Source organism: Puniceibacterium antarcticum, assembly GCF_002760615.1.
Lineage (GTDB): Bacteria > Pseudomonadota > Alphaproteobacteria > Rhodobacterales > Rhodobacteraceae > Puniceibacterium > Puniceibacterium antarcticum.
Map to the genome: position 1 here is coordinate 1 of NZ_AWWI01000048.1, position 53,358 is coordinate 53,358.

At 58.8% G+C, this 53,358-nt stretch carries 49 protein-coding genes and 10 pseudogenes; 31 read left to right on the forward strand and 28 right to left on the reverse strand.

What is annotated here, in order from left to right; genetic code table 11:
• Positions 1 to 60: 60 nt before the first annotated feature.
• Positions 61 to 345: pseudogene (locus P775_RS06090) on the reverse strand (IS6 family transposase); the annotation flags it as partial.
• A 249-nt stretch (positions 346 to 594) separates the two neighbouring features.
• Here P775_RS06090 and pseB point away from each other — a divergent pair.
• The 8 genes and pseudogenes from pseB (at position 595) to P775_RS06130 (ending at position 7,955) form a co-directional block, all read left to right on the forward strand.
• Positions 595 to 1,587 (forward strand): UDP-N-acetylglucosamine 4,6-dehydratase (inverting), encoded by a 993-nt coding sequence (gene pseB / locus P775_RS06095; RefSeq protein WP_099910158.1) that lies wholly within the window; start codon positions 595 to 597, stop codon positions 1,585 to 1,587.
• Between the two features lie 27 nt (positions 1,588 to 1,614).
• Positions 1,615 to 2,763, forward strand: a complete 1,149-nt coding sequence (gene pseC / locus P775_RS06100) for a UDP-4-amino-4,6-dideoxy-N-acetyl-beta-L-altrosamine transaminase (protein ID WP_099910159.1) — start codon at positions 1,615 to 1,617, stop codon at positions 2,761 to 2,763.
• Positions 2,760 to 3,452: a pseudaminic acid cytidylyltransferase gene (gene pseF, locus P775_RS06105; protein WP_099910160.1), complete on the forward strand. Its 693-nt coding sequence runs from the start codon at positions 2,760 to 2,762 to the stop codon at positions 3,450 to 3,452. Before pseC ends, pseF begins: the two co-directional genes overlap by 4 nt.
• Positions 3,449 to 4,555 carry a UDP-2,4-diacetamido-2,4,6-trideoxy-beta-L-altropyranose hydrolase gene (gene pseG / locus P775_RS06110; protein ID WP_099910161.1) on the forward strand — a complete coding sequence of 369 codons (1,107 nt, stop codon included), beginning with the start codon at positions 3,449 to 3,451 and terminating at the stop codon, positions 4,553 to 4,555. Before pseF ends, pseG begins: the two co-directional genes overlap by 4 nt.
• Positions 4,552 to 5,214, forward strand: coding sequence for a formyltransferase family protein (locus P775_RS06115; RefSeq protein ID WP_099910162.1), 663 nt, complete (start codon positions 4,552 to 4,554; stop codon positions 5,212 to 5,214). Before pseG ends, P775_RS06115 begins: the two co-directional genes overlap by 4 nt.
• The gene (gene pseI, locus P775_RS06120; RefSeq protein ID WP_099910163.1) at positions 5,195 to 6,241 is read left to right on the forward strand and encodes a pseudaminic acid synthase; all 1,047 of its coding nucleotides are present in this window, start codon (positions 5,195 to 5,197) and stop codon (positions 6,239 to 6,241) included. The genes P775_RS06115 and pseI overlap by 20 nt, the downstream gene beginning before the upstream one ends.
• Before the next feature lie 38 nt (positions 6,242 to 6,279).
• Positions 6,280 to 6,465 (forward strand): annotated as a pseudogene (locus P775_RS06125) (transposase); the annotation flags it as partial.
• Positions 6,466 to 6,956: 491 nt separating this feature from the next.
• On the forward strand, positions 6,957 to 7,955 hold the full coding sequence (locus P775_RS06130; protein ID WP_143520829.1) for a hypothetical protein: 999 nt from the start codon (positions 6,957 to 6,959) through the stop codon (positions 7,953 to 7,955).
• Between the two features lie 547 nt (positions 7,956 to 8,502).
• Here the strand turns inward: P775_RS06130 and P775_RS06135 are convergent.
• Entirely contained in the window at positions 8,503 to 9,162 is a 660-nt protein-coding gene (locus tag P775_RS06135) for an AAC(3) family N-acetyltransferase (protein WP_099910165.1), read from the reverse strand.
• A 506-nt stretch (positions 9,163 to 9,668) separates the two neighbouring features.
• Positions 9,669 to 10,079, reverse strand: a complete 411-nt coding sequence (locus P775_RS06140) for a winged helix-turn-helix transcriptional regulator (RefSeq protein ID WP_245875591.1) — start codon at positions 10,077 to 10,079, stop codon at positions 9,669 to 9,671.
• A gap of 75 nt (positions 10,080 to 10,154) precedes the next feature.
• Between P775_RS06140 and P775_RS06145 the strand changes: the two genes are divergently transcribed.
• Positions 10,155 to 11,261: an NADH:flavin oxidoreductase gene (locus P775_RS06145; RefSeq protein WP_099910166.1), complete on the forward strand. Its 1,107-nt coding sequence runs from the start codon at positions 10,155 to 10,157 to the stop codon at positions 11,259 to 11,261.
• A gap of 149 nt (positions 11,262 to 11,410) precedes the next feature.
• Here P775_RS06145 and P775_RS28820 read toward each other — a convergent pair.
• The 8 genes and pseudogenes from P775_RS28820 to P775_RS06180 all read right to left on the reverse strand — a co-directional run.
• Positions 11,411 to 11,626 (reverse strand): annotated as a pseudogene (locus P775_RS28820) (IS6 family transposase); the annotation flags it as partial.
• 6 nt (positions 11,627 to 11,632) lie between these two features.
• Complete coding sequence (locus P775_RS06150; protein WP_099910167.1) at positions 11,633 to 12,940, reverse strand: ABC transporter permease family protein; 1,308 nt, start codon at positions 12,938 to 12,940, stop codon at positions 11,633 to 11,635.
• A complete protein-coding gene (locus P775_RS06155) occupies positions 12,940 to 13,617 on the reverse strand; it encodes an ABC transporter ATP-binding protein (protein WP_099910168.1) in 678 nt (225 codons plus the stop codon). The genes P775_RS06150 and P775_RS06155 overlap by 1 nt, the downstream gene beginning before the upstream one ends.
• Positions 13,604 to 14,038, reverse strand: a complete 435-nt coding sequence (locus tag P775_RS06160; RefSeq protein WP_099910169.1) for a hypothetical protein — start codon at positions 14,036 to 14,038, stop codon at positions 13,604 to 13,606. Before P775_RS06160 ends, P775_RS06155 begins: the two co-directional genes overlap by 14 nt.
• Before the next feature lie 100 nt (positions 14,039 to 14,138).
• On the reverse strand, positions 14,139 to 15,632 hold the full coding sequence (locus P775_RS06165) for an alkaline phosphatase (RefSeq protein ID WP_245875592.1): 1,494 nt from the start codon (positions 15,630 to 15,632) through the stop codon (positions 14,139 to 14,141).
• Positions 15,633 to 15,867: 235 nt separating this feature from the next.
• Positions 15,868 to 16,134: pseudogene (locus P775_RS06170) on the reverse strand (IS6 family transposase); the annotation flags it as partial.
• Between the two features lie 58 nt (positions 16,135 to 16,192).
• Positions 16,193 to 16,890, reverse strand: a protein-coding gene (locus P775_RS06175) for an IS6 family transposase (RefSeq protein ID WP_245875593.1) whose coding sequence is annotated in 2 segments (ribosomal slippage) — positions 16,193 to 16,809 and positions 16,809 to 16,890 — 699 coding nt in all. Because the reading frame shifts where the segments join, the coding sequence is not laid out codon by codon here.
• Between the two features lie 396 nt (positions 16,891 to 17,286).
• Positions 17,287 to 18,168: an aldo/keto reductase family oxidoreductase gene (locus P775_RS06180; protein WP_099910171.1), complete on the reverse strand. Its 882-nt coding sequence runs from the start codon at positions 18,166 to 18,168 to the stop codon at positions 17,287 to 17,289.
• Positions 18,169 to 18,261: 93 nt separating this feature from the next.
• Here P775_RS06180 and P775_RS06185 point away from each other — a divergent pair, with 93 nt between their 5' ends.
• Positions 18,262 to 19,173, forward strand: coding sequence for a LysR family transcriptional regulator (locus P775_RS06185; protein WP_099910172.1), 912 nt, complete (start codon positions 18,262 to 18,264; stop codon positions 19,171 to 19,173).
• Between the two features lie 27 nt (positions 19,174 to 19,200).
• Here the strand turns inward: P775_RS06185 and P775_RS06190 are convergent, their stop codons facing one another.
• Entirely contained in the window at positions 19,201 to 19,560 is a 360-nt protein-coding gene (locus P775_RS06190; protein WP_099910173.1) for a winged helix-turn-helix transcriptional regulator, read from the reverse strand.
• Positions 19,561 to 19,640: 80 nt separating this feature from the next.
• On the opposite strand from P775_RS06190, the gene P775_RS06195 reads away from it, so the two are divergent.
• Positions 19,641 to 20,084, forward strand: a complete 444-nt coding sequence (locus P775_RS06195; protein WP_099910174.1) for an alcohol dehydrogenase catalytic domain-containing protein — start codon at positions 19,641 to 19,643, stop codon at positions 20,082 to 20,084.
• A gap of 21 nt (positions 20,085 to 20,105) precedes the next feature.
• On the forward strand, positions 20,106 to 20,300 hold the full coding sequence (locus tag P775_RS06200) for a hypothetical protein (protein WP_099910175.1): 195 nt from the start codon (positions 20,106 to 20,108) through the stop codon (positions 20,298 to 20,300).
• Positions 20,301 to 20,348: 48 nt separating this feature from the next.
• Here the strand turns inward: P775_RS06200 and P775_RS06205 are convergent.
• The 3 genes and pseudogenes from P775_RS06205 to P775_RS06215 all read right to left on the reverse strand — a co-directional run.
• Positions 20,349 to 20,624 (reverse strand): annotated as a pseudogene (locus P775_RS06205) (transposase); the annotation flags it as partial.
• Between the two features lie 151 nt (positions 20,625 to 20,775).
• Complete coding sequence (locus P775_RS06210; protein ID WP_099910176.1) at positions 20,776 to 21,030, reverse strand: hypothetical protein; 255 nt, start codon at positions 21,028 to 21,030, stop codon at positions 20,776 to 20,778.
• 891 nt (positions 21,031 to 21,921) lie between these two features.
• Positions 21,922 to 23,538 carry a BCCT family transporter gene (locus P775_RS06215; RefSeq protein WP_099910177.1) on the reverse strand — a complete coding sequence of 539 codons (1,617 nt, stop codon included), beginning with the start codon at positions 23,536 to 23,538 and terminating at the stop codon, positions 21,922 to 21,924.
• A 517-nt stretch (positions 23,539 to 24,055) separates the two neighbouring features.
• On the opposite strand from P775_RS06215, the pseudogene P775_RS06220 reads away from it, so the two are divergent.
• Positions 24,056 to 25,019 (forward strand): annotated as a pseudogene (locus P775_RS06220) (tyrosine-type recombinase/integrase).
• A 539-nt stretch (positions 25,020 to 25,558) separates the two neighbouring features.
• Here P775_RS06220 and tnpA read toward each other — a convergent pair.
• The 4 genes and pseudogenes from tnpA to repA all read right to left on the reverse strand — a co-directional run bounded on the left by tnpA (position 25,559) and on the right by repA (position 29,742).
• Positions 25,559 to 25,981, reverse strand: a pseudogene (gene tnpA / locus P775_RS06225) (IS200/IS605 family transposase).
• Positions 25,982 to 26,350: 369 nt separating this feature from the next.
• A complete protein-coding gene (gene repC / locus P775_RS06230) occupies positions 26,351 to 27,427 on the reverse strand; it encodes a plasmid replication protein RepC (RefSeq protein WP_099910178.1) in 1,077 nt (358 codons plus the stop codon).
• Positions 27,428 to 27,599: 172 nt separating this feature from the next.
• A complete protein-coding gene (gene repB / locus P775_RS06235) occupies positions 27,600 to 28,559 on the reverse strand; it encodes a plasmid partitioning protein RepB (protein WP_099910179.1) in 960 nt (319 codons plus the stop codon).
• 1 nt (position 28,560) lies between these two features.
• Positions 28,561 to 29,742, reverse strand: a complete 1,182-nt coding sequence (gene repA / locus P775_RS06240) for a plasmid partitioning protein RepA (RefSeq protein WP_099910180.1) — start codon at positions 29,740 to 29,742, stop codon at positions 28,561 to 28,563.
• 583 nt (positions 29,743 to 30,325) lie between these two features.
• Between repA and P775_RS06245 the strand changes: the two genes are divergently transcribed.
• Both P775_RS06245 and P775_RS06250 read left to right on the forward strand, forming a co-directional pair.
• The gene (locus P775_RS06245) at positions 30,326 to 30,667 is read left to right on the forward strand and encodes a type II toxin-antitoxin system RelE/ParE family toxin (protein WP_099910181.1); all 342 of its coding nucleotides are present in this window, start codon (positions 30,326 to 30,328) and stop codon (positions 30,665 to 30,667) included.
• Positions 30,664 to 30,957, forward strand: a complete 294-nt coding sequence (locus P775_RS06250) for a helix-turn-helix domain-containing protein (protein WP_099910182.1) — start codon at positions 30,664 to 30,666, stop codon at positions 30,955 to 30,957. Before P775_RS06245 ends, P775_RS06250 begins: the two co-directional genes overlap by 4 nt.
• A 333-nt stretch (positions 30,958 to 31,290) precedes the next feature.
• On the opposite strand, the gene P775_RS06255 is transcribed toward P775_RS06250, so the two are convergent.
• Complete coding sequence (locus P775_RS06255) at positions 31,291 to 32,265, reverse strand: Gfo/Idh/MocA family protein (RefSeq protein ID WP_099910183.1); 975 nt, start codon at positions 32,263 to 32,265, stop codon at positions 31,291 to 31,293.
• 289 nt (positions 32,266 to 32,554) lie between these two features.
• On the opposite strand from P775_RS06255, the gene P775_RS29750 reads away from it, so the two are divergent.
• A complete protein-coding gene (locus tag P775_RS29750) occupies positions 32,555 to 32,716 on the forward strand; it encodes a hypothetical protein (RefSeq protein WP_425439888.1) in 162 nt (53 codons plus the stop codon).
• Positions 32,717 to 33,322: 606 nt separating this feature from the next.
• Here P775_RS29750 and P775_RS06265 read toward each other — a convergent pair.
• The 6 genes from P775_RS06265 to P775_RS06290 are packed head-to-tail and all read right to left on the reverse strand — an operon-like array spanning position 33,323 to position 38,576.
• Positions 33,323 to 34,249 carry an isoaspartyl peptidase/L-asparaginase family protein gene (locus tag P775_RS06265; RefSeq protein ID WP_099910185.1) on the reverse strand — a complete coding sequence of 309 codons (927 nt, stop codon included), beginning with the start codon at positions 34,247 to 34,249 and terminating at the stop codon, positions 33,323 to 33,325.
• Positions 34,246 to 35,145 (reverse strand): polysaccharide deacetylase family protein, encoded by a 900-nt coding sequence (locus P775_RS06270; RefSeq protein WP_099910186.1) that lies wholly within the window; start codon positions 35,143 to 35,145, stop codon positions 34,246 to 34,248. Before P775_RS06270 ends, P775_RS06265 begins: the two co-directional genes overlap by 4 nt.
• Complete coding sequence (locus P775_RS06275) at positions 35,142 to 35,885, reverse strand: SDR family NAD(P)-dependent oxidoreductase (RefSeq protein WP_099910187.1); 744 nt, start codon at positions 35,883 to 35,885, stop codon at positions 35,142 to 35,144. Before P775_RS06275 ends, P775_RS06270 begins: the two co-directional genes overlap by 4 nt.
• Positions 35,882 to 36,892 carry a ketopantoate reductase family protein gene (locus P775_RS06280; RefSeq protein WP_218967637.1) on the reverse strand — a complete coding sequence of 337 codons (1,011 nt, stop codon included), beginning with the start codon at positions 36,890 to 36,892 and terminating at the stop codon, positions 35,882 to 35,884. Before P775_RS06280 ends, P775_RS06275 begins: the two co-directional genes overlap by 4 nt.
• The gene (locus tag P775_RS06285) at positions 36,889 to 37,590 is read right to left on the reverse strand and encodes a creatininase family protein (RefSeq protein WP_099910188.1); all 702 of its coding nucleotides are present in this window, start codon (positions 37,588 to 37,590) and stop codon (positions 36,889 to 36,891) included. Before P775_RS06285 ends, P775_RS06280 begins: the two co-directional genes overlap by 4 nt.
• Positions 37,587 to 38,576 (reverse strand): GntR family transcriptional regulator, encoded by a 990-nt coding sequence (locus tag P775_RS06290; protein WP_245875594.1) that lies wholly within the window; start codon positions 38,574 to 38,576, stop codon positions 37,587 to 37,589. The genes P775_RS06285 and P775_RS06290 overlap by 4 nt, the downstream gene beginning before the upstream one ends.
• A gap of 166 nt (positions 38,577 to 38,742) precedes the next feature.
• Here P775_RS06290 and P775_RS06295 point away from each other — a divergent pair, with 166 nt between their 5' ends.
• The 10 genes and pseudogenes from P775_RS06295 (at position 38,743) to P775_RS06340 (ending at position 48,040) form a co-directional block, all read left to right on the forward strand.
• Positions 38,743 to 40,308 carry an ABC transporter substrate-binding protein gene (locus P775_RS06295; RefSeq protein ID WP_099910190.1) on the forward strand — a complete coding sequence of 522 codons (1,566 nt, stop codon included), beginning with the start codon at positions 38,743 to 38,745 and terminating at the stop codon, positions 40,306 to 40,308.
• 84 nt (positions 40,309 to 40,392) lie between these two features.
• Positions 40,393 to 41,367: an ABC transporter permease gene (locus P775_RS06300; RefSeq protein ID WP_099910201.1), complete on the forward strand. Its 975-nt coding sequence runs from the start codon at positions 40,393 to 40,395 to the stop codon at positions 41,365 to 41,367.
• Positions 41,367 to 42,299 carry an ABC transporter permease gene (locus P775_RS06305; RefSeq protein ID WP_099910191.1) on the forward strand — a complete coding sequence of 311 codons (933 nt, stop codon included), beginning with the start codon at positions 41,367 to 41,369 and terminating at the stop codon, positions 42,297 to 42,299. The genes P775_RS06300 and P775_RS06305 overlap by 1 nt, the downstream gene beginning before the upstream one ends.
• The gene (locus P775_RS06310) at positions 42,296 to 43,264 is read left to right on the forward strand and encodes an ABC transporter ATP-binding protein (RefSeq protein WP_099910192.1); all 969 of its coding nucleotides are present in this window, start codon (positions 42,296 to 42,298) and stop codon (positions 43,262 to 43,264) included. The genes P775_RS06305 and P775_RS06310 overlap by 4 nt, the downstream gene beginning before the upstream one ends.
• Positions 43,261 to 44,277 carry an ABC transporter ATP-binding protein gene (locus tag P775_RS06315; protein WP_099910193.1) on the forward strand — a complete coding sequence of 339 codons (1,017 nt, stop codon included), beginning with the start codon at positions 43,261 to 43,263 and terminating at the stop codon, positions 44,275 to 44,277. Before P775_RS06310 ends, P775_RS06315 begins: the two co-directional genes overlap by 4 nt.
• The gene (locus P775_RS06320) at positions 44,274 to 45,761 is read left to right on the forward strand and encodes a gluzincin family metallopeptidase (RefSeq protein WP_099910194.1); all 1,488 of its coding nucleotides are present in this window, start codon (positions 44,274 to 44,276) and stop codon (positions 45,759 to 45,761) included. Before P775_RS06315 ends, P775_RS06320 begins: the two co-directional genes overlap by 4 nt.
• Positions 45,698 to 45,911: pseudogene (locus tag P775_RS06325) on the forward strand (hypothetical protein); the annotation flags it as partial. The gene P775_RS06320 and the pseudogene P775_RS06325, both read left to right, overlap by 64 nt.
• A 28-nt stretch (positions 45,912 to 45,939) precedes the next feature.
• The gene (locus tag P775_RS29755; RefSeq protein ID WP_425439887.1) at positions 45,940 to 46,389 is read left to right on the forward strand and encodes an ATP-binding cassette domain-containing protein; all 450 of its coding nucleotides are present in this window, start codon (positions 45,940 to 45,942) and stop codon (positions 46,387 to 46,389) included.
• 32 nt (positions 46,390 to 46,421) lie between these two features.
• Positions 46,422 to 47,651: a formamidase gene (gene fmdA, locus P775_RS06335; RefSeq protein ID WP_099910195.1), complete on the forward strand. Its 1,230-nt coding sequence runs from the start codon at positions 46,422 to 46,424 to the stop codon at positions 47,649 to 47,651.
• Between the two features lie 56 nt (positions 47,652 to 47,707).
• Positions 47,708 to 48,040, forward strand: a complete 333-nt coding sequence (locus P775_RS06340) for an FmdB family zinc ribbon protein (protein ID WP_099910196.1) — start codon at positions 47,708 to 47,710, stop codon at positions 48,038 to 48,040.
• A 97-nt stretch (positions 48,041 to 48,137) separates the two neighbouring features.
• Here P775_RS06340 and P775_RS06345 read toward each other — a convergent pair.
• Positions 48,138 to 49,147 (reverse strand): annotated as a pseudogene (locus P775_RS06345) (IS5 family transposase); the annotation flags it as partial.
• 377 nt (positions 49,148 to 49,524) lie between these two features.
• Positions 49,525 to 50,029 (reverse strand): annotated as a pseudogene (locus tag P775_RS06350) (IS5 family transposase); the annotation flags it as partial.
• Positions 50,030 to 50,372: 343 nt separating this feature from the next.
• Between P775_RS06350 and P775_RS27950 the strand changes: the two are divergent.
• The 5 genes from P775_RS27950 to P775_RS27510 all read left to right on the forward strand — a co-directional run bounded on the left by P775_RS27950 (position 50,373) and on the right by P775_RS27510 (position 53,332).
• Positions 50,373 to 50,915 (forward strand): hypothetical protein, encoded by a 543-nt coding sequence (locus tag P775_RS27950; RefSeq protein WP_180287350.1) that lies wholly within the window; start codon positions 50,373 to 50,375, stop codon positions 50,913 to 50,915.
• On the forward strand, positions 50,912 to 51,724 hold the full coding sequence (locus tag P775_RS06355) for an EndoS/ChiA family endoglycosidase (protein ID WP_180287351.1): 813 nt from the start codon (positions 50,912 to 50,914) through the stop codon (positions 51,722 to 51,724). Before P775_RS27950 ends, P775_RS06355 begins: the two co-directional genes overlap by 4 nt.
• A gap of 13 nt (positions 51,725 to 51,737) precedes the next feature.
• Positions 51,738 to 52,721 carry a lipase family protein gene (locus tag P775_RS06360; protein ID WP_180287352.1) on the forward strand — a complete coding sequence of 328 codons (984 nt, stop codon included), beginning with the start codon at positions 51,738 to 51,740 and terminating at the stop codon, positions 52,719 to 52,721.
• 294 nt (positions 52,722 to 53,015) lie between these two features.
• On the forward strand, positions 53,016 to 53,168 hold the full coding sequence (locus P775_RS29760) for a transposase (protein WP_425439889.1): 153 nt from the start codon (positions 53,016 to 53,018) through the stop codon (positions 53,166 to 53,168).
• Positions 53,135 to 53,332: a hypothetical protein gene (locus P775_RS27510; RefSeq protein WP_143520833.1), complete on the forward strand. Its 198-nt coding sequence runs from the start codon at positions 53,135 to 53,137 to the stop codon at positions 53,330 to 53,332. The genes P775_RS29760 and P775_RS27510 overlap by 34 nt, the downstream gene beginning before the upstream one ends.
• The last annotated feature ends 26 nt before the right edge of the window (positions 53,333 to 53,358 follow it).

Genomic DNA, 53,358 nt, shown 5'->3' on the forward strand with positions numbered 1-53,358 from the left:
CGCTCAGTTACCACATTGGATTAACCTAGTGAATCCCACGCAAGATTTGTGCAACAAGGCCTTGTCGACCGCTCGGTAGAGATATGTCCACTTGCCCTTCACTTTGATATAGGTTTCATCCATCCGCCATGATTGACCGGTCGGCATCTTCCTACGACGGGCCTCATCGGCGATGGCTCCCGCGTATTTTTCGACCCACCGATTGAGTGTTGCGTGAGCCACGGCGACGCCGCGCTCAGCCATGATCTCTTCGAGATCGCGGTACGACACGCCAAACCGAAGGTAGAAATAGAGCGCGTACAGGATCACAGATTTTGGGTAATGCGCGCCTTTGAAACTGATCAACGTCTCAATCCTGATGTTGCTTCTGGAAAGTGCATCGATCGGTTCGGGCTAAAGTGAAACGCAACGGTAATCCGAAAATTTGCGACAGAACCCCGTCATCTCCTCCAGAGGCTGAAGGACACTGGTGTCTGAACAGGTAATATCTTATGTGTCGCGTCACGCGGTCGCGATACCCTTAATGCGGAACGGTTTAGACCGAACCATCATCGCAACGCAGTACGGAATGAAAACCAGATCGGGAAAGCCTCTATGAATCCAACGATTTTGCTGACCGGTGGCACCGGTTCATTCGGCCATGCTTTTGTTCCGATGGCGCTCGAACACTTCAAACCAAAGAAAATCATCATCTTCTCCCGTGACGAGATGAAGCAATGGAACATGGCAAAAAAATTTGGCGATGACCCGCGTCTTCGTTTTTTTATCGGTGATGTTCGAGATCGTGAGCGGCTGTACCGTGCCTTTGACGGAGTGGATTATGTCGTCCATGCAGCAGCCACCAAAATCGTTCCTACGGCAGAATACAATCCGTTCGAATGCATAAAGACCAACGTCAACGGGGCGATGAACGTCATTGATGCCTGCATCGACAAAGGCGTGAAGCGGGTGGTCGCGCTTTCGACGGATAAGGCTTCAAGCCCGATCAACCTTTACGGCGCTTCAAAGCTTGCTTCCGACAAACTTTTTGTGGCCGGCAATTCATACGCGGGCGAGCATGACACACGCTTCTCCGTGGTGCGATATGGCAATGTCATGGGCTCACGCGGATCGGTCATCCCGTTTTTCATGTCGATCCGCGAAAAGGGTGTCCTGCCAATCACGGATCCGCGCATGACACGCTTTATGATCTCGCTTCAGGAAGGGGTGGAGCTTGTGTTCCATGCGCTTGAGGATATGGTCGGCGGTGAAATCTACGTGAAGAAAATTCCGTCGATGAAGGTCACGGACATCGCCCGGGTCATAGCGCCAAAGGCCAGGCAGGAAATTGTCGGGATCCGTCCTGGCGAAAAGGTGCACGAACAGATGGTCGGGTTGGAGGACGCATCTTATACCTACGAATACGACGAGCATTTCAAGATTCTGCCTGTGATCCACAACTGGGCGACCGATCCTTACAGGATCAAGGACGGTCGGAAAGTTGCCGTGGATTTCGTGTATTCCAGCGATAACAATCCGAACTGGATGAGTTCCGCGCAGCTTGAAGCATGGATAGCCGAGAACCGTGACAAGATTGGTGCGATCTGACCGCGCAAAACCTGGAGCCTTAACATCATGATTCCCTATGGCAGGCAGGACATTCGGCAGGAAGATATCGACGCCGTGACGGACGTGTTGCGCTCGGACTTCCTGACGCAAGGACCTGCAGTCCCCGCTTTTGAGGCCGCTTTGGCAAATGCGGCAGGTTCTGCGCATGCGGTGGCCGTCAACAGCGCCACCTCGGCGTTGCATATCGCCTGCGCTGCACTCGACCTTGAGGCGGACGATATGCTCTGGACCTCGCCTAACACCTTTGTCGCCTCTGCCAATTGCGCACGCTATTGCGGTGCTTCCGTCGATTTCGTTGATACCGACCCAGTGACTGCTAATCTCTGCCCACAGAGGCTTGAGGACAAGCTGCACACAGCCGACAAGGCCGGTCGCCTGCCAAAGATCATCGTACCGGTGCATCTTGCAGGACTGTCCTGCGACATGGAGGCGATCGGCGCGCTCGCACGCAAATACGATGTGCGCGTGATCGAAGATGCCTCTCATGCTGTTGGCGGACGATATGCCGACACCCCTGTCGGCGCTTGCCAGCACAGCGACATTACGGTGTTCAGCTTCCATCCGGTAAAGATCGTGACCTCGGGCGAAGGCGGCGCTGCCATGACGCCGGATTCGGCGCTCGCAGAGCGGATGGCGCGGCTGCGCAGTCATGGTATTACACGCGACCCCAATGAAATGACCCATGCGCCGGACGGCCCATGGTACTACCAGATGGTCGAGTTGGGCTGGAATTACCGGATGACGGATATTGCCGCCGCTCTTGGGAGTGCGCAAATGGCACGCCTTGACGAATATGTGATCCGACGCAACGCACTCGCCGATCGCTATGACCAGCTCCTGTCCGACCTCCCCGTAACGCTTCCCGGTCGTTCGGACCACGCTTATTCGGCCTGGCACCTCTACGTCATTCGTGTGAATGCGGCACGCCACCGCGCGATCTTCGAGGGGCTGCGCGCCCGCGGAATAGGGGTAAACCTGCACTACATCCCGGTGCACCTGCAACCCTACTACCGTGCGCAGGGCTTCAAACCCGGCGACTTCCCCGAGGCAGAACGCTGTTATGCCGAGGCAATCAGCATCCCGCTGTTCCCCATGATGACCGACGCGATGCAGGACGAGGTGGTCGAGGCACTTGCCGCAGAGCTGTCGTCTTGAAACTTGCCGTCATTCCGGCCCGCGGGGGCAGCAAACGCATCCCGCGCAAGAATATCCGCGATTTCTGCGGCCGGCCCATGATCTCCTGGTCGATCACAGCCGCCCTGCAAAGCGGCTCTTTCGACAGGGTGATCGTGTCGACCGACGATGACGAGATCGCAGAGGTCGCCGCCGCCGCCGGCGCAGAGGTTCCGTTTCGCCGCCCGCCCGCACTTTCCGATGACCATACCCCCACACGCCCCGTGATCGCGCATGCGATAGACTCTGTTGTCACGGATGGGACACGGGTTGCGTCTGTCTGCTGCCTCTATGCGACCGCGCCGTTCGTCTCACCCGACGACTTGCGTGCCGGATACGCAAAGTTGCAAGAGCCTGGAGTAAGCTATTCATTCCCCGTCACCCGCTTTGCCTTCCCTATTCAGCGGGCACTCAGGATGGAGACAGACGGCCAGGTCGAGATGTTTGCGCCTGAAAACTTCCTCACGCGTTCGCAGGATCTTGAAGACGCCTGGCATGATGCGGGACAGTTCTACTGGGCAGCGGCGGATCAATGGCGGAAAGACGCGCCAATCTTTGGCGCAGGCGCGGTTGGCATCCCTGTTCCGCACTGGCGGGTGCAGGACATCGACACCGAAGAAGACTGGCGCAGGGCCGAGCTGCTCTTCGGGGCGCTCGGGTCAGGCCGATGATCCCGCATAACCCTGTCATTGCCTTCCGCGCCGATGCCTCGATCGAGATTGGCACAGGACATGTCATGCGCTGCCTCACGCTGGCCCGGGCGATGCAGGACCGGGGCGCGCGATGCCACTTTGTGTGCCGGGATCTTCCGGGTCACCTGGCAGAGCGGATCCGGTCACAAGGCATCGAATGCCATCTTCTCCCGTCCCCCGATGTTCGTGAAGATGACGGCGTCACGCAGCATTCCCGCTGGCTGGGGGTCAGCGGTGCGCGGGACGCAATCGAAAGCCGTGCCGTGCTCGAACGGCTTGCGCCCGGCTGGTTGGTTGTCGATCATTACGCGCTCGATATCACATGGGAACAGGCCGCCCGCCCCGAAGCGGCTCGGCTCTTGGTTCTGGACGATCTCGCTGATCGAGCGCATGACTGCGATCTCCTGCTCGACCAGAACCTTGGCCGCACATCAGGCGATTATGACGGGTTGGTCCCGGCGCAGAGCCCGCGTCTGATCGGTCCGGATTTCGCGCTTCTTCGTCCCGAATTTGCAGCCCAGAGGGCAAATAGCCTTGCCCGAAGGCAGACGCCGCGGCTCCGTCACGTCCTTGTTGCCCTTGGCGGGGTGGACCGAGAGGACGTGACAAGCCGCGTTCTTGACAAGCTTGCAGCCTGCGGACTGCCGGATGATGCGCATATCACCGTGGTCCTCGGCCCCACCGCACCGGCCCGGGACGCCGTTGCGCGACGTGCCGCCGGGATGCCGATAAGGACAGAACTGCGTGTGGGTGTGGACAACATGGCCGAACTCATGGCCAGCGCCGATCTTGCCATCGGAGCGGCAGGCGGCAGCACATGGGAGCGCTGCTGCCTCGGCTTGCCGGCCCTCATTGCGGTTCTGGCCGAAAATCAGGCCCCTGCGGCCAAGGCTATTTCGGACACCGGCGCGGCGCTTCTCTTTGGCAACGGTGCGGATCCAGTCGCCGGGTTCTTCGATGCACTCTCGCGGGCAAAGCAACCAGCTTGCCTCGCGACCATGAGCGCTCTTGCAGCCAAGATTGCGAATGGCAAGGGGGCAGACCGAGTAGCGCATCGCATGTCACAGGAAGGCCCATCTTGAAGATTGATTTTCTCTGCAGCGATCCCACTCACCCAGTCAATGAAAGGCTCAAGGCTTGGATTGCAGCTCATATCGGCACGCATGACTGCGCCTTGCGAAGGCGCAAGGCAGAGCTTGCCGGAGGCGATATTCTGTTTCTTGTGTCCTGTACGGAAATAATCGATCAACCTGTGCGTGATCTTTATGGTCACGCTCTTGTACTCCATGCCAGCGATCTGCCTGCGGGGCGCGGTTGGAGCCCACACATTTGGGCGATTCTCGAAGGTGCCGGGGTGATCACAATTTCGATTCTCGATGCCGAGGATCGCGTGGATACTGGCGCCGTCTGGGCAAAGGAACGCCGAACCGTTCCGAAACATGCCTTGTACGACGAAATCAACGCTGTGCTTTTTGACGCGGAGCTTGCTCTTATGGATCGTGCGATCGAAATGATACAGTCAGGCCAACATCCTGTCGCACAATCGGAACGCACCGCAAGCTACTGGCCCCGCCGACGACCGGAAGACAGCGAGGTCGACCCCGAGAAATCAATTCGGAAGCTCTTCGATGCCATCCGCGTAGCAGACCCGGACCGTTATCCTGCATTCTTCCGGCTGAACGGTCATGTTTATACGATTGCACTGAAAAAGGTGAGCAAAAATGATTCAGATCCAGATTGATGGCCATGTCATCAGCCATGACAACACGCCTTATGTGATCGCGGAGCTGTCGGCCAACCACAACGGCGACATCAACAAAGCCTTCCGGATTATCGACGCAGCCAAGATTGCGGGTGCAGACGCGATCAAGATCCAGACCTACACACCGGACACGATCACGCTGCAAAGCGATGCCCCTGATTTTCAGATCACAGATGGCCTCTGGAAGGGGCGCACACTCTGGAACCTCTACGATTGGGCGCATACCCCGTGGGATTGGCACGCGGCGCTCTTCGAGCATGCTCGCAAGGTGGGCATCACCTTGTTCAGCTCACCCTTTGATCGCACAGCCGTCGATCTTCTTGAGGACTTAGGGGCACCCGCCTACAAGGTCGCATCCTTTGAGGCTGTTGATCTGGCCTTGATCCGCTACATCGCTGCGACCGGCAAGCCGATGATCATCTCGACCGGCATGGCCGATGCAGAGGAAATTGCCGAAGCGGTCGACGCCGCGCGTTCGGGCGGGTGCACACAACTTGCTCTGCTGCTCTGCGTGTCGGGGTACCCGGCACCTGCCTCCGACTACAATCTGCGAACGATCAGCGACATGGCCGAGCGTTTCGGCTGTGTCATTGGTCTCTCTGACCATACACTCGACAACACGACTGCGATCGCGAGCGTGGCACTCGGCGGAAGCATCATTGAAAAGCACGTCACACTCGATAGAAGCGGTGGCGGCCCCGACGACAGCTTCTCTCTTGAGCCGACCGAACTCGCAGCTCTCTGTCAAGGCGCCCGCACGGCCTGGGAAGCGCTGGGAGTCGTCGACTACGGTCGTAAATCGAGCGAACTCGGTAACGTGAAGTTCCGTCGCTCTCTCTATGCCGTGACTGATATCGCCGAAGGAGAGGCCCTTACCGAAAAGAACGTTCGCTCTATACGCCCCGGCTTCGGGCTGGCCCCGCGGGAATTCGAAAAGGTTCTCGGTAGACATGCGCGCGTCGCTATTCCAAGAGGAAAGGCGCTCTCCTGGGAATTACTCACCTGAATAAGCCGGTCATATGGCAAGACGCGGTAGCGGCGTAACCAAGGCGGATAGCCGATTGGTCGCTGACCAGCCTACAAACCCGGCTCATCAAAATAGGCGCACGGGTTGTCCGCCTCGCCCGCGCCAACACCTTCCAGCTCGCCGAGGTGGCTGTCAGAGGTGAGCTGTTCACCCGCATCATAGCGGCCATCCAGCGGCTGCGCGCACCGCCGGTTCCCGCATGACCGCGTTAGCAATGAAACCTTAACAAAAACGGCTTGCCTGGTCCGTCCAATCGGTTCCCAATCCGACCAAAACCCCTATCGTTTCCGTCTTCGAGACCGGAAGTCACGCTCAGGCCGGGCGCCAGATGGCTGAATCACCGAACAGCGGGTCCAGCAGGCTTGATTGCGGCGCAAAAACAGTGACAAGATGCCAAAGAAGGTATTCCACTTGGGGAATGTCGGTTAAGGGTCATCCTGTGTATCGGCGCAAATTATTTAATTTTTTCAAAAAGGTAGAGCATCATCAGACTGCGATGACCGGCAGGGAACGGGCGGGTATATTGCTGCGCGCAATTCGGGAATTTCGCAGGCGCACCCGAACAAAGGTCGCTGGCGGCTTTGGCGATACACCTCTTGGCCGCAAGGGCACCGTTGCAGTGTTGCGGGCAGTTCTGCGCCTGCGGTACATGTCTTTGTTGCACCTCGCCCCAGCAAGCAACGACACCAGTTTGATGTTGATGTTAGACCCGGTGACTTTGCACAGCAAGGCGGCCGGCATCGTAGCAGCGCTCGAACAGCACGGAATGCCCAAAGCCCGCATTCTGGAATCTCGGCCCATGGGCCGATTTCGCAGACTGGTGCAGAACGTTGTGGCGGTTGTCGTGGCCTTGCGCACTATGCCTTGGCGCCGTCATCTGTCGGAAGAGGACTTGCTGCTGGTGATCGCCTGTCTTTTTCATGCTCGCCGACTGGCGGATGCAACATCTGTGACGGTCCATATCGGGGACCGTTCGCCTCGACGGATTGCAATGGCGGCTGGTGCGGCCCTGGCCGGTCGTGCGTCGCTTTACTGGCAGAACGGCTATCATGACCGGGTCATCCCCGATCTCGGATATAAAAATGCTGCTGTGCTGAATACAGCGGGTGCCGCCGCCTTTGCTGGCCGGGCCACGCAAGTCTGGGTCCTGGATCCGTCCGAGCAGAGCGTTCTGCGTCTGCCTGAGCGCATCAGACGTCTGGGCATCGCGACCAATGCGTTCGCCGACGCCGAGATCGACCTTTTGCGTGATCGGGTCATTGCGTCTGTTCCGGATGCAGAGGTCGCCCTGCGCCTTCATCCGCGTATAGAAAACTTTGATGCAACCCGGGTTCCGGGATGGGATGTTCGCTCGCGCGGCGAGAGCCTTCAAGTCTTTGCCAGATCCTGCGATGTCGTGATATGCGGCAATACGGCAGCGCAGATCGAAATACTCATGGCGGGCACGCCGGTGATTCACGTGGCCGGTCTCGACCCACACGGATTCGATTTGTACGGCTACACTGCGCGCGGCATCAGCTTCGGGGTCGAGGCATTACCGTCGGGCGGACTCGAAGAGTCACTCCGGGCCTTTTATGCAAAATCTGGCTGGGCCGAGAGGTTGCAGTCCGAGATCACGCCACCCTCTGTCTCAATGCGCCCACTGCGCGACTATATCACCGCCTTGGTCACAGCCCCTCCCCCCGGCGACTGAACGCTGCGACGCCGAAGGCACTGCACAGACGACGTTGTTCCGCCCGTCACCCGGTGTCAGTCACACGATCATAGATCGCCAAAACCTGCGCCAAGTGCCGCGCCAGCGAAAACCTTTCAGCCGCGGATCGTCGGGCCGCTTGAGCAAGCTGAGCAGCCTCGCCAGGATCGCGCAGCAAGCGGGCCGCTGAGGACGCCATGGCCTCAGGGTCGTCCGGCGGGGTCAGAAGCCCGGGCTTTCCCGATGTTGTTGATTGTCACTGGGAACTGACCCATGCACAATCTTGCCCCTGCTTGCTCACACTACGCGATTCTCGGTCTGAAGCGTTTTCTGATGGCGTATTTTTTGCCTGTGATCAGGGGAGTGTGGTTTGTGCGAAGGTGGCGGCGCAGTTCATCGAAACCAGTTCTGAAGGACGACTTTGAACAGTACCCGTGCTTTTTCCGGACGGGATATTTTGGCCCCATGAGCCTGGAAGCTGTGTGACATGCCATGGCGAGAGCGATCGCGCAGACTGCCATCAGAAGGCTCAATTTTTTGGAGAGTTTCATCCTCGTATCCTCGAGGTTTGGCCCCTTTGTTTTGCTGTCAGAAAACATGCACTCGATGAACCAGCGCCACCGGTAGGATCGCAGGATGCGCGATCCACGAAGCGGTTCGCAGCAGGCAACGATGAGCAGCCTACCCCTATCAGCAAGAGCTTCATCGACTGATGATCGCGCAGCTTGCCTAGAGGTGTCTGTTCTCCGGTTGCCCACGCGAGGCTGTGCTCTCCGAGAAAGTCATCTGCTTTCTGACCGTTAAGACAGATCGACACAGCGGGATGTTCGCTGCGCTGCGTTCCTGGCCAAATTCTAAATGTCTCCGCAATGATCCCCATGCCGGACGTCGGTGACTTCGAGGCATCGAAGCCTGCGACAGCATTTTCGATCTGAGCAATCTGGTCTTGGGTCAAACCTGACCTATCAACATCAGAAGGGAAGTAGGCATCGGAGGAAAATCCGGGCATTCCTATCAGTCCGGTTTCTCCGACCGCTTCCAGAAGAGTTTCCACGATTGCTCTGGGACCGCCAGTGGTGGAGCCTATGGCACTCATCGACCCATGCACAAAAAGCCCGTCGCCCTCGCGAACGCCAAGCGATATCAGATCATCAAGAAGACTTCTTTGGGTATGAGATACGGAAACCATACGCCTAATTATCACCATTTCTGCGAATACAACATCCGTCGAAATGGGCTTTGACCGGACCTTGGCGGCCTATGCACGAAGGTCAGTTTCGTTTTGCATAGCCATACGAAGAGGAGCATTCCAATCTTCCAAAATGACCCAAGACATTCAGGAACTTGAGGGCGTCCGCGTCCAGCTGAGACCTTTCCGACGTTCCGATGTTGCCGAACGGCTGGCCCACGGACGGTCACCGAAGATTGTCCACAGCTTCAGTGGCGACCCAGATCGGCTTTCACCGTATGGGGGCTAGGGTCGATATCTTGCACCGCAACGAGTTTTTCCGGTTTTTTTATAGAGTATGGTCCTCGAGCAGCAGAGCCGCACCCGCGCCACTCTAGACAATGCCAAATCCATTCTCATCCCTCACATCCTCGACCGCACTCACTGCATGATCGTACGTCCCGTTCGGTCCGCCCCGACCAAACACGCGCTTGGCAGCAGAAAAGTTGGGCAACCTGTTGACCTATCCGACGCCTCCGAACTAATCATGCTGGGCCGTGGTCTTTGTCATAGGCGATGCGGGCATCCTCGACCGCGTTCATGTTGTCGTTCGCCCAGCGATAGATCGCCTGAAACGGCGGCAGCAAGGTCTTCCCCAGTGGCGTAAGTTCATAAAGCACGCCCGGCGGCGTGCTGGCCACGACAGTGCGCGCTATGATGCCATTTCGCTCCAGCCGCTTCAGGGTCATCGAGAGTGACTTCTGCGACACTCCCTCCAACCTGCGTTTAAGGTCGTTAAAGCGCGTGCCGCCGCCGTTCAAGACCGTCATTATCATCATCGACCATTTGTCGGCCACCTGATCGAACAGCAGGCGCGATGGGCAATCGACCGAAAAATGCGATCTTGCGTAGGGGATATCTTGCAGCATGGTTTCCTCGGGGTGACCTGGTGTCATCAAAGTGCGCTCTGGACACCTGGTGCATAATATATACCTAAACGGTCGCAAAGACAAAACCAGTCAGGATACGTCATGAAGACCGACACACTTTTTCGCCCCTTCTCGCTCAAGGGGCTAAACCTGCCCAACCGCATTGTCATGGCCCCCATGACCCGTAGCATGGCGCCTGAGGGCATCCCCGGCCAGCCCCAGGTCGACTATTACAAGCGCCGTGCCGCCGCCGACGTAGGCCTGATCCTGACAGAAGGCACCGTGATCGACCGGCCCGCCTCGCGCAACATGTCCGGCATCCCGTTCTTTCACGGCGACAAGGCAATGGCTGGCTGGAAGAATGTCGCCGACGCCGTCCACGCCGCAGGCGGCAAGATCGCACCGCAGATCTGGCACACCGGATCGACCCGTGGTGGCAAGTGGGAACCCGAGGCCGAGGTCGAAAGCCCATCCGGGCTGGTCGGCCCGGGCGAGCCGCGCGGCCATGCAATGACCGAAGAAGATATCGCCGACACCATCGCGGCCTTCGCATCTTCGGCGAAACTGGCCAAGGACGCGGGCTTTGACGCGGTCGAGGTCCACGGCGCCCACGGTTACCTGATCGACCAGTTCTTCTGGTCCGGCACGAACCTGCGCGACGACGCCTGGAACGGCCCGACAATCAAGGAGCGGTCTCGCTTTGCCGCCGAAATTATCAAGGCGATCCGCGCCGCCGTCGGCCCGGACTTTCCGCTGATTCTGCGCGTTAGCCAGTGGAAGCAGCAGGATTATACCGCCCGTCTTGCCGCAACGCCGGACGAAATGACAGACTGGCTTATGCCATTGGTGGAGGCTGGTGCCGACATGCTGCACTGTTCACAGCGCCGGTTCTGGGAACCCGAGTTTCCCGAACTGGACGGCGCGGACGGTCTGAACTTTGCCGGCTGGGCCAAGAAGCTGACCGGCGCGGCCACGATCAGCGTCGGCTCTGTCGGTCTGAACTCCGACTTCGGTGGCGCCTTCGCGGGTGAAGGGTCTCAGGCCACACCGCTCGACCGCCTGGTCAGACGAATGGAGCGAGACGAATTTGACCTGATCGCGGTCGGCCGTGCCATCTTGTCGGATGCGCACTGGGTGGAGAAGGTTCGCGACGGGCGCATCGACGACCTGCAGGGTTTTGACGCCGATGACCTAAAGACGCTCGCCTGACCGATAATGCGGGCCAGCAACGGCTGGCCCGCATTCAACAATGGTACAAAGGGCTTTGTCAGGTTGTTTCCCAATGCTTTGATAAGAATCGGATGCGGTGATATTAGGCCACAATCCAGCCCGCGTAGGCCCCCAGAGGCCAAGGTCATCTGTTCGTGTTCAGCGGTAGCCAGCTGCGTTGGAGGGGGGCGTTTCGGGCGAAAGAGAACTTCGGTTTGATCATGGACGGAGCGGAGCATCTGGGCTTATTTTGCTGATTTGAACCGGCCGAATATATTCTCTCTTTGACGGATATGCCGATGTGACGCCTCGCTGCGATTGTTCAATCCCTTGTGCGATCAGTGATCAACGCCAGGGATCCTATCAATCGTTCAGGCACGAAGGTCTGCCACGACGATGCGGCGTAGTGCCAACGCCGCGGGCACCAGCCCAACAAAAACGCATATTGTAACAAAACCTGCGACCAGATGGACCTCTGGCCACCCGAGATTCGCCTGCACAAGCACCTCTGTGCGGGCGGAGATAACGCGAGACAGAATGTCTGCCGCACCACGGCCGAGAAGCAAGCCGAGCGCGGCCCCAATCACGGACAGTCCCGCCGCGTAGGCCCATACGACTGCAAATACGAAACGGGCGGGTGCGCCGATTGCGCGCAGCAGCGCGAGACTGCCTGCGAACAACCGCATCAGGATCACAAGCCCGGCAATCACTCCGGCCATCACAAGCGTCTGCGTGACCAGTGCCATCACGGACATCAGTTGGCGGACATCGCCCATCAGGCCGTTCAGCATAGCTATGACCGCGCCCGGAAAGAACGCCATGGTGTCACTGCGCGTAAAAGCGGCGCGGAGCGCGTAATTGTCGACCAGCCTGTCGGCCACGACCAGAATTGCAGGTGTTCCTGGAAAAAGCGTCGGCTCGAATGGTGGACCAAGCGCATCTTGCGCGCCTTCGGCATGACCCGCCGCGAGGCCGTGTACCTCCCAGACGCCTTCGATCGGGACAAGGATCGCGCGATCCCAGGGGGAACCGGTCGCCGCCATGCGACCGACAACTTTGTAGTGTTCCTCACTGTGGGCGTGGGCGTCGGCGTCGATGCCTGTACCGTGTGCTGGTTCCAGTTCTGCCCCCATCGCAACATCCGCCCGTGCGCCAACGACGGCTTCACGGTGATCTGCGAACATGCGTCCTTCGATCAGTGGACCCGACAGGTGATCGACGAACCCCGCAATGGTGCCCACGACGGGGGCGCCATTATAGCTGTCGCCAAAGGCGATCGGCGCGGCCAACGTCACGCGGGGATCGCGCGCAATTTCGGCATAGATCGCACCGTCCAGCAGCGGCACATCAGAGGGTTGCAGGTAGACAGTCGCCAGCAGCATCGTCACCTCGCTGCCTGGTGCCGTCACGATCAGGTCAAACCCGTCGGCAGCCCGGGCAGCCCCTTGACGCAATGCACGTTCCTGCGCCAGCAGCGCCACACCCAGCCCAACCGACACAGCAATCAGTGCCACAAAGACGAGCGCCGCCACCCGACTGCGCCAAAGCAGGGCGCGCAGGACTGCCCACGGCGCGTATCCGCGAAGCAGCGCCCCACCTAAAAGGACGATTGGGGCCAGCAGGGCCAGCAGCAAAGAGCTGTCTTGCACGACAGGAGAAAGACCGTCCCAAAATGCCATCACTGCATCACCTGTCCATCGGCCAGTCGCAACACGGTGTCCATCCGCGCCAGCACAGAGGGGTCGTGACTGACGACGATCAGCGTGCCGCCTTGGCGCGAAAAGTCCAGCAGGTCATCGCCAAGCCGTTCTGCGGCGGCACGGTCCAGGCTGGCTGTCGGTTCATCCGCCAGCAGGATCGCAGGGCTGCGAGCCAAAGCGCGGGACATGCTGATCCGCTGCCTCTCTCCGCCAGAAAAGGTCGCGACCGCGCGGCCTGTGCTGGCCTGAACTCCAAGTTTTTGCAGATGTTCGCGGGCTCGATCACGAATCGCGGCCCGCGCGTGTTTTGGGGCAAACCCTGCGGCGATGGCGGCATTGTCCAACGCGGACAATTCGTCGAACAGATGGGCGGTCTGGAACACGAGCCCCATGTGTGCCGCACGAAACCGTGCCCGCCCGGCATCGGACAGATCAGCCAGATCAGTATCGCCCCACTGGATTGCGCCGGTGTTGACGGGGATCAAGCCTGCCACGGCGTGCAACAGCGTTGTCTTACCCGCACCGCTGGGTCCGCTGATGCCAAGGCTTTGTCCCGGTGCCAGCGTCAGACACGGCAGGTCAAGAAGCTTGCGCCGCTGCGCACCTGTAACGATCAGACCCTTCACCGACAGTTCCATATTTTCAGGCGCGGGCATAACGTGCATCGCTCAACCGGATCCGGCTGACAAAGCCGGTTTCGTCGTCAGTGTGGGTGCCAAGTTCCAGCACGCCGGACACGACCAGTGGCACATTGAAGGGCGCCACGTCCACAACACGCTTTGTGTAAATCGCCAGGATATCATCGGGCCAGTCTGCGCTGCTCTCGCAGAAAGGACAGGTGGCCATCGGGCGCTTGGTCAGGACGAAAAAGGCCATCTCGGCCTTCAGTGGTGGCGCCATGAAGCCTGCGACATCAATCCGGCTGCCTTCCTGCGCAAGGGCTATGTCGGAAAAGCTCAGGTCCTTGTTGTAAAGGTCGCGCATCAAAATAGTACCATCGGCTGCATGGCCGACACGTGGAAGTGCGGCGGCGGCACCGGCCGCTAGAAAAAGGCGGCGGGAGAATGCTTGCGACATGATCGGCCTCCGGGGGTGTAATGTAGATACGGCGCGGCCTGCGCCGACAATGCAAAAGGGCGGGGGCCACACATGGTCCCCGCCGCTGACTATCTCACACTTATTCCGCGTGAACGGCGTGGTTCATGACGTGGAAAATCACGTTCTGTTCGATCACACCGCCGAACAGATGCGCCCAGGGGCCACGCGCCATGACGGTTACGTCTTCGCCCGAGTGGGTTTCGGACGACATCGGCACCAGCGCCTGCTGTAGGTAGTCCGGGTCTATCGCTTCTTCTTGCGTAAGGTCCGGGCGGCTGCCGGAAAACGTGCCATCGGGCTGTTCGACGACAACGGCACCGGGCCCGTTCAGATAGCCTACAACGGTGTAGGGTTTTCCGTCGGACCCCAGGTTCAGTTCGTCGGTGTGCATCGTTCCGGCCTCATCTTCGGCATAGCAGAGCCCCATAACGTCCGAACCGCGACCGCAATAACCGTTGAAGGCGATGGCGTGTTCGTGGTCGGCGGTTACGATGATCAGGGTGTCCTCGGGGTTGGTCGCGTCCATTGCCACCTGGATCGCGTCAGCGAAGGCTTTGCCGTCGTGCAAGACACGGAACAGGTTACCGTCATGGTTGGCGTGGTCAACGCGGCCCGCTTCGATGTTGAGGTAGAAGCCGTCGGCGTTTGTCGACAGCGCCGTGATCGCCGCACCGGTCATTTCGGCCAGCGATGGCTCGTCGGTCCGGTCATAGTCGTACTTCATGTGGCTGGATTCAAAAAGAGCGAGGATCGGTGCCGAGCCGTCAAGCTTCAGGGCTTTGAACCCCTCTTCATTCCAAGCGTATTGCGCACCAGTCGCTGTCGCTTCTTCAACAAGATTGCGGTCGTCGGTGCGCTTGCCCGTCTTGCCTTCGTCGTCCGTCACGCTTTCGGGCAGGAAATGAGCGCGGCCGCCACCCATAGCCAGATCGATTACGCCATTCGACATCTGCTGCAGCAGCTGGTCCGCGATGTCGAGTTGGTCACAGCCTTCGGGGATGCTCGTGTTGTCTTCCCAGTTGCGATTGACGGTCTTGGCATAGACAGCGGCCGGTGTTGCATGGGTGATCCGGGCAGTCGAGATCGTGCCGACCGACTTGCCCTCCGCGGACATCATTTCGGCAAATGTCGTCAGCTCGTGGCCGGTACGGGCGGCACAGTCATCCACAGCAACGCTGTCATCGACGTTGATCATCGTGTTCTTCAGCTTGACGCCGGTGTTCATCGCGGACGCGGTTGGCGCACTGTCGGGGGTCTGGCCGTTGGTCGAATAGGTCTTGACCAGCGCGAGGTTCGGAAAAGTTTCCTGCGGCTGCACATAGTCGTCGCCCATTCCGCCGGCCTGTTGACCGCTGAACAGGCGTATCGCGTAGTTGGTGCCGACGCCATTGCCGTCTGCGGTGAAAAGAATAACATTCTTTGCGCGGGAGGTGATCGGCTGACGTGCGATGATTTCGGCAATGGTCGCCTCGCCGGCCTGGAACCATGCGTTGCCTGCCTGAGGCAGGTCCTGCGCTGATGCGGTGGTCGCGATCGCCAGCGCGGCGACGGTGGTGAGAAGCTGTTTTTGCACGGTATGAAAATCCTGATCCATTACTGTCACCCCCCGCTAAGGGCGTCACGTAACACATCTGTGACTTAATCTATTTTAGGGTGAGTGACGCAATGTCGCAGCAGCGACGATGATAGGTCGACCGGTCAGCTTTTTGCTTTGACATTGGGGTCCAGCCGTCAGGCGGTTAATTTAAGCCGCTTCACGGGCTTTGTCACCTTGTTCACCCGCGGCCTGACCAAGAACCGCGCGGCCTTCATGTGGTGATTTCTTCGGCATAGTCGCTCCACAGGCTGAACGCGTCAGCCCGGGCGAGGCGATAGGATACTGCGCAAAGGCGATGGCGGTTTGGAAGTAAGATGGCGGCGGTTTGGTCATGGACCGAAAGGAAACGCTGCGCTTGGCGAGGGGATTTGAAACGGCCCATGATCTTTTCTCTCAGCCGGCAGGGCCGGTGCGACGCCTCGGAACGGTTATTCAACTCTTTGTGCAAACGTTGGTCTACGCTCGGGCAAACGTCTCGGGCGGGTTGTGTCGCAAATATATCCGCAGGCTAAACGCAAGCGTTTTGCTGGACACAGTTATCCTGCCAGCGCCGCAAACTGTTGATAGGCGGTGTCACCGTTGCCGGCAAGCTGACCCTTTCGGATCATATGCGCGGTCTCGATCCCGGCGAGGGTCGCCTGCGCAGCAGAGAAGGATTTAAAGCCCTGCATCGGCCGGGTCAGCTTCTTGATGAAGCGGTGGTCCTGCTCCACGATGTTGTTGAGGTATTTGACCTGCAGAACCTCGATCAGCCAGAACCAGCCCCTCAGGATCAGCAGGATATTCATGTTCTCCAGGCCGGCGAGGTTGGCGCCGCTCTTGTCAATCACGACCTTGTCCGGCCAGCCGTTGCTCCGGATCGTTCGGGTGAAGAACACGGTTGCCGCAGCCTCGTCGCGGCGCTCCGAGAGCATGAAATCAAGGGTATTGCCCTCCTTGTCGACCGCTCGGTACAGGTAAGTCCACCGGCCTTTCACCTTGACGTAGGTTTCATCCATACGCCACGATCTGCCGGTTGCCGACTTACGCTTCTGCGCCTCGGCCGCGATGAGCGGGGCGTATTTCCCCACCCAGCGGTTCAGGGTAGCGTGGTCAATATGCACCCCACGCTCGGCCAGGATTTCTTCGAGATCGCGGTAGGACACGGCTACCGGACATAGAAAAACACGGCGTAAAGGATGACATGCTTTGGATAATGGCTGCCCTTGAATCTGATCACCCCGTCCTCCGACATTCTGCTACCGTGCCGCTGCGGGCATAGCGAAAAGGTCAACACGGCGAAAGTCAGACGGAAAGTTTGCGACACAACCGCGCAGCGAGATCGATACTGCAGGCGCGAGATTCCCAGGCCGACTTCCCGGAAGCTGCCGCTCGACAGGGCGATGCTGCAACCTTTGATGCCGCAGGCTACTCGACTGGCCGCGATGCGCAGATAGCAGCCAGTCCAAACTCAGCCTTCTGACGAGATAGGGCGACGTTTCATGCTGCGATGCCGCGCGCAGGAGCCGCCGTTCGCTGCATCAGCATCATTAAAGCGCACCCGACCGACAACAGTGCAGACAAAAGTGGACGCTCGATGTCCCATCTGAACGTTCACCTTTGAAATGTGGGTGTCAGTTAACGGCGTCCTTCAGTCTCCCGTGGATCCGATCGCGTTCAGAGTCATGCATGCCTCTTCCGGCAAGTCCAGCGACGCCGAGGCAATGTTTTCTTTCAGGTGGGCGACTGACGACGTGCCGGGGATGAGCAAAATGTTCGGCGCGCGTTGCAAAAGCCAAGCCAGCGCAACCTGCAGAGGGCTGGCGCTGAGGTCTGTCGCCACGCCGGATAGGGCGTCCGATTGCAGCGGAGAGAAGCCGCCGAGCGGGAAAAATGGCACATAGGCGATCCCATCGACTGCCAGTGCGTCGATCATCGCATCGTCGCGGCGGTGGGCAAGGTTGTAGAGGTTCTGGACGCAGACGATATCCGCAATATTGCGCCCTTCGTCGACCTGCGCGGCCGTGACGTTGCTCAGTCCGATATGCCGAACGCGCCCGTCTTGTTGCAGTTTGGCCAGCGCAGAGAGGGGCTCCTTGATCGAGCCCTCGGTCGGTCCCTCTCCGAACATGATCCGTAAATTGACCACGTCGATCGTGTCGCGTCCTAGGTTGGCGAGGTTGTCGTTTACGGCCTGCTCCAGGGCCTCGGCCGACATCGCGGGGTTCCATGATCCGTCAGCGCCGCGCACTGCGCCGATCTTCGTCACGATCGTCAGGTCGTCCGGGTATGGGGCAAGCGCCTCTCTGATGATCTGGTTGGTGACGTGCGGCCCATAAAAATCACTGGTGTCGATGTGATTTATGCCCTGCTTGATCGCTTCCCGCAGAACGGCAACGGCCGCGTCGTGATCCTTCGGCGGGCCGAAGACATGGGGGCCGGCAAGCTGCATGGCCCCATAGCCCATCCGTTTCAAAGTGATGTCGGTTCCGGGCAGGGTGAAGCTGCCGCCAAGTTCAGTGCTCTTTGTCATCCGATTGCTCCTTTTGCTGCCCTGAAACTAGACTCCAACTCATTGTTCGATAAGATCGTTTAAGGCGGACGGCCTGATCGGAAAAGGCGAACAATGGATCAAGTTCGGGATCTGCGGCTCTTCATTGCTGCGGCACATCATGGTGGCTTTCGTGGAGCCGCGCGGGTCACGTCAGTTCCGGCGTCGACGGTCAGTGAAGCTGTGAGGCGACTGGAAGACCAGCTTGGAACGCGGCTCATGAACAGGACGACGCGAAGCGTCGCCCTGACCGTGGCCGGCACGGAATTGATGAACCGGGTCGTCCCAGTGCTTGCCAGCCTCGACAGTGCGTTGGAGACTGTCGCAGGTTTCGGAAAGGGCCTGCGGGGAACACTGCGGCTGAATGTGCCAGGGGCGGTCACCCGCACGATTCTGCCTCCTATCGCGGCGGATTTTCTGCGGACCTACCCGGAAGTCAGTCTCGACATCACGGTCGATGACGGGCTTGTCGACATACTGTCGATGGGGGCAGATGCGGGCATTCGCTATGGAGAGACATTGGCGCAGGATGCGATCTGCGTGCCGATCGGGCCACGCCGACAGCGGGCCGCCACCGCTGCCTCTCCAGGCTATCTGGCCAGGCACGGCACACCCGCCCATCCGCGTGATCTGCTGGCGCATGCCTGCCTTCGCACACGGTTCCCTGGCGGCGCGTTTACCGAGTGGACGTTCGAAAAAGACAGCGAGAGTCTGACGGTCAATCCGACCGGCCCCCTAACGATCAGCACGCAGGCTGCCGAATTTGCCATCGAAACGGCGATCAGCGGGCGCGGAATCGTCGCAACTTTCGAGGACTGGTTGCGTCCCGCCATGGATGACGGTCGCCTGACCCCAGTGCTCGAAGACTGGTGGCCCAGCTTCGAGGGGCCATTCCTTTATTATTCCAGCCGCCGCCACATGCCGCCACCTCTCCGGGCCTTCGTGGATTTCATCAAAGCCCGTCCCCGCGACACGACGATCTTGTAAGTCGCAATAGCCGCCTTTGGCGGACATTTAGAAACGTCCAAGCTCCTTTCGATGGTCCCTTGCCCACTTACATAATTCTTCAAACGGTAAGCGCAGAGAACGACCAAGTGGAGAAATGCCATATTCAACGCCAATCGGAGAGGTGGGAAGCACTGTTCTTGTTATCAGCCCCTCGCGTTCAAGGCGCTTGAGTGCGTCGGCGAGCGACTTGTGGGTGATACCATCAAGTCGCCGTTTCAACTCGTTGAACCGGGCGGGTTGAGGACAGAGAACTGTCAAGATCAGGATCGTCCATTTGTCCGCGATTTTACCCAGCACCGGCTTGATTAAGGCAATGTCGTCAAGAGCAAGCTCTGCACTTACGAGCAGGTAGGTATCGTCTGTCATATCTAGGCTATCCAGTGTGCGTCCTTGCGTATAGATATACAGCGTATATCTGTGGGTCCAACGCTAAAAGGACCTCTCCCATGACGAATTCCACAATGAAGGCGCTGGCAGCATTGAATTATGGTCGCGCTGAAAATCTGATGATGATCGACCTTCCTTTCCCAAAGGCAGGTAACGGCCAGATTCAGGACCGCATCCGGGCTGCAACGATCAATCCAACCGATCTGCGGGTTATCACTGGCGGCTACAAGGACACGTTTGAGGTGAACTTCCCTTATGTAATAGGCAATGATTTTGCGGGTACCGTCATGGTAGTAGGTGAGGGCGTAACGCAATATCAGGTTGGAGATGAAGTTTTTGGGCAAGCACTTCCGCGAGACCTGCGTGCTGCAACCTCACCGAACAAACCGTCTGTCAGCACTGGTGCTATGGCCGAATATGCGGTCTTGGAATCTGATACCCTCCTGATCGCACATCGACCTGCATCCGTTCCACCGGAGACGGCAGCGGCTCTTGCATTTTAGGGAATGACTGCCCGCGCATTAATGAAAGTTGCAAAAATGAAGGTGGGAGAGACGGCCTTGGTCATCGGCGCAACTGGTGGTTCAGGGGCGTCTCTTGTCTCGCTACTCGCCCAGCAAGGCATCCGCGTGACCGCAACCGCCAGCTCGCCCGAGAAGGCCGGCCTGATGCGGCGTCTCGGTGCTGAAAGCACTTTCGGCCATGATCCGGCGAGCTAAGTCGCGTCCATTGCCGGGCAGTTGATTGCGCAGCACTCAATGAGAGGGGATTATGATTGTCTTGGGATCAGTGCTCTCGGCGGCCAGCCCCACCATGATCCGGGCGAAAACCCCGTTATCGCTCCAGCGCTTCCAGCGGTTGTAGAGGGTCTTCGCTGGCCCATATTCCCTCGGTGCGTCGCACCACCGCAAACCATTGCGATTGATGAAGATAATGCCGCTCAGAACACGCAGAGCATCCACGCGTGGGCGGCCATGGCTCTTGGGAAAGAAGGGGCGAAGGCGCGCCATCTGCGCTTCGGTCAGCCAGAACAAGTTGCTCATCGATCAGGTCTCCTTTGCGGATCCTGAGTCACGCCGAAAGCGTGAAATCAATGGGTCTGGAGCCTAGCATCGACACTGTCGAAAGGCGAAGTTTAGAGCCAACACTACGTCAGCCACGGTGACTTTAGATATCGCCGGTGGCTCCCAAGCTTTAAGCTCTGTCGTCGTCGGTGTCGTTCCTGATTTCTCGTTCATTGTGGTCGCTGGGGTCGAACTCAATTGGGTCGTACCCGTCCTCATGCTGGGCGATTCCGGTTACATGGGTCGTCCCGGTCTCTTCGTCGTAGACAAGCCCGTAGTTCGCGCGACCTTGTGACTTGTAGCGCTGGTATTCGTGGATGCCCGCATAGATGAATACCAGCGTAAAGGGCACAAAGATCACGATGGCTATCAGTTGGGCTTCCATTAAAACGCCCCTTTTCTGGATAATTGTTGGCGCGTGGTAGGCCGTGGCCAGCACGTGCATCGCGCAGTTGGGACCATCAATCTAGCCGATGGTGCTAGGCTTCGGGCTATCCTGTTTGGCGAGATGCCCCAAGTGATGTGCAGCTTGACGCAAATGTCGCTGGTGCCAGCGCGCTGAACAAGCGCTTTGTGTCGTGAGGCTCGTCTCTGGTCGGGGACGTAGAGAATGCCCTGAACTCTCCTCAACTAGGCGAAGCAGCCGGTCTTGCAACCCGCAGCATTGGTTAAATGGGGCTATGAGCCACCTTGCGGCCGCGCTGCAGGATGTCCTCAGCCCAAAACCGCCTCGGTGATCGTCGCAACGGCCGGCAGCCAGCCCATCTCGGCCATTCTCTATGCCGCTTGGCTCGACCGAGGACCTTCGGCACGAAGCGTGGAAAGTGTGCCACGGACAAAGCTACTCCGCAGCATTGGCTTTTTTGGCTGTTCGGGTGGGCCGCCTGTAGTCCTGCGAATTTTGTGATCCTATTCGCCTGCCTGACGATTGGGGGTTATCAATCGTCAGGCAGGAGGTTCCCATGACAGGGGAGAAGATGAGCCCATCTGTGCCAGAGAACGATCGAGAACATGCGCGTTCGAGGGACTGGCGACAATGCGCAAAAACCCCACATCCGGGTAATCAAGGATTTTGCCGATCTCGGCAGATGGGGACCAGCCTATTCTGCTTCATCACCTGCCGTAGCCAGTGTCGCCCGTGTTCGTGGCCTTCTTGTCGCATGTGTCGGACCATTTTCTGTGTCCCGTAATCCTGCGTTTCAAGGAATTTCTTATCGATGATATCCATGAAACGCAGGGTTTCGGCACTTTCGCCCTCAGGCTGACAGATCTGACCTCATTCGCCAAAGCTCTCGACCGTGGGTCGTTTACCGACAGTGACATGGTCTATCTCTTCCTGTCTCAGGCCCAAGATAATCGACGGGATCATCAGGAATATCAGAATGAAGATCGGAAGCCCGATCACGGTGATGACCTCCTGAAGTGCGGTGATGCCGGTATCCCCCGCCAGCACGATGAGCATGGCCGCAACCAGGCCTTCAGACGCGCCCCAGAATACGCGCTGCTGCACGGGCCCCGGCTCTGCTTCGCCGGTGCAAAGCATATCGATCACAAGGGAAGCTGAGTCTGATGAGGTGGCAAAGAAGATCGCCACAATCAACACGCCAAAGCCTTGGACGAAATGCACGAAGGGGAAGTTCTCGAAAAAGGCGAACATGGCAAGAGGGACCGAGTCGCTTACGGCCGCACTCAGCTGTCCTGCGGTATCGCCCATTGCAGCGCGCGCCGCCTCTCCGATGCCGTCGATCTCCATTGCCTGCCAGCCAAAGATCGAAAACCAGATCAGGGTAAACAGGGAGGGCGCCAGCAGCACGCCCATGACAAATTCCCGGATGGTGCGGCCCTTGGAAATGCGCGCCACAAACAGCCCGATAAAGGGTGACCACGTCACGGTCCAGGCCCAGTAGAACACGGTCCAGGACCCTTGCCAGCCCCAGCCGTCACCCTCTGGGTCAAGGTTGGCGAGCATGTCGTTCCAGAATGCCAGCCGCGGCAGGTTCGACACATAAAGACCGAACGTCTCGACAATGCCACGCAACAGAAACAGGCTGGACCCGGTGATCAGGACAAAGAGCATCAGCGCAACGGCCATACCTATATTGAGGTTCGACAGCAGCTTCACGCCCTTGTCGAGTCCTGCAACGATGGACATCACGGCCACACATGTAAGCGCGGCAAGGATCAAGACCTTCATCGTCACCCCATCCTCCCAGCCGAACAGGGCAGAGAGGCCAGCAGCGATCTGCGCAGATCCAAGGCCAAGTGAGACCGCGACACCGAACAGTGTGCCCAGAACGGCAAAAATATCGATGACCTTGCCGACCGGACCGTAGATTCCATCCTTTAGCAACGGATAGAACACAGAGCTGACGCGGATCGGTAGACGGTAGCGATAGATGAAATAGGCGAAAGCCAGCCCCGGCAGCGTGAAGATCGTCCAAGTGTGCAGGCCAAGATGATAAATAGAAATGGAAATCGCATCCTGCGCCGCCTCGCGGCTGTAGGCCTCAACCCCCGGCAAAGGTGGTTCGGAGAAATGCGATATCGGTTCAGCAACACCCCAAAACATCAGGACCGTGCCGATCCCGCCGGCAAACAGCATCGCGAACCATGACAGGTTGCCGTATTCGGGCAGAGAGTCGCGTCCCCCCAGCCGGATGTTGCCGAAACGCGACGCGGCCAGCCAGATCAGGAAGCCCAGCCAGATATTGACGCCGATGATAAAGAACCAGCCCAGGTTTCGCACAACCCATGAGCGCCCGGCGGTGAACAAGTCACCGATCTGGCTGGGCATCAGGACCAGCGCGACGACAAAGAACACCATGATTGCGGCGGATACGAAAAAGATTGTGGGATCGGTGCGCAGTCCGAGCCGGTGCGCAAGCTTGTCCATAGTAAAGGCCCTCCTGTTTTGGCGGAGCCATGCACGCGTCTGCGCTGATTTATTGGCTGATTGTCCCCGCATAGAGCGGATCAACCCGTGAATGAATTGGTAGGTTCCATGACCCTCCCCCAGCAGGACATTGGCTTGGAAGGCGCGTGTAGCCGCTCTATTTAGTTCCTTGCAGTCTCAAGGCGTTGTGGCGAAAAATTTTGGGGAAAGCACGCGTCCTCGATCAGGCCGGTATAAAACGCAAGTTCATGCAAAAGTTTGCAACACTACCTTGCATGCTTCAGTCCGGCCTTTTTAGGCAGATTAGGCGCAAAAAACCGCCGTAACTTATGAAGTCTAATAATGTCCAATAGGTTTACATTATCGGACATTATCGGCGCAGCGTCCCGGCATGTCGGGACATGCACAAAGAACACGCTCAAACACATAGGACGGGCCTTCCGGTGATGCAGACACCGGGAGAGACCCATCTTAAGACGCGCCCCTGAACCTGCAGTCCTTTGTGGCAAACACTGACATGCGCGACAAGTTGGTTGACACCGCCCGGGCTGTGCGTGGGCCGCTACCTCGGACCAAACGGTCATGGCCTATGCCAAGGACTGGGCGCTTCACCCGCTGGTGCTGGATGAAGGGCACAGACCCCTGCCCCCGTCATCCGAAATGATCGGCCTCTATATCGCCGATTTTGCGGCGCTCACGGGCAATACCCTGCCCTGCGGGTGTTGAGGATCAAGCGCCGCCTGTCCGGTCTCACCAGGAATTTCACGCCGCACTGGCTGCCGCTGGATAGCTAAAACCGCCACATCGCGACCATTCTGGCCGGGGTCAAGCGCCGCCATGCCAGCCCGCCGGTGCAGAAAGAGGCGATCCTGCGCGACGACATCCTCGCCATAGTCGCCACACTGCCCTTTGATCTGCGCGGGTTGCGCGACAGAGCGATCCTGTTGCTGGGCTATGCCGGGGCTTGCCCCGATCAGAAATCGTATGCCTGGATGTGCACAAGAACGACACGCCGGACTCTGGCGGCTGGATCGAGATCCTGGAGGGCGGCACCCTGCTGACCCTGAACGCCAAGACCGGCGAGCGCGAGGTCGAGATTGGCCGCGGACCATCCGACGAAACCTGCCCGGTTCACGCCCTGCAGCAGTGGCTGCAGTTTGCCAGAATCGACTTTGGCCCGTCTTTTTTGCGCAGCTCGCGCGATGGCAAACCTGCGCTGGTGGTCAGGTTAAGCGACAAACACGTGGCGCGGCTGCTCAAGAGTTGCGTGCTGGACGCAGGTATTCGGGGCGGACTGACCGAGAAAGAACTCCTGGCCCTCTTCTCCAGTCAGAGTCTGCGCGGGGCTGGCGAGCAGTGCAGATGTGGACGAACGATATGTCCAGAAGCAGCTTGGCCATGCCAGCGCCGAGATGACCCGCCGCTACCAGCGCCGCCGCGACCTTTTCCGCGTCAGCCTGACCATCGCCGCAGGTCTGTAGATGCGGGCAACCGGCTTGATTTACTGCCCGGAATGGTTTTGCCTACACTTCAAACTGGGCTCAGACCTCTGCCCCATGCGCCGGCGCTGACATGTGTTGGCGAGCCAGAGAGTGAACCTGATCCCCCGACAGCGTGGCGATGCTGGTGTCATCCGTGACGCCTTTGGTCGCCTGTCCACCAATCGTATGTTTGCCGCGAGTCAGGGCAGCGAGACATTCCTATAGCTCGGCCCGGCCCTTCAACTTGCAGACCTGACCTACCCGAGACCGTTCAGTAATCTGCTCAAGGTGATGGAACTGCGACCGGTGGCGCTATAGCGCATCGACTATACGGCCGTCTAACGGCGCAGTGACGGGGATCATGAGAGAAGCGAGGGCCTGCACACCGACATGACCCGCGCTGTGTGCTGTCGTGTTGACCCAGCGCGTGTGCCTGCATTTCGCGTCCCTATCGCCGATCAGACGCACCGCTTCATCAAATCCTCTTTTGGCATTCGGTGTTAACGACGCAGCGTGCGCAACAAGTGGTAGGCGAAAGGCTACCTTCTGATGCCAGCGGCATCATTTGGCGGAATGTAATTCCAGGTGCTGCAGGATGCTGTTGTCGGTAGCACATTGTCTGAGGTGACGAAAAAATACCCACGCGCCTAAAAGCGTATCCTAAAATGGCCCTTACGCAGTTCGAGGAACTCCATCTGGATACGTCGGGACGACCGCCTCTTGATCCTCTGCATGACATTGGACAGCGAGAGCTTCAGCTGGATCGACAGCAATATGTGGGCATGGTCCCGCGCAAGCAAACCGCGCACGATGTGGTCGCCCATTTCATAGAAGTTCTGCCGAATGATCTCGCGGATCCGTTCCCGCATCGGTCCCTGCAGCACCTTGTAGCGGTATATTGTGACCCATACGACGTTGAACCTGTGGTAAAATCGCGTGTGCGCGGAGAGTGAATACCGCATGATCTTCTGTCCTGGATTTTGAAGCTGGCGTTGGCGGTATTGCTTCAAAATCCAGGACAGAAGGTCGGTATCAGATACGCTTTAGCGGACAGGTTAAAAGTCGGTGCTTTATCTCCAATTGGTGGAGAATGATCATCACACTATTCTTGAGCTGATCCGTAAAGTGCTTCGAAAGCCGCGGGATTCCGTGTCCGTCAGGCCTTTCAGGATATTTAGGCAGCTGAACCTTTAAGCAGATATGTCGGTAGCGCGCCATTACATTTAGGGCGTGCACTTTTGACGAGGTTCTGTAGCAGGGTGGACAGCTCATATCCGCTTAGAAAATCGACATTTCAAAGCGAAGTTAGCATGTCATGACAGGCCTAGCCCCTATCGGCGCCAGAAATTGTCAGCTGACAATTTGCGTCCTTTCTGCTGCCCGAACATGGCATTAAGGTTGAGACAACCCTCATCGAACCTTTGGATCAGCCCCTGAAAATAAGCTGCTGGTTTACGAATATCCGGCATGCGTTCCAGCATTGCCAGTATGACCGCGGCCGTTGCCTTGATGCCAAGCTTCGCTTGGGCCCTCATGTATAGCGGCCGAGTGATCCCAAGCATGCCATGCAATTGATCAGACACGCTACAAACTCCGTGCCAGCTTTGCGTCGCTTCGGGGAAATAACTTTTGTATTCATGGCAATGTCTCAGGACGTTTTCCAAAGGGATCTCTGTCTCTTCCTGAGCAAGTTCTAAAGGCATAGCTTTATTTACAGATTTATTCTTATTCGTACTCTGTATGTGCCGCTCATTTTGGGCGTCTCTGCCGCTCATCTTGGCGGTATCACAGGGGCGGGGAGGCGGAGCGGACAGCAATGGTTCGACATGTTCGATAAGATTGCGCAGGGTGGTTTCCACTGCCTTGCGTCGCAGTGTCAGGCGGATTTGTTCCATCAGGGGATGATCCGGGGAAAGACGCTCGTCTTCGAGCAGACGGGCGCGCAGCAGAGCCAGCCTGTCGCGCAGGGCGGTAAGGTGGGCGGCTCTTTCGCGGGCGCTGTCAGCGGCCTGACGCAGGCTTTGTGCGGTGCGTGCTAGCGGGCTTAGGTCAAAGCCGTAGGGGATCCCATACCTGCGTGCAAAGCGCTTGCGGTTGGGGCCGTCTTGACGGCTGACAATCCCCTGTGTCACCAGCGTTGCCAGATGACGGCGCAAGGTGCTTTCCGGCATCCCGTTCAGGCGCAGGGACAGGCTGCGGTTTGAGGGGAACACCACGGCAGCCCCGGCATCTTCGGGGAGTATGCGGTCGGGGAAAAAGCTGAGCAAGGCCTTGAGTACAGACAATGTGCGGTGGTTCAGGCCAATGTCGGGCGCGGCTTCTGTCAGGGTCGCCAAAAGCGCCCATTTGTCTGCTGACGTGCAAACCTCTGCCGACTGCCCAAACCCGGTTTGGGACATTTTTTTCATCTACAAGTTCACGAAAGACAATAAAAAACCGTCTGCCGAATAGGCAGTGTTGACAGGGTAGGGGAAGGGCGGCTATCTCAAGAGTGCGAGAAATGAGAGAGCCTTCCGGGACTAGTCCTGGGGGCTTTTTTATTTGTCTTCTGTCGTGCCTCCTTTTGCTGCTCGGTTGCCTTTAGTCTTCCGACCTGTTTTTTTGCCAACGGTCGTGAAGGTCGTGCAGCAGCGCCTCTGCGTGGGTTTCCAGCCAGGCATCAAAGCCATCGGCGCTGCGTGTGGGAATGGTCAGGGTCAGAGCCCGCGCTGTGCGTTTTATGTCGGCCAGCGGTCTGCCATCGGGGCTTAGGATCGTCCGGGCGGTCTGCGCGGGGACGGGGGCTGCCTTTGCTCCGGGGGTTTTACCAGTGGCCCAGGCCAGCACCTGTTCAAAGCGCGCGTCCGAGGTTTCGATGAAATTCATCACCGTCATCATTTCGGCGACATAGGCGCGCGTGTCCGGGTTTTCCATCGCGTCGGCCAGCGTGATCCAGCGCTCGCGACCGATCCCCGGCGCCGAGCCGATCTGGCGCAGAAAGTCGATCTCGAACGCTTTCCCGACCTTCAGCATCCGGCTGATCATCGGCAGATCCATCGAAAGAGCTGCCCCGATTGTCTGGCGGTCGTAGCCGAGGGAATCGAGCTGGGCTGCAAAACTGGCCTTTTCAATGAAGGACAGATCCTGCCGGGCAGTGTTTTCCTGACCCTGAGCTAGCACCAGAGCGTGATCGTCGAGGTGGCGCACCATGGCCTTCACCGGAAGGCCAAGATCGCGCAGCGCCAGCACCCGTCGGCGTCCGTAGACGATGTGATAGCGGCCAGGCTTTTCCGCGTTGGGACGCACCAGAACAGGTACCTGCTGGCCATAGGTCCGCAGGCTTTCGAGCAGGTGTGCATCGGCGGTTTCATCCACTCCCAGACGGTCCACCACCCCGGCGGAGTCAATCAGCATGGGGTCAATGTCCTGCACCGCGTTTTCCTGCAGGCGCGAGAGTGAACTTTGCAGCGCGCCTACCGCCCCGCGTGGGGCGGCGGGGGGGGCGTGCCTGCGCGGGGCTGCAGGTTCTGTGGAAGGTGTCAGAATTCCGCGACGAGCCATTTCAGCGCCCCCAGGCCTGTTGTATCAGCATTTCGATTTCATCATTCACAGCATTCAGGGAGTCCACTGCACGGTCGTAGGTGTTGCGGTGAAACGCATTGCGTTCGACCTCGTAGACGGTCTGTTGCGTCAGCCCTGCGTCGGAAATCGCTGTGGATTTGAGCATGGGCGCCACCATGACCTCTGCTCCGAAAAGCTGCCTCAGGAAGGCGACGACCTGCTGCTGTGGTCCGTCCGACGGTTCATAGCGGTTGATCAGGAAGCGCAGGAAGTCCAGTTCGAGCTGCGCTCCGGCGTTCGAGACCACATCGAGCAGATCCGCGCTCATCTGCAGAAACTGCGACATTGAGGCGACGTCGAGCATGTTCGGGACAATAGTGATCAGCACCCCGGTCGACGCACAGAGCGCTGCCATGGTGAGATAGCCAAGCTGCGGCGGGCAGTCGAAGATGATTACATCATAATCGGCCTCAACCTCTTGCAGGGCGGCGGCCATGCGGGCGTAAAAGGGCGGCTGGACGTTGTGCCGCAGCGCTTGGGGCGTCTCGTGCTCGAATTCCTGTAGGTACAATCCGCCGGGGGCCAGATCCAATCCGGTGAAATAGGTCTTCTGGATGATTTGCGAAAAGGGCAGGGGGTCCTGATAGCGGATCGCATCATAGATCGAGCCGGAATGCAGAAAGTCGAATTCAGGTTGGTATCCGAACAGCGTGGTCATCGAGGCTTGCGGGTCAATATCGACTGCCAGCACGCGATAGCCCTTGAGCGCCAGACGTTGTGCGGCATGGATCGCCGATGTCGTCTTGCCCGAGCCTCCCTTGAAGTTGAGAAAGGACAACACCTGCACCTTGTCGCCCGGCCGACGCCCTGACAGATAACTGCCCTGGGTCTTGGCGGTGCCTTCCAAAACTGTGCGGATGGCGTTCATATCCGCCACGGAATAGTGTCTGCGCCCGCCGGGGCTGGTGTGGACATCAGCCACGCGGTCCTCGAAATGCAGCTTGCGCAGAAAGCTGGGGGAGATGCCCAGAAGCTGCGCGGCCTCTCCCGCGCTGAACAGGCGCAGCTGCTTGCGTGCATCAGGCGCAAAGCTCTTCAGCATATGCTGCTCGAGCGCCGAGGCAAGGCTTTGCGCATTCTCACGAATGCGCGTATTTATCTGGAGAGGGTCTGGCCCTGTCATATTATTCCTCGCCTCGCTCAGGAACGCTGTTTTCCGCCAGCGCTTTATTTTCCGTTCCTTAAACCAAGGGATAGGGCGTTTGGCAACTGTTTCCTGATTTCTGACGGAAATTGAGATGGGATTCTGCTTTCCGTGTCTTCATGTGACACGTTCAGTATTCCATGTAACACATTGAAAAATATATTTTTAAAAGAAATTTCGGCTTCTGGTGACATTCCGAGGGATGTGCCGGTTTTAGCGGGCTCATCCCCGTATGGCGCGGGAATCGCGCAATCGGCCGGTTACAACAGATTCTTTCGGCAAGAGAGGGGGGTAGCGAAGCCAACCTTTGTGTCCGGGCCAAGAGCGGCGACCAGCATGTCATACAATGCGGCCATCTGTTCACGCGACGCGACAATCCGGCGAAACTCTGGCCAAGATCAATCTGTCGGGTGACGCCGACGGCGGCCATGCTGGCACGGGCAGTTGCTGCGAGGACTGAGCGTTCGGATTGCTTTTCGCGTCAGATGTCGTCTTGCCCTTCGCACGCGCAGCCTATACGTCATTGACATATAAGCCGATGAAGCATACATGGTGACCAACAATGACGCGATTGCAAACAGTGGTCGAACTGCCAGAGTTCCAGAGGCGTGCCAAAGCAATCATGTCTGATCAGGAGCGCGAGGCTGCCATCACTTATGTTGCCGCCAATCCCGAGGCTGGCATCTCTCTTGGTGGGGGGCTTCGCAAGGTCCGCATCCCAAGAGACGGGGGCGGAAAGAGCGGCGGCTTCAGGACGATATATGTGTTTGGCGGAACCCACATGCCGATTTTTCTGATCACGGTCTTCGCGAAGAACGAAAATGCCAACTTGTCGAAGACCGAACAGGCGGCGGCGGTGGAGATGAGCAAAGCGCTTGTCGCAAAGTATGGAGACGCAACGTGAGTGCATTTGAATCGGTGTCCAAGGGTCTGGAAGATGCGCTGGCATTCGCGAATGGCGATTTGTCCGGTGCCAAGGTACATGAAGTGGCGGTGGCCGACGTTGATGTGGCTGAAGTTCGCCAAAGGACCGGCCTTTCGCAGGCGGAGTTCGCCAAGAGCATCGGAGTGGCAAAGGGCACGCTGCTGAACTGGGAACATGGGCGCAGACACCCGACGGGCCCCGCTCAGGTTCTGCTGGCTCTGATCGCCAAAAGACCGTCTGTCGTTCAGGATTTGCTGCGGGGCGCGTGAACCGGGACAATAACCGGCTTTGTCATCTCGTTATGTCGCGATGAGACCAAGGCCCGCGTCATGTCGAGTAGCCTTTTCAGCCCATTTTCGAACGCACGGCCTGCAAACCGTCTCGGAGAGGGCGTGTTCAGAGTTGGTCTTGATCCGTGCAATACGGCGCCGCCAATACCAAGCTGACGCCTTCAGCCTCTGGGTCGGTTACATTGCGGAGATGTGGGCGTAATCTAACGATTGCCGCCTGCCTCCACCACGCAACCAACACTTTGGCGATGCCGACACCTCCCTGGCGGCAAGCGGGGGCTCTGACCGGCAATTTTTGGGTCAGCTACAAGCTCAGACCGCGCTGTGGTTCTTTCCTGCCAGCATGGCTTCGATCAGCTTCTGCACGCGCAGTGCTTCTTCGGGGGTTGCAAGGCGGTGAGGGGCCCCGGCAATGCACAGCAGCAAATCATCGAGCTGCGCCCCGAGGCTGACGGCGCGCGGATCAGCAGGACGTTCGGCGATTTCGGTAAAGGGGCCGCCATCCGAGACAGCATCAATGTAAAAGTCTGTGATGCGCCGACTGGTCAGGGTTCCCTTGATCGTCAGTTCCTGCCGGTCCGGCTGAGCGCCACCGACGCTGGCCATCACCGTCACGGGAAGGCCCTCTGCCGTCTCAAGCCGTGCGAGCATTTGGGTTTCGCAAAGCTGCGGGTCCGCCGGATAGGAGGGAGAGGCCGAGACGACGGAGAGAGGGCCAAGGATCCGTTCGGAAAAAAACAGGAAATGCGACAGAACTTCTCGGCTCATGCCGCCTTCTGTGCGCAAACGCAGCCAGTCCGCCGCTTTCTGCCAGGCGCGGGGCCAGGCCGCATAGCTCAGAACAATGTCCACCCCGACAAGGCTGCCCAATGCGCCTGCACGTGCAGAGTCGGACACACCCTGCAGCGCGTCACCGGCAGCTTGTGTAAAGTTGACCGCAGCGGGAACGCCATAGGCCTTTAGCCGAGATACGAGGTCTTCGCTTTCCGTGATGTCCACCCCAAGCGGTTTTTCGAGAAACACCGCCTTGCCCTGCGCGGCAGCCGTCAGCGCAAAGGCCTTGCGCGGCACGGGAGGGCAGGCGAGATAGACAAGATCCGCCGCAGCAATCGCCTCTTCGGCCGAGGCCATGACTTTGGCATCTGGCGCTAGGGCCCAGGCCATCTTGCAGGCTTCTGCATCCGGGTCCCACAGTGCCACAGGCGTGTATGCGGCATGCGTTTGCATCTGCTCCAGCATTCTGCGCCCCATGATCCCAAGGCCGATGATCGCGACTGAGATTGTCATATGGTTTCCCCTGCTTCCATTCGCCCGGGTTCCGGACAAAGCCTGCGTGCGGCCTCATCTGTGTGCCGTCGCTCTGTCCGGCGGTCTAAATGTCCCAGCCTATATGGGCAAGCCGTCCCGCCCGGTAAGCCGACCCCGTCGTATCGCGCAGGATCCGAGCATGGGTCGAGAAATTCGGGGCACAGGTCGCAAAACAAGTGATAGGGGCTCGCCAGAAACCCTCGGATGAATGGCACCTGGATGAAGTCTGATCTTGATCCGCGGGGTAAAGCACTGGCTGTGGCGCGCAGTGGACAGTAACGGCGAAGTTCTCGACATTCCGCTTCAATCGAGGCGGAATGAGCGGGCGGCAAAGCGCTTCATTGCCGGACTGGTCGCCCGCTGCGGCAAACCGCGAGTCATCATTGCGCAGTTACGGTGCAGCCCTGCGCAAGGTCGCGCTGGATGTTGATCACCGAGCGTACAAAGGCTTTATTAACCGGATCGAAGGATCGCACAGGCCAACGCGGAAACGCGAAAAAATCCAAGATCGTTTCAAATCTGCCCGAAAGGCGAAGAGATTTCTGACACTCCATTACGAAACTGCAAACCTGTTCCGCGCCATCCGCCACAAGATGACCGCAACCTCCTACTGCCAGAACTGTACCAACGCGTTCTATTGCTGGAGCAAATGCGCCGCCGCATTGGTCGCCTGAACAGTAGCCGACGGATATACACTGGGACGGATAAAATAACCTGACAATCCCCCAGTTGCCTAACATGAAGCATTAAAGCATCTCGATCCACTTATATGCGGTTCGATGTCGAGATGAATTGGTGACACAAATTTTCCTGCAGGGGGGCAGGTCGCGGATATTTAGATACGCATCGTGATTCTGAACGGACACACAACACGTGGCAACCCTGTCACAAAATCCGTGGGATGAATGCGTGTGGGAAGGGTAATTCCAGACACCAATCGATTTGAGTGACAGAGCCCAGTTGTGCCATCGGGCCTTGGTCAGATCGCCAATGGCCGACGGCTTGGTCCCTGCGCAATGATTTGCACGCATTGAGGCTAAGGTGCGTGGATGGCTGTGCGGGCCTCTTCTCCGCTGCGCACCCAGCCTCGGTACATGCCCTCGCAATTAAAGGGCAGGGAAAGGTTGCCGTCCCTGTCCACTGCAATGACGCCGCCAGATCCGTCGTGGTCGGCTAGGTCCTTCATCACCACATGCTGTGCGGCCTGTTCCAGCGTCTCGCCGGCATGGCGCATCCGTGCCGCAATTTCGCACGCAGCGGTCCAGCGGATGAATATCTCTCCGTGGCCGGTGCCAGAGACGGCGCAGGTTGCATCATCGGCAAAGGTGCCTGCCCCGATCATCGGGGTATCGCCGACGCGCCCGGGCGCCTTGCCTGTCATCCCGCCGGTCGAGGTTGCCGCAGCAAGGTGGCCGTTGCAGTCGCATGCCACGGCGCCCACGGTTCCGTGCCGCAAGGCCGGATCATCCGCTACTTCGCCACGTGCCCGCAGCGCGAGCATTTCCTGAAGCGCGTCCCAGCGGGACTGCGTGAAAAAATAGTTGGTGTCAGCGAAGGCAAGCCCGGTGTCGCGCGCCAGTTGCAACGCATTGGGACCTATGAGGCAGACATGATCGGTCTTTTCCATCACGGCACGTGCAAGACGGATGGGATTGCGCGGGCCAAATATTCCCGCGACAGAGCCAGCGCGGCGATCGCGGCCATCCATGACGGCGGCGTCCATTTCCTGAACGCCCGCGCTGGTGAAGACTGCGCCGCGTCCCGCGTTGAACAGCGGTTCATCCTCAAGCACGCAGACCGATGCTATGACGGCGTCAAGTGCGCTGCCGCCGTCGCGCAGGATCGTCTCGCCCGCTGTGACCGCACGGGCAAGCGCCTCATGATAGGCCGCTGACTTTGCGGGGGTCAGGGAGGATTTCAGAATGGTACCGGCACCGCCGTGGATGGCAAGGGCATAGGTCATCGTGGTCCCTTCAGTTGTGCCTGGTCCGCGCAGTATTGCGCTATTTCTGCATGGGTCGCGATCCAGGCATCGCCTGTGGCACGAATATGCGACAGCAGCTCGTCAAGTATAAAGATGCGAGAACGATAGCCCGTTACATGTGGGTGCATGGTGAGCAAAAACAGCCCGCCTTCGTCGCGCGCGCCGTCAAATTCGCGTCGAAAGATGTCCAGAACTGCCTCTGGCGGGGTATAGGGGCGCTGCGCGCCGTGGCGGTTCATCATGAAATAGACCGCATCGTCGCGGATCCATTCAACAGGCAGCTCCACGATACCTGTGGGCTGGCCACGATCCAGGATCTCGTAGGGGTCGTCATCCGAAAAGAGAGAGCTGTCGTAAAGCAGATCCATCTCGCGCGCGATGGACAAAGTGGCGTCGCTGTAATCCCAGGACGGGGTGCGCATGCCTACAGGACGGATGCCGGTCAACCGCTCCAGCATGTCAGAGGCCCGCAGCATCAGGTCGCGTTCCACGGCTGGGGGCACTTGCGTGTTGCGTTCGTGGATCCAGCCGTGCAGCCCGATCTCGTGCCCCTCGTCTGCCAGCATGCGCTGTTCTTCGGGGTGCAGCAGGGCGGACACGGCGGGGACGAAAAAGCTGGCCTTGGCACTGTGCTTGTCCAGAACGTGCCTGATGCGCGGGATGCCCCGGCGCGCGCCGTATTCCCCCCAGCTGAGCCGGGCGAGACTGGTCGCGCCGTCGCGCAATTCATTGGTTTCGTGATCGCTGTCAAAGCTGAGCGCCACGGCGCAGCGGGCACCGTTCGGCCAGCTTTGTGGCAGAAGGTTGCGCCCGGCGCGGACCTGTTCGACGCGGGTGCGCCAGGTGGATTCGTCCCAGTCATGTGGTTCGCTCATGCGTGTCCTCCGTCAACGCTTAGAATCTGGCCAGTGATCCAGCCGGCGCGTTCGCTGGCCAGAAAGGTGACTGCATCTGCTATGTCCTGCGGATCGCCAAGGCGGCGCATATGGGTTGCCTCAACAATCTGTTTCTGCCGCTCGGGTCCGAAGGCATCCCACTGTTTGCGGCTGGACGGGTTGGACAGCACAAACCCCGGCGCAACCGAATTTACAGTGATCCCAAAGGGGCCAAGTTCCAGCGCAAGCTGTTTCGTCAGCCCCACCAGCGCGTGTTTCGCCGCGGCGTAGGCCTGAATGCCGGTGAGGGTGGGGCGCAGCCCCGCGCCGGAAGAAATGGTGATGATCCGCCCTGATTTCTGCGCCTTCAGATGGGGCGCTGCGGCCTGCGCGCACCACATCGCGGCATGCACATTGGCTGCAAAGATGGCCTGCCAGTCGGCGGTGTCGATCTGCTCGATCGGGCGACCCACCTGACCGCGCACGCCGCCGGCGGCAGTGACAAGACCGTCAATGCATCCGTGTGTCTGTGTGATCTGGGCGAAAACCTCGGCCACCGCGGCACGATCCCCCAGGTCGGCGGTGTGAAGCGTGGCGGGCAGACCGCTCATGCCTTCTGCGTCGATGTCGATGGCAGCCACGGTCGCCCCGGAAGCGCAAAGCTGGTGAACGATGGATGCGCCGATTCCCTGGGCGGCGCCCGTGACTGCAAAGGTCTTGCCGCTCAGATCCAGGTTCATGCTGACACCAGAAGGCCGGGCAGATCGGAGGATTGCGAACGACTGCCATCCTCGATCTGGTGGATCAGCGCGACCATGCGGGCGAGTGTCGGCATTGGCAGGCCATGCGGCTGCGCGATCTCAAGCATCACGCCCATTTGCGCGTCAACCTCGGTCTTGCGTTTGCGCACGGCCAGATCGCGCCAGATCCCGGAATGGGTCTTTGCGGTCTTGCTGTTATGCGCAACCATTTGTGCGAGAGAGGCGTCCATGCCAGCCTTATCTCCGGCCAGGAAGGCTGCGGGGTCAAAGCCGTTGAAGCCCAGCGGGGATACGCCTTCGGCGGCAGCAAGGCGCATCACCTCTTGACCCAGCGCGCAATAGGCATCGCGGTGTTCGGGGCGCGCCATGGCGTCCGACATGCTGTCCGGGGTTAGCGCGGTGCAAAACAGCAGCGCGCCATATCCCATCTTCCCCCAGAGATAGCCCCAGATATTCTCTGTCAGCACCGCATTGGGTTCGACCAGCGACAGCAGTGCATGGATGTGGCGCACGCGGTCTGTCGTCTTGCCGTCAAGTTCCCCCACGGCGACGGCCGCGCGGTTGCCATAGAGGATCCGGCCAGGTTCCAGCCAGTCAGCGCCGAAATTGACGAAACAGCCCACGGTGCGGTTTGTCCCGATCCGCTCTGCTATGACACGTTCGTTCAGCCCGTTCTGTGCCGATACTATGTAGCCATCCGGCGCAAGATGCGACAGGCACATATCCAGTGCCGCGTCTGTATGATGGGCTTTCACGGCCAGAATGATGCAGTCGAACTGGCCGTGAAGCTCATCGGGTGTCGAAGCAGGCAGCACTTGGGTGAACGCATCGACCGGGCCTTCGATCTGCAACCCGGGTCCGCGTATGGCGATCACGTGATCCGTGACCACATCGACCATGTGCACCGCATGACCCGCGCGGGCCAGCGTGGCGCCGATGACCCCGCCGATGGCCCCGGCACCCCAGATAAGGATCGGAGTGTTCACGCCCAGTCGCCTTCGAGCAGGGCACGCGTTTCCGCGACAGCGGTTTCCCACAGTCGGTCGGTCACCTCATCTGGCTTTTGATAGACCCCGCCATAATTGCCGTCGCCGATCAGTTCGCGCACGCCTTCAGCGTTGCGGTCACGCAGGCGGTCGAACGGCACAAACGGCTTTTGCGCGGTGGGCATTTCGCGTCCCGGAAGGCGCGTCCAAGGGAAATTCTCCATCCAGCTGGCATGGCTGGCCACAGGGTCGATCTGTTGCACGGCCTCCCATGTTTTCGGGGCGCGCCACCAATCGTGGAACCGGCACCGGGCGCCGTCATGCGCCTCCATCCATTCGGCGGTGACGGGTTGCACCGGACTGTTGCCGCCGTGGCCATTGACGATCAGGATCCGGCGGAACCCGGTAGCGTAGAGACTGTCGAGGATGTCGCGCACAACGCTTGCATAGGTCGTGAGCTTGAGCGAAACCGTACCCGGAAAGCCCATGAAATAAGGGGTCAGCCCATAGGGCACGGCAGGAAAGACCGGGATGCCCAAAGGTGCGGCGGCGTCGGCCGCGACCTTTTCGGACAAGATCGAGTCAACCGAAAGCGACAAATAGGCGTGTTGTTCTGTCGATCCAAGTGGCAGGACGGCGCGATCATCGGTCTTGAGGTATTCCTCGACGTCAAACCAGTTGGAGTCTGATATTTTCATTCGGTGATATCCTTTTGACGGGGCAGGGGGCGGCGGGCGGCGGTGACGGCTGGCAACAGTTCTGACCGGATCGCCTGTGGGTCTGGGGTGTGACGGTATTCAAATGCAATCTGGCCGGGTCGTAGCCGTTCCCGCAGATAATCGGCACCGGTTGCATAGATCAGAACCTCGGCCGACGCGATGCGCGCATCTTCGTCCGGATCGTCGCGCAGAACCATAGTGAGATCCGGCACATGGGGCGCGAAGCGCTTGATTCCTGCCTTCATGATCGGCGCAAAACCGGGGAAATAGGAATAAGCCGCCACTTTCGCTTCGGGGGGGATGGTGGCCAGCGCGATGCGCGTTGCCTCGTTCGGGATAAGGGTCAGGCCGATCAGTGTGGCATGGGGCGCGATTTCGCGCAGGCGCGGCAAAAGGGTGCGGGGTGCTATGATCATGTCGATACCCTGCGGTAGGCCGTGTTCGATCTGATCCAGAGTTATCGCAGTCACGGTATCGCCCTCGGCAAGGTGAGCGCGGATGTCGGCGGCGTAGGATTCGGTGGCGTCATGAAAATTGCCGACCATCAGAAGATGCGCGGCCTGCGGGGGACAAGACTGGACCATGGACATCCGCAACGCCAGATCTGAGGGCCCCATGCCGCAGGACTGCCCCAGCCGGATCAGATCGGCAATCGCGGCATCGACGCGCAAAAGAGTGTCACGGGGCGTGAGATTCGCAGAGGCACCCACAAAGGTGCCCGAGCCGGCACGCCCTTCTATATGGCCTGCGGATTGCAGGGCGGCATAGACAGATGACACGGTCACCGGCGAGATGCCGAGGTGTTTTCCCAAGGCACGGACCGAGGGCAGTTTCTGACCCGCAGCTATGTCGCCGGACGCGATGCCGAACTCCAGCGCACCGCGCAACTGGGCCGACACGGATACGTTTGCTTGCGGGTCTATGGCGCTGATGATGCGTTCAATCGCAGGGTCCAATTGTGCCACGTCCTTTAAGTCCTGTTACACTTATCAGTAACGCTATGCCTTTTTATGGAGCATATAAAGCAAAGATTACCCCGTCTACAGCCTTTGGCGCCACAAAATTTCTTGACGCTTTGTAAATGCGCCTCTTACTGTATCAAAACATAATAACACTATCAGGGAGTCGAAAATGACCAGGACGCTTTTGAAATCCGCTGTCGCAGCGGTTGCGCTTTTGGTGGCCATGCCCGCCACAGCGCAGGATTTGACCATCGGGTTGCGGGCTGGTCCCGACTCTATTGATCCGCATTGGTCGACCCTTGGCAGTCAAGCCGAAGCCCTGCGCCATGTCTATGACACCGTTGTTGATGTTGATGAGACATTGCAGCTCAAGCCCGGTCTGGCGCTGAGCTGGGACGCGGTGGATGACACGACATGGGAGTTCAAGCTGCGCGAGGGCGTGACCTTCCATGACGGCACGCCCTTTACAGCCGAAGATGTCAAATTCTCGATCGAGCGTATCCCCGAAGTCACCGGCCCGATGTCGATGACGCTCTATACCAAATTCGTGGACAGCGTCGAAGTGGTCGATGACTATACTTTGCGCGTAAAGACAAAGGGCAAGGCCCCGTCGCTGCCCAACGACTTTACCCGTCTGTTCGTCGTGCCTTCGGAAACCGGCATGGAGGCCCGCAACGAAGAGTTCAACTCGGGTGAAAAGGCGATCGGCACCGGCCCTTACAAGTTCGTCTCTTGGCAGCCCAAAGGTGACATGGTGCTGGAACGGTTCGATGACTACTGGGGCGATAAGCCCGCCTGGGAAACCGTGACCCGCAAGGAGATTCCGGATGATGCCGCCCGCGTGGCGGCGCTTAAATCTGGGCAGGTGGATCTTATCAACTATGTTCCGGCCACCGATTACCTGTCGATGAAGAACGACAGTGATTTGGAAACGTTTGTTGCCGATTCAATCTACATCTTGAACATCGCCCCCAATGTGAAGGATGAAGAGCCGCAGCCGATCACCCTGAACGGTGAACCCGTTGACGGAAATCCGCTGCAGGATCTGCGCGTACGCAAAGCGCTGGATCTGGCCATCAACCGCGACGTGCTGGTCAATATCGTGCTTGAAGGGCTGGGAACCCCTGCCAATCAGCTGATGCCTGAAGGATTCTTTGGCTATTCCGACGCGCTTGGCGTGCGCCCCTACGATATCGAGCAGGCCAAGGCCCTGTTGGCCGAAGCGGGCTATCCCGATGGGTTCGAAATTGACTTTACCTGCACCAACAACCGCGTTCCAGGCGATGCCGTGGTCTGCGAGGCGCTGGCACAGATGTGGTCGCGACTGGGTCTGAAGGTGAATGCCCAGGCTTTGAACGGCACAGTCTTCTTCCCCGCCGCCGCGCGCGAGGAATACACCATGACCATGTCCGCATGGGGCACCCTGACGGGTGAGGCTGCTTATACCTATGGCGCTTTGGTGCACACCAAGGATGCCGAGAAAGGCTTTGGCAACTTCAACCGCACTGGGTACTCCAATGCAGAGTTCGACACGGTATTTGGTGAAGGCACCCAGACCCTGGACGCCGATGCGCGCGAGAAGCTCTATGAAGATGCGTCTGTGATTGCCATGGAAGACCGCGCGCTGATCCCGACCGTGATTCTGCAAAGCGTCTGGGCCTCAAAGGCCGGTACGCTCGACTTTGCGCCGCGCACGGATCAGGAAACCCGTGCCTATGAAATCACGCCAGAGTAATCCGGCCACTGGCCGCGCCCTTTCAGACAGGGCGCGGCCGCCTTGCGCCCCGGTGCGCATTCCCAACGTTACTTCGGAGGCATGATGTTTGGCTTTCTTGCGCAACGCCTGTTTCAGGCGATTATCGTTGTTTTTGCCATGTCGATCATCGTCTTCGTCGGTGTCTATGCCATTGGCAACCCCATCGACGTCCTGATCGATCCGGGCGCCACCGCCGAAATTCGCGATAACCTGATCCGGCAATACGGTCTGGACCAACCGCTGTGGCGTCAATATCTGACGTTCCTTGGCAATGTCGCCCAAGGCGACCTTGGCAAATCCATGGTCTATAACATCTCGGTGGTCGATCTGGTGTTTTCGCGGCTGCCGGCCACGTTAGAGTTGGTTCTGGTTTCGGTTGTCATCGCCACGGTGATCGGAATTCCGGCAGGCCTTTATGCCGGTTACCGCCCGAACGGGATCGCCGCCAAAGCGATCATGGCGCTTTCGGTGCTGGGCTTTTCCGTGCCGACCTTCTGGATCGGCATGCTGTTGATCATGCTGTTTGCGGTCAATCTGGGCTGGCTGCCGTCGGGCGGGCGTGGTGAGGTTGGCACGATTTTCGGTATCCCCACGTCGCTGGCCACCGCAAACGGCTGGAGCCATGTGATCATGCCCGCGATCAACCTATCGCTTTTCAAGATGGGTCTGCTGATCCGCCTGTCGCGGGCCGGTATGGTCGAGGCGATGAACACCGATTACGTCAAATTCGCCCGTGCACAGGGTCTGCCCGATGGTCAGATCGTCTTTCGCCATATTCTGCGCAACATCTCGATACCGATTGTTACAGTCTTTGGTCTGGAACTGGGGTCCACGCTGGCCTTTGCCGTGGTCACTGAAAGTGTCTTTACCTGGCCCGGAGTGGGCAAGCTGATCATCGATTCCATCCTGCAGCTCGATCGCCCGGTGATGGTGTCCTACCTGATCATGGTCGTGATCCTGTTCGTGCAGATCAACCTGAGCGTCGATATCGTTTACGCCCGCCTTGACCCGCGAGTGCGGCTGAAAGGGGGCAAATGATGCCTGGCATTGTGCATGACAACGTTCTGACCGTGCCATCGGCCCCGCCGATTGAGACGCGCATCACACGCCTGCGCAACTTCTGGTCCGACTATTGCCGTTCGCCCATCGCCGTCGTCGCGTTGGTCGTGATCCTTGTGCTGCTTTTCGTATCTTTCGGCGCGCCGCTTGTCTCACCACAGGATCCCTATGACATGGCAGCGCTGGACTGGCTGGATGCCTTTCTGCGCCCGGGCGACATCGGGTCAGGTGGCTATGTTCATATCCTTGGCACCGACAATGCCGGTCGCGATATGCTGTCGGCCATCTTTTATGGCTTGCAGACCAGCTTTATCATCGGGCTGAGCGCCGGGGCGCTGGCGCTGCTGATCGGTGTCACAATCGGGCTGTGCGCCGCCTATTTCCGCGGCTGGGTCGAAACGGTCTTGATGCGTATTGTCGATCTGCAACTGTCGATGCCTGCGATCCTTCTGGCGCTGGTGCTGGTCGCGGTGCTGGGGCAGGGCGTGCCGCAGATCATCGGCGCGCTGGTCGTTGCGCAATACGCCTATTTCGCGCGCACCACGCATGGTGCCGCCACCGTCGAGCGCGGTAAGGATTACATCGAGGCGGCGCAATCAACCCCACTGCCCACCTCGCGCGTGCTGTTCGCACATCTTCTGCCCAACGTCCTGCCGCCACTGATCGTCGTGGCAACGGTGCAGGTCGCCAGCGCCATCGCGCTGGAGGCAACGCTCAGCTTTCTGGGTGTGGGCCTGCCACTGACCGAACCCTCGCTTGGCTCTCTGATCTCGAATGGGTTCAAATACATTCACTCAGACCGCTACTGGCTGTCGATCTATCCGGGGGTCTTCCTTATGGTCACCGTCGTCGCCATCAACCTGGTCGGCGATCAGGTCCGCACTGTCCTGGACCCAAGGAACGCCCGATGATCCCTGCGCTGGAGGTTCGTGGCCTGACCACGCGTTTTGCCACCCGCAAGGGGTATGTGACTGCAGTCAACAACGTCAGCTTTTCGGTTGCACCGGGGCGGATCATGGGCCTTGTGGGGGAAAGTGGATCCGGCAAGAGTGTCACCGCATTTTCCATCATGGGCCTGATTGACGCCCCGGGCGAGATTTCTGCCGGATCTGTGCGGATCGAAGGCGAGGATATGCGCCAAATGACACCTGAAGCGCAGCGCAAAATGCGCGGGCGGCGTGTGTCGATGGTGTTTCAGGATCCGATGATGACGCTGAATCCTGTTCTGCGCGTTGGCGATCAGATGGCCATGGCTGTACAGGTGCATGATCGCGTGTCGAAAAAGGCTGCCTGGGAGCGGGCGCGTGACGCGCTTGACATCGTTGGCATCCCGGCGCCGACTGAACGGTTGCAGGCCTATCCCCATCAGCTGTCTGGTGGTATGCGCCAGCGCGTGGCCATCGCAACAGCCTTGCTGCATCGTCCGGCGGTCATCCTTGCAGATGAGCCGACGACGGCGCTGGATGTGTCGATACAGGGTCAGATCCTGGCAGAGGTGCGCCGTCTGGCCGATGACACCGGCACCGCCATTGTCTGGGTCACCCATGATCTGGCGGTTGTGAGCTCTCTCGCTGATGACATTTGCGTCATGTATGCCGGGTGCATCGTTGAACGCGGCACTGCCGATCAGGTGATCAACCACCCGTGTCATCCGTACACCCACGGGCTGATCCAGTCGGTTCCATCTCTGCACGAACCGGGGCGCAAGCTGCCGCAGATTCCGGGGTCGACGCCGCAGCTGTCGCAACTTCCCTCTGGATGCGCCTTTCGCAATCGTTGCGCCCATGCAACCGACCTTTGCCGCACCGATCCTCCCGATGCGGCGCGGGGAGAGCGGCGTGTCCTGTGCCATCACCCGCTGGAGGAAGAGGCATGAGCGAGCCCCTGCTGAAGATCGACCACGTGTCGAAACGCTTTACCCGCGACCTTGGCCTGATTCAGCGCGGCCTGGCGCGGCTGACCGGTGGGCGCGGTGTAGAGACGGTGCATGCGCTGACGGATGTGAACCTGTCGGTCCAGCGGGGCGAGGTTTTGGGCATCGTCGGGGAATCCGGTTGCGGCAAGTCCACCCTTGGGCGCATCGCATCGGGCATCTATGCCGCAACTGAGGGCAGTGTGACGCTGGACGGGCAGCCCGTGGCGCAGGAACGCGGCGGACGGACACAAAAGCTGACCACCAAGGTGCAGATGATCCATCAGGACCCGTTCGCCAGCCTGAATCCGCGCATGAAAGTGGGTGAGACGATTGGCGAAGGCCCGCGCCTGAACCATCTGGCTAAGGCTCCTGAGGTGCGTGCGCGCACCAGAGAGTTGTTGGAACAGGTCGGGCTTGAGGCCACCTATGTGGATCGCTATCCGCACCAGTTTTCGGGCGGTCAGCGGCAGCGCATCGCCATCGCCCGCGCGCTGGCGATGAATCCTGAAGTTCTGGTACTGGACGAGGCGGTTGCTTCGCTCGACGTGTCCATTCAGGCGCAGGTGCTGAATGTCTTTACCGATCTGCGCCGCGACCTGGGTCTGACAGCTTTGTTCATCAGCCATGACCTGTCTGTGGTACGCCATGTCTGTGACCGTGTGGCGATCATGTATCTGGGACGTGTGGTCGAGCTGGCGGATGCCAGCGTGCTCTATGACAAGCCGCTGCATCCCTACACGGAGGCGCTGTTCGCCTCTGTCCCCACGCTGGGCACCGGGCGCGCGCGGTTCAATCCCATCAAGGGCGAAATCCCGTCACCGCTGAATCCTCCATCTGGATGCGCCTTCCATCCGCGCTGTCCGCTGGCAGGCCCGCGATGCCGCGCCGAGGTGCCGAGACTGAGGGGTACAACTGTCGGACGTGATGTAGCTTGTCACCTTCACGACGGCGGAACAGGAGTTGAAGCCGCATGAGCGATACGCTGCAGAAATTGATCGGCCCCATCAACGATGTGCTCTGCGCTGTAAACGCGCTTGAATGGGACGCTCGGGTGATGATGCCACGCGGAGGAGCAGAAACGCGGGGCCATCAGATTGCAACGCTCAAAGGGTTGGCGCGGGGAATGATCCTAGATCCGGCCCTGCGTGACGCCGCGCTCGAGGCCGCCGAAAGCAGCGATGATCTGACCGCACGCGCCGGTGCCACCGTCCTTGATGCCCAGAGTTATCATTCCCGCATGCCCGCGGATCTGTTGCGCCGCCGCGCTGAAGGCAGTGCGCTTGCCGGAGCGGTATGGGCCGAGGCGCGCGCAGCGTCCGATTTCAAGATGTTCCAGCCTTATCTTGAACGTATGGTAGATCTTTGTCGGGAAACGGCCGAGGCCGTCGGCTATGATGCGCATCCCTACGACGCCATGGTGAACGTGTTCGAACCGGGTGAGACAGCCGCCTCCTTGGATGCGTATTTTAACGAATTGCGGGACGGCATCAGGCCTCTTCTGGATCAGGCTCTTGGCCGACCACCCCCACGAACCGATTTTCTCTATCGTCACTTCCAGCCCGAGATCCAGAAGGTCTTCGCACATGAAATTGCTGAATGGCTGGGCTACGACTTTACCCGCGGGCGGCTGGACACGGCCGTGCATCCCTTCGAGATCAGCCAGACCAGCGGTGATGTTCGCATTACCTCGCGCTGGCGGGCCGATTATCTGCCGATGTCGATCTTCGGCACCATTCACGAGGTCGGCCATGCGCTCTATGAACAGGGCGCGGGTTCCGAGCTCACGAGGGGAGTCCACGCCACTGATCTGATAGGGCTTTACGCCGTGGCGGGCACCAGCTTCGGCATGCACGAAAGCCAGTCGCGACTTCTTGAAAATCATGTGGGACGGACGCCCGCATTCTGGCGGGTGCACTTCGGGCGGCTTCGTGACCTGTTTCCGGAGCAACTCGGCGATGTGACCGAGAACGAATTTGTCGCCGCAGTTAACCGGGTGGAGCCTGGTTTCATCCGGGTCGAGGCAGATGAACTGACCTATGATCTCCACATCATGCTGCGCGTTAGATTGGAAATGGCCTTGATGGAGGGCAGCCTTTCGGTCGCCGACCTGCCTGCGGCCTGGAACGAGGCCATCCAAGCCGATCTGGGGCTCAAGGTGCCAAGCGATGCGATGGGGTGCCTGCAGGACGTGCACTGGTCGCATGGGTATATGGGATCTTTTCCGACTTATACGATCGGGAATGCGACGGCGGCGCAGGTCCTGAAGCATCTGCGTCAGACCGGTTCTGAGGCGGATGCATCGGATCCCGCTCTGCTGCGCGCTGCACTGGGGCAGGGTATCTGGCGGCATGGCCGGTCTCGCAGCAGAACCGAATTGCTGGTTTCATTGGATCAATGCAAGCACGACACTGCGCCCTACCTCGCGTATCTCGCAGCCAAGTTTCACAGCCTCGCCTGAAGGGCTTCCAGTTCCCTCGGTCCATCAGCTGTTATGCCATCTGGGGCGTACCATCGGTTTGGCCCGAGCCTGCGCGATCTCGACGATCTTTTGGCCGAACGGGGCGTAATCCACTCGTATGAAAGCATCAGGGTGTGGTGTCAGCGGTTCTGAACGCAGATAGCGGCCAATAGCCTATGTGCCGCAGGGGCGGATGATCTTTTCGTCGATGACGGTGCAGGAAAACATTGAAACCGGCCTTACCGTCACCGGAACCAGCAAGGTGCCAGGCGACATCTACGAGCTGTTTCCTGTCCTGCTTGAGATGAGGTCACGCCGCGGTGGCAACCTGTCGGGCGGACAGCAGCAGCAGCTCGCGATTGCGCGGGCACTGGCCTCCAACCCCAAGGTCCTTTTGTTGGACGAACCGACCGAGGGCATACAGCCGTCGATCATCCGCGACATGGCACGCACCCTGCGCAAGATCCGCGATCAGAAGGGGCTGACCATCGTCGTGTCCGAACAGGTGCTCAGCTTTGCACTGGATGTGGCGGACCGGGTCATCGTGATCGAGAACGGCACCTTTGTGCATGACGCCCCCCGCGCCGGGCTGGACGAGGCAACAGTGTCTAAATTCCTATCCGTTTGAATTTCTTACCAACCAGAAAGAAAGGACATTCCATGACTGATACGTTGATTTCGGTGGACCTGAGCGAGAGCCCGCACACCAATGAAAACGTGCACAACCGCTGGCATCCCGACATCCCCATCAATGTCTGGGTCGAACCCGGCGACGATTTCCGGATCGAAACATACGACTGGACCGGCGGACAGATCAAGAATGACGACGACGCGTCAGACGTGCGGGACGTAGAACTTCAGCAAGTACACTACCTCTCTGGCCCCATAGGGGTCAAGGGCGCGCAGCCCGGGGACCTTCTGGTGGTCGAGATCCTGGATATCGGCGCGGTCGAAGAGATGAACTGGGGTTTCAACGGCTTATTTTCCAAGAAGAATGGCGGCGGGTTCCTCACGGATCATTTCCCGCAGGCCCAAAAATCTATCTGGGATTTCGACGGCATGTTCACCAAATCGCGCCACGTGCCAGGTGTGAAATATGCAGGTCTCATCCACCCGGGCCTGATCGGCCGCCTGCCGGACCGTGCGATGCTGGACATGTGGAACACCCGCGAAAGCAAACTGGTCGCGACCAACCCCAATCGGGTGCCACCCCTCGCCGAACTTCCGAATACCCAGAGCGCGCACATGGGCGCCATGAAGGGCGACGCCCGCGAAAAGGCCGCGATGGAGGCCGCGCGCACCGTGCCGCCGCGCGAACATGGCGGCAATTGCGACATCAAGGACCTCAGCCGCGGCTGCAAGATCTACTTCCCGGTCTATGTGGACGGCGCCGGCCTTTCGATGGGCGATCTGCACTTCAGCCAGGGTGATGGCGAGATCACATTTTGCGGTGCGATCGAGATGGCGGGCTGGCTGCACATCAAGGTCGAGGTGATCAAGGACGGGATGGCCAAGTATGGAGTGAAGAACCCAATCTTCAAGCCCTCACAGATCAAACCGGTCTATGACGACTACTTGATCTTCGAAGGCATTTCGGTGGATGAGACGGGCGCACAGCATTACCTCGACGTGAACGTGGCCTATCGTCAGGCTTGCCTGAATGCCATCGAGTACCTCAAGAAGTTTGGCTACACTGGCGCGCAGGCTTATTCAATCCTCGGAACCGCGCCGATCCAGGGCCATATTTCAGGTGTCGTGGACATTCCAAACGCCTGCGCCACGCTGTGGCTGCCAAATGACATCTTTGAATGGGACATGATGCCGAACGCCAACGGCCCGACCAAATACCTCGACGGCTCGGTCGACATGCCGATGGCGCCGGATCTGTAAATCCTTTGGCGGTCCCGAAACGGGTCCGCCAGTCTTTTGATACAGGAGCCTGTGACATGCCCTTTTACGACTACTGGTGCGGCGACTGCGGACCCTTCACCGCCTTTGCATCGCTTGCAAATTTCGCTGAGCCCTCCGACTGCCCCCACTACGAACAACACGCTCCGCGCGTTCTGATTACCGCCCCGCGCATCGCCGGGATGAATTCCGAGCGTCGTACCGCGTTCGAGACCAACGAACGCAGTGCCGACAGCCCCAAACGCTCCTCGGCGCACGGGCCGGGGTGCGGCTGCTGTTCGTCGGGTGCCAAGGTCAGCTCGAAAACTCTGGTGCGCCCCGACGGATCAAAAAGCTTCCCGAGCAAGCGACCTTGGATGATTTCGCACTGACGAATTGGCAATACTCCCATTTTTCAACGGTTTCGGTCGTAGAGGCGTTGTTGCGCAATTCACGCTTGAGGCATGACAGCCCCTTTCCCCATTGGGCTCACGCCACGCGAACGATTTCGGCGGTGCCGAGTGCCTTAAAGCGATTGATGAGTGCGACGCGGATCTGGATTGCGGCGGCTTGGCGGTCCGGGTCTCTTGCGGCTCTGCGTTCGCCGAAGGCCTTTAGACACCGCATCTTCGCCTTAATGCGGCTTCGGAACTTGTATCCGGTCCAGCGCTTCCAGAACGCCAGTCCATAGCGTCGAGGGGCGTGCAGGATTTGGTTTCGTGTTCGGGCTGCTGGACAGGCTTCCTTCCAAGACCGACCATTCTTGCGGATCGGGATGATCGCTGTGGCTTGGCGGTCTATGATGGCGGTGTGGCAGCGGCGCTTATCATAAGTGCCATCAGCGGTCACCGTGCCTATCTCTTCGCTTTCGGGGATTTGACCGAGCAGCTCTGGCAAGACCGGGCTGTCGCCGTCGCTGCTGGGGGTGAATTCTACCGCCCGGATGTCCGAGGTGGTGGTATCCATTGCCGGATGCACCTTGGGCCATCTGCGTCGGCCCTGAACGCCGTGCTTTCGGGCCTGCCACTCGCCATCACCGAGAAATTGATCCCGGTGCTGTCCCTTGCTCGACAGTTCATCGCGTAGCAATGTCCAGAGAGGGGACGAGCAGGTTCAAGGGGCCAACGGCGCAGCGATACGGAATCTGGACGCCCAACGTCTTCTGCCGTCGGCACAAGGTGGTGTAGTCGGCCACAGCCCAGTTCAGGTCAGCCATCTTCAGCAGGCTGGCCACCATCCCTGTTGTGTGCCGGAGCGGCAGCTTGAACTTGCCCGGGGCTCCACCCTTTCAGGGCGGAATTGGTCCCCGGACCAATTCCGGGACGCCCTTCACCCTTGATCGCCAGGCAAAACTGGATTGCATCATCCGAGAACACCGCAGGCCGGCCGGGGCTGCCGTCAGGCTGTGCGAGCCAGGTCATGTCCTTGCCCAACCACCCTCTCACGCATGCGTGCGATGCCGGGCAACGGATCAGCAGGGAGCCGCGCGGGCGCGCGGCTCACATGACCCAAAAGTCAGGGCAGGGGATCGGCGCGGGCTCTGGCCCGCGCTCACCCCCACCCCCACCCCCACCCTGGCATTTTTCATGAGTTGGTCCGCCCAACAGACCTGCCCCCGAAAGTCAAAAGACAAGCGCCGCTGCGCGTCGTCTCCGACAGGGGCCGTGTCCTCGGCCCAAGGCCTGCGGGCCGCCCCCCCTGTCTGCGATCCTTTGACTGTCCGTGTCAGGCCCGTGGGTCGGGCTTCGCCCTCCCCCCTCTATTCCGCCGAAAACATGGTTTTCGCCAGATCAGATTGGGGAGGCCAAGCCCAACGGCGGAAGGAGGGCACCAAGCTCCACCCTCAGCAGCAACACGAAAGGAAAGCCCTCGCAACGCTGCCCGTGATCTCGACGGCTCTGATTTCCAGTGTTCGCTCATCGATACCAATGTGGATTTTGCGCCAGACACTTTGTTTTGGGCCGCAATGCTTGCGGGCGTTCCACTCGCCTTCCCCTTTCGACCTTGATGCCGGTGCTGTCGATCAGAAGATGTAGCGGGCCTTTCGAGCCGCGATACGGGATGTTGACCTCAAGCATCCTCTGCCGTCGGCAGGTGGTGCTGAAGTCAGGCACGGGCCAGTCCAGACCCGTCTGTCGCAGAAGACTTTCCACAAACCCAGTCGTCTGGCGAAGCGCCATCCCGAAAAGCACTTTCATGGTCAAGCAAGTCTGGATCGCGGCATCACTGAAGGTCCGCGGTCTGCCCCTCTTTCCGGAAGGTTCGGCATCCCAGTCCATCTCGGGGTCGAACCAGATCGTCAGTGACCTGCGGCGCTTCAGCGCCGCATTATAACCATCCCAGTTCGTCGTCTTGTAGGTCGGTGATGTCGGTTTGCTCATGCGGGCCAGCTACCACACTGGCTTCACGACATGAATCCCTCCTGAATTTGTGCACCACAGCCGAGCGAAAGCAGTAATCGCAGTGGTTTCACTGAATTAATCTTTCACAATTTTGGTGCGAAAAATCTTATCAACCACAGCACATTGATTCAAGATATATACGATCCCACTGATATTAATATATTACTGGACATATAAAATGAATAATTTTTTATGATTTTGTACGACTTTTTTCTGTTGACAGTTCGTAAGTCTAATCTGAAATTAGAGATAAAGAATACTCAAAAAATTCTTCGAATCGACACTTACAATTTAGCCCCTTTACTCATTCTTGGAGACAGCAATGGCTTATATTTCGTCTTGTGAGATTCTCGCACAAAACCTCGTTCCAACACAGATTATTCCATCGGGCCCGCAGAATCCGTTTCTTGTTCAAGGATATTTCGTGCAAATGTCTTTGGTCTCTGGGAATTCAGTCAATTTCAACCTAATTTTCAATGAAACGACTGACTTTACGCAAGGGCTGGGCCAGAGGGCGCTTCAGGCACAAATGATTGATGCAAAAGGTAATGTTGGAATATATTCGCAGTTTTTTGCATCGACCGGGCGTGGATTTCTTGGACAAACGATTTTTGCAGGCCAAACCCTGATCTATGGCGTGCAATGTATTCCCGGACTTGTCGGAGCAGATTTAGATGCAACGCTTCTGCCGCAAGCTGGAACTGGATGGCGCGGCACCGTGCGATTGGAAGGCGCACCCAGCGGTTCCATTATTGCCACCGCAACCCAGAGACTTGTCTATTATACTGGACCCAATCCGCTCAAAGATTCTGTGATCACGGCATCGGTCTATGGTGTTCCCGCTGCCAGCGGAACCTTAATATGACTACCGCAAATCAAACGATAAGGGCTTTTTGGCTCGGCTATGTGCCGTCTGGTGGTCAGGATCAAGGTCCACTGCTTGGCGCGACGCCCAGCAATGTTGACACTGTCGCGTTGGCGTTCTCCAACCTTTTTCCCGGCAACGTTACTTGCAACGGTTTTTTGCAAAAATCTAATAGTGAGGACAAGATCAGGGCTGGAATCGCTGACATACGGGCAAATAGTCCAGACACCAAGATCATTTTGTCCCTCATCGGCACCCCGTCTCCCATTGATGTGGGCTGGAATGACGGGATCACCGATCCGGCAGCATTTGCAAGCTGGCTTGCCTATGTTGCAAACGACTGGGGACTGGATGGGTTTGACATCGACAATGAGGATTTGAATTCCAACCCAGGCCAGCCCTTCGTAGACACGGTGAAAGCCATGCGCAAAGCGATGCCGAACAAAATCCTGACGCTGGACACCTATATTTTTAACCGCGACAAAGATGTGATCGCCGAGCTTAATGAGGAGCTGACCGGCATCAGCACGATGGCCTATTTCCGCGAACTGGACGCCATGAAAGAGCTTGTGGAAGAATATGCTGCGGTGATTCCGCCGGGAAAAATCTGGATCGGCGTCAAATCGGACAAAGTTGGGCCGATCACTCAGGGGACGTCCTTGAAGGATACCGAAGAACTCGCAGCATGGAACCCAAGCGCGGGCCCAAAAGGCGGAATGATGCTTTGGAACCTGTCGGCGGATGTCAACTCCGTCACCGGAGAACCTGATGGCGCCTGGCTCAAGGCAATTGAAAAAGGTCTGTCTTGAAAGGGCAACGTACATGTCGGGTTCCCCCATAGATGACGCCACTTTAATGACCTTTGCGGGTATAGCATATGGTGCCGTCGAAAACATCCCACGGTATGTTCAGGAGTCGCCGCAAATATCAACGGATTGGGCCGTTGTCTGGACTCCGGCTGAAGACGAAAACCCGGACAATCTGGCCTATATAGCTTTGGATCAATCCAGCGGAATGGCTGTTTTGGCGATCCGGGGAACCTATCCAAATCCGTTTTCTCCAATCTATTGGGAGAATGGCCAACAAGACAGCCCGTTCGGTCCAATGCAGGCCTGGCCGGGCGGTGGAAACGCTAAAATTTCAAATGGGACAAACACAGGTTTCAGCAATCTGATTGCGCTAGTGGGCGCAAACGGTTTGACGATAGAAGAGACAGTTGCGAAACTTCCTCAAGATGTTGTTCTTTGTGTCACTGGGCACAGCCTTGGAGGGACTTTGGCGCCAGTTCTGGCGCTCAAACTTTCCAAAAACGACCCTTCTCGATCCATCAACATCACTAGTTTCGCCGGTCTGACACCGGGAAATAAAGCATTTGCAGAGCTGTTTGCATCTGACACTCCGCTCAGCGGCAAGGTTCGACGCATCTACAACACATTGGATTCGGTCAGCTACGGCTGGAATAACGTTTTGGCGACGCGCAATTTCTTTTTTCCAAATCCACAAGGCGGATTCCTCGTGAAGATTTTCTTGTTGCTTGCATGGTTGCGGTTGAAACTTGGCGGATACAATTACGCAGCAATAGGTCAGTCTGAGCAGTTAACAGGCCAGGTTCAGGATCCAAGCAAGACTGGCCCCATCGCCTATGTCTTGGAAACCCTGCATCAGCATATGCCCGATACCTATCTGAGTATTCTTGGAGCGCCACCCCTGCCGTTCTCGATTCTGTTCGGAAACGTTACTGTTGACAAAGGGCATGCCAAGGAGCGTACACCTAAAAGATCAACTGTTCCTGTTTTCCACACTTAGCCAGGATAATATTCTGTATGGCATTTTATGCGCATGTATGCATTCCAAAAACCACCCAGACCGTGTGGAAACGTAAGCGCAACGCCGCCCTCCTTCTGCCATTTCTGATCTGATCCGGCCATTCTGCGCGCATGTACGTGGCGGAGGGTTTGGATTTTGGAAATAGACGGCAAAATGGGCGTCCATTTGGACGGCTCAAGAATTGACGGGGTTTCCGGCTGAACGTGATCGAGGCTCCCAGCGGTCGACGTCAGCGCAGTGAGGCTGAGCGGGCGGATCGGTGCAGAACGCATGATGCCCGGGGTGACAGTAGCGGATGTCGCGCGACAGCATGGCACGACGCGCTCGCAGGTTTACGATTGGCGCAAGAAGTTGCTGACGGGGCAACTGGTGGTGCCTGAAGGCTTTGTGGTGTGGCTTTGCCAGCCTTCGCCGAAGTGGTGGTGAATGACACTGCGACGACAGCGCCGCCGGCTGCCACCAAGTCGGACCTTGAAATCGTAGTGGGCGACGGCGTGATCCGGGCGGGTGCCGATGAGGGTCAATTGACGCGGGCCATCCGCGCGGTGCGGGCTGCTGCTGACGTTGCCCCCAACTTTTATCCAGCGTGAGCGAGACTCCGGGTTTGAGTTTTGCC

Excerpts from the sequence above, each read along its gene's own strand:
- pseB (WP_099910158.1), top strand. The coding sequence starts at position 595 with ATGAATCCAACGATTTTGCTGACCGGTGGCACCGGTTCATTCGGCCAT.
- pseC (WP_099910159.1), top strand. The coding sequence starts at position 1,615 with ATGATTCCCTATGGCAGGCAGGACATTCGGCAGGAAGATATCGACGCC.
- pseG (WP_099910161.1), top strand. The coding sequence starts at position 3,449 with ATGATCCCGCATAACCCTGTCATTGCCTTCCGCGCCGATGCCTCGATC.
- pseI (WP_099910163.1), top strand. The coding sequence starts at position 5,195 with ATGATTCAGATCCAGATTGATGGCCATGTCATCAGCCATGACAACACG.
- P775_RS06130 (WP_143520829.1), top strand. The coding sequence starts at position 6,957 with ATGTTGATGTTAGACCCGGTGACTTTGCACAGCAAGGCGGCCGGCATC.
- P775_RS06135 (WP_099910165.1), bottom strand. The coding sequence starts at position 9,162 with ATGGTGATAATTAGGCGTATGGTTTCCGTATCTCATACCCAAAGAAGT.
- P775_RS06140 (WP_245875591.1), bottom strand. The coding sequence starts at position 10,079 with ATGACACCAGGTCACCCCGAGGAAACCATGCTGCAAGATATCCCCTAC.
- P775_RS06145 (WP_099910166.1), top strand. The coding sequence starts at position 10,155 with ATGAAGACCGACACACTTTTTCGCCCCTTCTCGCTCAAGGGGCTAAAC.
- P775_RS06150 (WP_099910167.1), bottom strand. The coding sequence starts at position 12,940 with ATGGCATTTTGGGACGGTCTTTCTCCTGTCGTGCAAGACAGCTCTTTG.
- P775_RS06155 (WP_099910168.1), bottom strand. The coding sequence starts at position 13,617 with ATGCCCGCGCCTGAAAATATGGAACTGTCGGTGAAGGGTCTGATCGTT.
- P775_RS06160 (WP_099910169.1), bottom strand. The coding sequence starts at position 14,038 with ATGTCGCAAGCATTCTCCCGCCGCCTTTTTCTAGCGGCCGGTGCCGCC.
- P775_RS06180 (WP_099910171.1), bottom strand. The coding sequence starts at position 18,168 with ATGACAAAGAGCACTGAACTTGGCGGCAGCTTCACCCTGCCCGGAACC.
- P775_RS06185 (WP_099910172.1), top strand. The coding sequence starts at position 18,262 with ATGGATCAAGTTCGGGATCTGCGGCTCTTCATTGCTGCGGCACATCAT.
- P775_RS06190 (WP_099910173.1), bottom strand. The coding sequence starts at position 19,560 with ATGACAGACGATACCTACCTGCTCGTAAGTGCAGAGCTTGCTCTTGAC.
- P775_RS06195 (WP_099910174.1), top strand. The coding sequence starts at position 19,641 with ATGACGAATTCCACAATGAAGGCGCTGGCAGCATTGAATTATGGTCGC.
- P775_RS06200 (WP_099910175.1), top strand. The coding sequence starts at position 20,106 with ATGAAAGTTGCAAAAATGAAGGTGGGAGAGACGGCCTTGGTCATCGGC.
- P775_RS06210 (WP_099910176.1), bottom strand. The coding sequence starts at position 21,030 with ATGGAAGCCCAACTGATAGCCATCGTGATCTTTGTGCCCTTTACGCTG.
- P775_RS06215 (WP_099910177.1), bottom strand. The coding sequence starts at position 23,538 with ATGGACAAGCTTGCGCACCGGCTCGGACTGCGCACCGATCCCACAATC.
- repC (WP_099910178.1), bottom strand. The coding sequence starts at position 27,427 with ATGAAAAAAATGTCCCAAACCGGGTTTGGGCAGTCGGCAGAGGTTTGC.
- repB (WP_099910179.1), bottom strand. The coding sequence starts at position 28,559 with ATGGCTCGTCGCGGAATTCTGACACCTTCCACAGAACCTGCAGCCCCG.
- repA (WP_099910180.1), bottom strand. The coding sequence starts at position 29,742 with ATGACAGGGCCAGACCCTCTCCAGATAAATACGCGCATTCGTGAGAAT.
- P775_RS06245 (WP_099910181.1), top strand. The coding sequence starts at position 30,326 with ATGACGCGATTGCAAACAGTGGTCGAACTGCCAGAGTTCCAGAGGCGT.
- P775_RS06255 (WP_099910183.1), bottom strand. The coding sequence starts at position 32,265 with ATGACAATCTCAGTCGCGATCATCGGCCTTGGGATCATGGGGCGCAGA.
- P775_RS06265 (WP_099910185.1), bottom strand. The coding sequence starts at position 34,249 with ATGACCTATGCCCTTGCCATCCACGGCGGTGCCGGTACCATTCTGAAA.
- P775_RS06270 (WP_099910186.1), bottom strand. The coding sequence starts at position 35,145 with ATGAGCGAACCACATGACTGGGACGAATCCACCTGGCGCACCCGCGTC.
- P775_RS06275 (WP_099910187.1), bottom strand. The coding sequence starts at position 35,885 with ATGAACCTGGATCTGAGCGGCAAGACCTTTGCAGTCACGGGCGCCGCC.
- P775_RS06285 (WP_099910188.1), bottom strand. The coding sequence starts at position 37,590 with ATGAAAATATCAGACTCCAACTGGTTTGACGTCGAGGAATACCTCAAG.
- P775_RS06295 (WP_099910190.1), top strand. The coding sequence starts at position 38,743 with ATGACCAGGACGCTTTTGAAATCCGCTGTCGCAGCGGTTGCGCTTTTG.
- P775_RS06300 (WP_099910201.1), top strand. The coding sequence starts at position 40,393 with ATGTTTGGCTTTCTTGCGCAACGCCTGTTTCAGGCGATTATCGTTGTT.
- P775_RS06305 (WP_099910191.1), top strand. The coding sequence starts at position 41,367 with ATGCCTGGCATTGTGCATGACAACGTTCTGACCGTGCCATCGGCCCCG.
- P775_RS06310 (WP_099910192.1), top strand. The coding sequence starts at position 42,296 with ATGATCCCTGCGCTGGAGGTTCGTGGCCTGACCACGCGTTTTGCCACC.
- P775_RS06315 (WP_099910193.1), top strand. The coding sequence starts at position 43,261 with ATGAGCGAGCCCCTGCTGAAGATCGACCACGTGTCGAAACGCTTTACC.
- P775_RS06320 (WP_099910194.1), top strand. The coding sequence starts at position 44,274 with ATGAGCGATACGCTGCAGAAATTGATCGGCCCCATCAACGATGTGCTC.
- fmdA (WP_099910195.1), top strand. The coding sequence starts at position 46,422 with ATGACTGATACGTTGATTTCGGTGGACCTGAGCGAGAGCCCGCACACC.
- P775_RS06340 (WP_099910196.1), top strand. The coding sequence starts at position 47,708 with ATGCCCTTTTACGACTACTGGTGCGGCGACTGCGGACCCTTCACCGCC.
- P775_RS27950 (WP_180287350.1), top strand. The coding sequence starts at position 50,373 with ATGGCTTATATTTCGTCTTGTGAGATTCTCGCACAAAACCTCGTTCCA.
- P775_RS06355 (WP_180287351.1), top strand. The coding sequence starts at position 50,912 with ATGACTACCGCAAATCAAACGATAAGGGCTTTTTGGCTCGGCTATGTG.
- P775_RS06360 (WP_180287352.1), top strand. The coding sequence starts at position 51,738 with ATGTCGGGTTCCCCCATAGATGACGCCACTTTAATGACCTTTGCGGGT.
- P775_RS29760 (WP_425439889.1), top strand. The coding sequence starts at position 53,016 with ATGCCCGGGGTGACAGTAGCGGATGTCGCGCGACAGCATGGCACGACG.